This is a genomic window from Actinomadura darangshiensis (genome assembly GCF_004349235.1).
GTDB classification, from domain to species: Bacteria; Actinomycetota; Actinomycetes; order Streptosporangiales; family Streptosporangiaceae; genus Spirillospora; species Spirillospora darangshiensis.
Window position 1 is genome coordinate 1 of sequence record NZ_SMKY01000049.1, and the last position, 41,623, is coordinate 41,623.

The 41,623-nt window shown below is 73.1% G+C and carries 41 protein-coding genes; 24 read left to right on the top strand and 17 right to left on the bottom strand.

Annotation, left to right across the window (positions count from 1 at the left end; genetic code table 11):
• The 3 genes from cbiB to E1293_RS13735 form a co-directional block, all read left to right on the top strand.
• Positions 1–733, top strand: a 733-nt coding sequence (gene cbiB / locus E1293_RS13725; protein WP_132197650.1) for an adenosylcobinamide-phosphate synthase CbiB, incomplete at its 5' end; no start/stop codon positions are given.
• On the top strand, positions 730–2,241 hold the full coding sequence (locus E1293_RS13730; RefSeq protein WP_132197652.1) for a cobyric acid synthase: 1,512 nt from the start codon (positions 730–732) through the stop codon (positions 2,239–2,241). The genes cbiB and E1293_RS13730, both read left to right, overlap by 4 nt.
• 57 nt (positions 2,242–2,298) lie before the next feature.
• Positions 2,299–2,931, top strand: a complete 633-nt coding sequence (locus tag E1293_RS13735) for a DUF1444 domain-containing protein (RefSeq protein WP_132197654.1) — start codon at positions 2,299–2,301, stop codon at positions 2,929–2,931.
• Positions 2,932–2,946: 15 nt separating this feature from the next.
• Here E1293_RS13735 and E1293_RS13740 read toward each other — a convergent pair whose 3' ends face one another.
• Positions 2,947–4,485 (bottom strand): ArnT family glycosyltransferase, encoded by a 1,539-nt coding sequence (locus E1293_RS13740; protein ID WP_132197657.1) that lies wholly within the window; start codon positions 4,483–4,485, stop codon positions 2,947–2,949.
• A gap of 117 nt (positions 4,486–4,602) precedes the next feature.
• On the opposite strand from E1293_RS13740, the gene E1293_RS13745 reads away from it, so the two are divergent.
• A complete protein-coding gene (locus E1293_RS13745) occupies positions 4,603–5,244 on the top strand; it encodes a LysE family translocator (protein WP_132197659.1) in 642 nt (213 codons plus the stop codon).
• Here the strand turns inward: E1293_RS13745 and E1293_RS13750 are convergent.
• Complete coding sequence (locus tag E1293_RS13750) at positions 5,241–5,486, bottom strand: hypothetical protein (protein ID WP_132197661.1); 246 nt, start codon at positions 5,484–5,486, stop codon at positions 5,241–5,243. The genes E1293_RS13745 and E1293_RS13750 overlap by 4 nt on opposite strands.
• A 125-nt stretch (positions 5,487–5,611) precedes the next feature.
• Positions 5,612–7,273: a serine/threonine-protein kinase gene (locus E1293_RS48580; RefSeq protein ID WP_207938839.1), complete on the bottom strand. Its 1,662-nt coding sequence runs from the start codon at positions 7,271–7,273 to the stop codon at positions 5,612–5,614.
• Between the two features lie 110 nt (positions 7,274–7,383).
• On the opposite strand from E1293_RS48580, the gene E1293_RS13760 reads away from it, so the two are divergent.
• Complete coding sequence (locus tag E1293_RS13760) at positions 7,384–8,340, top strand: alpha/beta hydrolase (RefSeq protein WP_207938840.1); 957 nt, start codon at positions 7,384–7,386, stop codon at positions 8,338–8,340.
• A gap of 4 nt (positions 8,341–8,344) precedes the next feature.
• Here the strand turns inward: E1293_RS13760 and E1293_RS48585 are convergent, their stop codons facing one another.
• From E1293_RS48585 to E1293_RS13780, 4 genes are all read right to left on the bottom strand, one after another.
• Positions 8,345–10,036: a serine/threonine-protein kinase gene (locus E1293_RS48585; RefSeq protein ID WP_132197663.1), complete on the bottom strand. Its 1,692-nt coding sequence runs from the start codon at positions 10,034–10,036 to the stop codon at positions 8,345–8,347.
• Positions 10,037–10,112: 76 nt separating this feature from the next.
• Positions 10,113–11,414 carry a DUF4389 domain-containing protein gene (locus E1293_RS13770; protein ID WP_132197665.1) on the bottom strand — a complete coding sequence of 434 codons (1,302 nt, stop codon included), beginning with the start codon at positions 11,412–11,414 and terminating at the stop codon, positions 10,113–10,115.
• Between the two features lie 72 nt (positions 11,415–11,486).
• Complete coding sequence (locus tag E1293_RS13775) at positions 11,487–12,449, bottom strand: quinone oxidoreductase family protein (protein WP_132197667.1); 963 nt, start codon at positions 12,447–12,449, stop codon at positions 11,487–11,489.
• Between the two features lie 79 nt (positions 12,450–12,528).
• Complete coding sequence (locus E1293_RS13780) at positions 12,529–13,245, bottom strand: TetR family transcriptional regulator (protein WP_132197669.1); 717 nt, start codon at positions 13,243–13,245, stop codon at positions 12,529–12,531.
• A gap of 313 nt (positions 13,246–13,558) precedes the next feature.
• Here E1293_RS13780 and E1293_RS13785 point away from each other — a divergent pair, with 313 nt between their 5' ends.
• The 3 genes from E1293_RS13785 to E1293_RS13795 all read left to right on the top strand — a co-directional run bounded on the left by E1293_RS13785 (position 13,559) and on the right by E1293_RS13795 (position 17,722).
• Positions 13,559–13,831: a hypothetical protein gene (locus tag E1293_RS13785; protein WP_243716206.1), complete on the top strand. Its 273-nt coding sequence runs from the start codon at positions 13,559–13,561 to the stop codon at positions 13,829–13,831.
• Positions 13,832–13,995: 164 nt separating this feature from the next.
• On the top strand, positions 13,996–14,271 hold the full coding sequence (locus E1293_RS13790) for a DUF6504 family protein (RefSeq protein WP_132197671.1): 276 nt from the start codon (positions 13,996–13,998) through the stop codon (positions 14,269–14,271).
• A gap of 1 nt (position 14,272) precedes the next feature.
• Complete coding sequence (locus tag E1293_RS13795) at positions 14,273–17,722, top strand: DNA polymerase III subunit alpha (protein ID WP_132197673.1); 3,450 nt, start codon at positions 14,273–14,275, stop codon at positions 17,720–17,722.
• Position 17,723: 1 nt separating this feature from the next.
• Here the strand turns inward: E1293_RS13795 and E1293_RS13800 are convergent, their stop codons facing one another.
• The 4 genes from E1293_RS13800 to E1293_RS13815 all read right to left on the bottom strand — a co-directional run bounded on the left by E1293_RS13800 (position 17,724) and on the right by E1293_RS13815 (position 20,774).
• Complete coding sequence (locus E1293_RS13800) at positions 17,724–18,401, bottom strand: DUF4328 domain-containing protein (protein ID WP_132197675.1); 678 nt, start codon at positions 18,399–18,401, stop codon at positions 17,724–17,726.
• 95 nt (positions 18,402–18,496) lie between these two features.
• Positions 18,497–18,844, bottom strand: a complete 348-nt coding sequence (locus tag E1293_RS13805) for a hypothetical protein (RefSeq protein ID WP_243716207.1) — start codon at positions 18,842–18,844, stop codon at positions 18,497–18,499.
• 66 nt (positions 18,845–18,910) lie between these two features.
• Positions 18,911–19,558, bottom strand: a complete 648-nt coding sequence (locus tag E1293_RS13810) for a response regulator (RefSeq protein ID WP_132197679.1) — start codon at positions 19,556–19,558, stop codon at positions 18,911–18,913.
• A gap of 13 nt (positions 19,559–19,571) precedes the next feature.
• Positions 19,572–20,774: a histidine kinase gene (locus E1293_RS13815; protein WP_243716208.1), complete on the bottom strand. Its 1,203-nt coding sequence runs from the start codon at positions 20,772–20,774 to the stop codon at positions 19,572–19,574.
• Positions 20,775–20,893: 119 nt separating this feature from the next.
• Here E1293_RS13815 and E1293_RS47405 point away from each other — a divergent pair, with 119 nt between their 5' ends.
• The 5 genes from E1293_RS47405 to E1293_RS13835 all read left to right on the top strand — a co-directional run bounded on the left by E1293_RS47405 (position 20,894) and on the right by E1293_RS13835 (position 25,071).
• Positions 20,894–21,067, top strand: coding sequence for a hypothetical protein (locus tag E1293_RS47405; RefSeq protein ID WP_165978205.1), 174 nt, complete (start codon positions 20,894–20,896; stop codon positions 21,065–21,067).
• Complete coding sequence (locus E1293_RS13820; RefSeq protein WP_132197681.1) at positions 21,064–21,738, top strand: ABC transporter ATP-binding protein; 675 nt, start codon at positions 21,064–21,066, stop codon at positions 21,736–21,738. The genes E1293_RS47405 and E1293_RS13820 overlap by 4 nt, the downstream gene beginning before the upstream one ends.
• Positions 21,738–23,735 carry an ABC transporter permease family protein gene (locus E1293_RS13825; protein WP_132197683.1) on the top strand — a complete coding sequence of 666 codons (1,998 nt, stop codon included), beginning with the start codon at positions 21,738–21,740 and terminating at the stop codon, positions 23,733–23,735. Before E1293_RS13820 ends, E1293_RS13825 begins: the two co-directional genes overlap by 1 nt.
• A 176-nt stretch (positions 23,736–23,911) precedes the next feature.
• Positions 23,912–24,130, top strand: a complete 219-nt coding sequence (locus E1293_RS13830; protein WP_132197685.1) for a hypothetical protein — start codon at positions 23,912–23,914, stop codon at positions 24,128–24,130.
• 140 nt (positions 24,131–24,270) lie between these two features.
• On the top strand, positions 24,271–25,071 hold the full coding sequence (locus E1293_RS13835) for a methyltransferase domain-containing protein (protein WP_132197687.1): 801 nt from the start codon (positions 24,271–24,273) through the stop codon (positions 25,069–25,071).
• Here E1293_RS13835 and E1293_RS13840 read toward each other — a convergent pair.
• From E1293_RS13840 to E1293_RS13860, 5 genes are all read right to left on the bottom strand, one after another.
• Positions 25,055–25,492 (bottom strand): DUF3592 domain-containing protein, encoded by a 438-nt coding sequence (locus tag E1293_RS13840; protein WP_132197689.1) that lies wholly within the window; start codon positions 25,490–25,492, stop codon positions 25,055–25,057. The genes E1293_RS13835 and E1293_RS13840 overlap by 17 nt on opposite strands.
• A 22-nt stretch (positions 25,493–25,514) precedes the next feature.
• Positions 25,515–27,224, bottom strand: coding sequence for an acetolactate synthase large subunit (locus tag E1293_RS13845; RefSeq protein WP_132197691.1), 1,710 nt, complete (start codon positions 27,222–27,224; stop codon positions 25,515–25,517).
• Between the two features lie 97 nt (positions 27,225–27,321).
• Positions 27,322–28,341: an LLM class F420-dependent oxidoreductase gene (locus E1293_RS13850; RefSeq protein ID WP_132197693.1), complete on the bottom strand. Its 1,020-nt coding sequence runs from the start codon at positions 28,339–28,341 to the stop codon at positions 27,322–27,324.
• A gap of 140 nt (positions 28,342–28,481) precedes the next feature.
• Positions 28,482–28,682 carry a DUF397 domain-containing protein gene (locus tag E1293_RS13855; RefSeq protein ID WP_132197695.1) on the bottom strand — a complete coding sequence of 67 codons (201 nt, stop codon included), beginning with the start codon at positions 28,680–28,682 and terminating at the stop codon, positions 28,482–28,484.
• On the bottom strand, positions 28,679–29,524 hold the full coding sequence (locus E1293_RS13860; RefSeq protein WP_132197697.1) for a helix-turn-helix domain-containing protein: 846 nt from the start codon (positions 29,522–29,524) through the stop codon (positions 28,679–28,681). The genes E1293_RS13855 and E1293_RS13860 overlap by 4 nt, the downstream gene beginning before the upstream one ends.
• 202 nt (positions 29,525–29,726) lie before the next feature.
• On the opposite strand from E1293_RS13860, the gene E1293_RS13865 reads away from it, so the two are divergent.
• Positions 29,727–30,239, top strand: a complete 513-nt coding sequence (locus E1293_RS13865) for an ATP-binding protein (RefSeq protein ID WP_243716209.1) — start codon at positions 29,727–29,729, stop codon at positions 30,237–30,239.
• Here E1293_RS13865 and E1293_RS13870 read toward each other — a convergent pair.
• Positions 30,236–30,841: a TetR/AcrR family transcriptional regulator gene (locus E1293_RS13870; RefSeq protein ID WP_132197699.1), complete on the bottom strand. Its 606-nt coding sequence runs from the start codon at positions 30,839–30,841 to the stop codon at positions 30,236–30,238. The two genes, E1293_RS13865 and E1293_RS13870, sit on opposite strands and share 4 nt — an antisense overlap.
• A gap of 54 nt (positions 30,842–30,895) precedes the next feature.
• Here E1293_RS13870 and E1293_RS13875 point away from each other — a divergent pair, with 54 nt between their 5' ends.
• From E1293_RS13875 to E1293_RS13920, 10 genes are all read left to right on the top strand, one after another.
• The gene (locus E1293_RS13875) at positions 30,896–31,531 is read left to right on the top strand and encodes a GNAT family N-acetyltransferase (protein WP_132197701.1); all 636 of its coding nucleotides are present in this window, start codon (positions 30,896–30,898) and stop codon (positions 31,529–31,531) included.
• On the top strand, positions 31,528–31,995 hold the full coding sequence (locus tag E1293_RS13880; RefSeq protein ID WP_132197703.1) for a hypothetical protein: 468 nt from the start codon (positions 31,528–31,530) through the stop codon (positions 31,993–31,995). The genes E1293_RS13875 and E1293_RS13880 overlap by 4 nt, the downstream gene beginning before the upstream one ends.
• A 50-nt stretch (positions 31,996–32,045) precedes the next feature.
• The gene (locus tag E1293_RS13885; RefSeq protein WP_132197723.1) at positions 32,046–33,260 is read left to right on the top strand and encodes a bifunctional cobalt-precorrin-7 (C(5))-methyltransferase/cobalt-precorrin-6B (C(15))-methyltransferase; all 1,215 of its coding nucleotides are present in this window, start codon (positions 32,046–32,048) and stop codon (positions 33,258–33,260) included.
• Positions 33,257–33,853, top strand: a complete 597-nt coding sequence (locus tag E1293_RS13890) for a precorrin-8X methylmutase (RefSeq protein WP_243716210.1) — start codon at positions 33,257–33,259, stop codon at positions 33,851–33,853. The genes E1293_RS13885 and E1293_RS13890 overlap by 4 nt, the downstream gene beginning before the upstream one ends.
• A complete protein-coding gene (cobC, locus tag E1293_RS13895; protein ID WP_132197707.1) occupies positions 33,850–34,875 on the top strand; it encodes an Rv2231c family histidinol phosphate aminotransferase CobC in 1,026 nt (341 codons plus the stop codon). Before E1293_RS13890 ends, cobC begins: the two co-directional genes overlap by 4 nt.
• The gene (cobT, locus tag E1293_RS13900; protein WP_243716211.1) at positions 34,859–35,992 is read left to right on the top strand and encodes a nicotinate-nucleotide--dimethylbenzimidazole phosphoribosyltransferase; all 1,134 of its coding nucleotides are present in this window, start codon (positions 34,859–34,861) and stop codon (positions 35,990–35,992) included. Before cobC ends, cobT begins: the two co-directional genes overlap by 17 nt.
• Before the next feature lie 129 nt (positions 35,993–36,121).
• Entirely contained in the window at positions 36,122–37,360 is a 1,239-nt protein-coding gene (gene cobA, locus E1293_RS13905; protein ID WP_243716212.1) for a uroporphyrinogen-III C-methyltransferase, read from the top strand.
• Positions 37,357–39,372: a dynamin family protein gene (locus tag E1293_RS13910; protein WP_243716213.1), complete on the top strand. Its 2,016-nt coding sequence runs from the start codon at positions 37,357–37,359 to the stop codon at positions 39,370–39,372. The genes cobA and E1293_RS13910 overlap by 4 nt, the downstream gene beginning before the upstream one ends.
• Positions 39,369–41,081: a GTPase family protein gene (locus E1293_RS13915; RefSeq protein ID WP_132197711.1), complete on the top strand. Its 1,713-nt coding sequence runs from the start codon at positions 39,369–39,371 to the stop codon at positions 41,079–41,081. The genes E1293_RS13910 and E1293_RS13915 overlap by 4 nt, the downstream gene beginning before the upstream one ends.
• Positions 41,082–41,165: 84 nt before the next feature.
• Positions 41,166–41,623, top strand: a 458-nt coding sequence (locus tag E1293_RS13920; RefSeq protein ID WP_132197713.1) for a single-stranded DNA-binding protein, incomplete at its 3' end; no start/stop codon positions are given.

The window sequence follows — 41,623 nt, forward strand, 5'->3', positions numbered from 1 at the left end:
CCTCGTGGGTGGTGCCGGGGTGGTTGGAGTTGTGATCGAGCGGGCCAGCCGGGGGCCTGTTGTGCGCGGGGTCGTTACTGCGGGGGTCACCTGGGCTGTGCTTGGGGGGACGTCTTTGGGGCGTGAGGGGCTCCTTATGGCGCGGGCCCTGGAGCACGGGGACGTCGAGGCGGCCAGGGGGCGGCTTTCTCATTTGTGCGCGCGGGATCCCAAGGGGCTGGACGCGGCGGCTTTGAGCCGGGCGGTCGTGGAGTCGGTGGCCGAGAACACGTCGGACGCGTCGGTCGCTCCGCTGGTGTGGGGCGCTGTGGCGGGTATTCCGGGGCTGCTCATGTACCGGGCCGTGAACACGTTGGATGCGATGGTCGGGTATCGGAGTCCGCGGTATGAGCGGTTCGGGTGGGCGAGTGCGCGGCTCGATGATGTCGCCAATTGGGTTCCCGCGCGGGTGACCGGGGGATTGGTCGCGTTGTGTTCGGGGCGGGATGCTTGGCGGGTGCTGGTCAGGGACGGGAAGAAGCATCCGAGTCCCAATGCCGGACGGTGCGAGGCCGCGTTCGCCGGGGCGCTCGGGGTGCGGCTGGGGGGCGTCAACGCCTATGGCGGACGGGTCGAGCAGCGGCCCGAGATGGGGGACGGCAGGGCGCCCGAGGTGAAGGACATCCGGCGGGCCGTGGGTCTTTCGGCGGCGGTGACGTTCGCGGCGGCGGCCCTGATCTGGAGTGTGCGGTGAGCGGGCTGCTGGTGGCGGGGACGACGTCCGATGCGGGGAAGAGCGTCGTCACGGCCGGGTTGTGCCGGTGGCTGGCCCGGCAGGGGGTGAAGGTCGCGCCGTTCAAGGCCCAGAACATGTCGCTGAATTCGATGGTGACGAGTGATGGGGCGGAGATCGGGCGGGCGCAGTTCATGCAGGCGCAGGCGGCGGGGGTGGAGCCGGCGGCGCGGATGAATCCGGTGCTGCTCAAGCCGGGTAGTGATCGCCGCAGTCAGGTGGTCGTGCTGGGGCGTCCGGTCGCCGAGGTCGACGCGCTTCAGTACGGGGAGCACAAGGAATGGCTTAAGGGTGTCGTCCTGGAGAGCCTTGAAGAGTTGCGGGCCGAGTACGACGTTGTGGTGTGCGAGGGGGCCGGGAGTCCTACCGAGATCAATCTGAGGGCCGGCGACATCGTGAACATGGGGCTGGCGCGGGCCGCGGATCTGCCGGTGGTGGTGGTCGGCGACATCGACCGGGGCGGGGTCTTCGCGTCGTTGTACGGCACGGTGGCGTTGATGGAGCCCGCGGATCAGGCATTGGTCGCCGGATTCGTCATCAACAAGTTCAGGGGCGCCCCGGAACTGCTGGCACCGGGGCTGGAGCAGCTGAAGATGCTCACCGGACGTCCAACGCTGGGGGTTCTGCCCTGGACGCTCGGCCTGTATCTCGACTCCGAGGACACCCTGGCATTGGACTCCCCACGGCCCGACGCGAAAGGGCCGTATGGGAAAGAGACCTTGCGTATCGCCGTCGTCCGGTTCCCGCGCATCTCCAATTTCACGGACATGGACGCTCTCGCCTGCGAGCCGGGGGTCGTGGTCCGGTACGCGGCGAGTGCAGGTGATCTGGCCGAGGCCGACCTGGTCGTCCTGCCGGGGACCCGGGCCACGGTCAATGACCTGGAATGGCTCCGCGACCGGGGAATGGCGGAGGAGGTCCGGAAACGAGCCCGCGAGGGACGGCCCGTGCTCGGCATCTGCGGCGGCTACCAGATGCTCGCCGAAGAGATCGTGGACGACGTCGAGTCCGGACGGGGCAGGGCCGAAGGACTGGGACTTCTCCCCGCGCGGGTCGAGTTTGGGAAAGAGAAGATCCTGGGGCGGCCGACGGGAACCGCGTACGGCGAAGACGTCCACGCCTACGAGATCCATCACGGCGTGGTGACCGCGCAGGGCGAGCCTTTCCTCGACGGCTGCCGTAAAGGTGCCGTCTGGGGCACGACCTGGCATGGCGCCATGGAGAACGACGGGTTTCGGCGGGCATTCCTGAAGGACGTGGCCGGGCAGGCGAATCGGGACTTCACCCCCGCCCCGGATATGGAGTTCGCGGCGCTGCGCGAGGCGACCATGGACACGCTCGCCGATCTCGTCGAGCGGCACATGGACACCGATGCCGTGTGGCGGATCATCGAGGGCGGCGCGCCGGGCGGCCTGCCCGTCGTCCCGCCCGGCGGAGCCCCGGAACCGCCCGGCGCGGCGGTAGGGTGATCTGCTCGTAGGCACAGGCAGCAGCATCCGCACCCCAGGCATCAGGAGGAACGCCCCGTGACCGACCCGCGGTCCAGTCTGATCGTCCCGCTGCTGAAGGCGCGGGTGCCGGCCGAGGTCCAGCTCGAGTTCCCGCTGCCCGCCGACGAGGAGCCGATCCGCGACCCGTTCGCCGCCGACCTCTACGTCACCTACGCGCTGGAGGTCGCCGACGAGGGCGTGCCGTCCGGCCGCCGCTACGAGCACGTCGCCCGCCGGCACTGCGCCGAGCTGGGCGTGGCGCCGGGCGAGCTGCGCCGCCGCGCCGTGATCAACCTGCGCGACCTGCGGCCCGAGCTGTCGCTCAGCTGGTACCCGGACGTGCGCGCCGTGACGGTGTCGCTGGGCGGGTCCGGGCGCCGCGGGAGCCTGGAGTCCGGCCTGCTGCTGGACGAGGGGTTCCTGGAGAAGCTCGCGCAGGACGTGGACGGCGACCTCGTCGTCGCGGTGCCCGCGCGGGACGTGTTCGTCGCGTCCGGTACCGGTCATCCGGACGGCATCGACAAGCTTCGCTGGGCGGTCACGCAGGTGTGGGCGGAGGATCGCGGCGACGACGCCGCCGACCCGGCATGGGACGTTCCCGCCGGAAGCCTCCTCACCCACGACCTGATCGTGCGCCGCCCCGGCGGCTGGGACGTCCTGTCGGTGTGAAGCCGGTGGACCCCGCTACGACAGCCGCTTGAACTCGGGCCACAGCCGGGACCACGGGGCGCGCTGCCCGCGGCAGACCCAGATCGGCTTGCCCTGCTCCTGGTTGTCCAGGCCGACCCCGTTGTCGATCTCGCCGACCGGGCGCACGTCCGTCCAGAACCGCCGCAGTTCCGCGCCTTCGGCGACCGTTTCCGGCCCGACCACGATCGCGGACCCGGACGTGTCCGGCGGGCGGCCGAAGTACCAGTACCCGTTGTGGCCGCTGTAGGCGCGCGGCAGCCCGAGCCCAGGCCCGTACTTGTCGAGCGCCCCCGCCTCGCCGTAGTTGCTGACGACGATCGTCGCCGCGCCCCGCTCGTCCGGTGGCAGCGCCCGGTAGGCGTGCGCCACCTGCGCCGCGAACCGCGGCCAGCCGACCGTCTCCGCCGAGTCGGCGTTGACGGCGGGCTGCGGCGTGTCGGCCAGCCACTTCACCGGGTAGACGGGCAGCGTGAGCAGCAGCGTCGTGATCCCGGTGAACACGTACACGGGGACGGACGTGAGCCAGCCGAACCCCCGGGGCGCGCCGTTCCGCTCGATCTCGACCGCGCCCGCCGCCCACAGTGCCGCCCACAGCCCGCTCAGGTAGTACGGCTTCCCGGCCGTGGCGAGGAACAGGACGTTCAGCAGCAGGTAGGCGTGCCCGAGGAAGCGGTACGCCCGTAGTTCGTCGGACCGGTACGTCCGCCACAGCCCGTAGATCCACAGCCAGGACGTGAGCACCCCGGTCAGCAGGATCTGGAAAGGGACGAACCCGGGCCGCCCCGCGAAGTCGCCCTTGCCGGCGATCGCGTCCGCCATGTCGAGCTGAGGCCAGCCGTGCCGCGCCTGCCACACCAGCCCTGGGACGACCGCGATCACCACGACGAGCGCCCCGGCCGCGAGCATCGGACGCCGAACGAAGGCGCGCGGGCCCGAGATCAGCAGCCCGCACACCAGTGCGGCCACCAGGAACGCCGCGAGGTACTTCACGTTCAGTGCCAGCGCCGACACGATCCCGACCGCGAGCAGCAGCCGGGAGTCGCGTGTCCGCACCCACCGCACGACCAGCCACACGATCACCGTCGACAGCAGGAGGTCGAGCGTCGCGGTGGAGAACGTGTGGCCGGCCGCGACGGCGAACGGGCACACGGCGTATGCCGCGGCCGTCAGCAGTTGGGCCCGGCGCCCGCCGCCCATGTCGCGCGCCGTCAGACCGGCGACGACCACGCCGGCGGCGGTGAACAGCGCGGCCGGGACGCGCAGCGCGACGAGCGAGTCGCCGAACACCGCCGTCGCCGCCCGGCCGATCAGCGGCATCAGCGGGGGCTGGTCGGGATATCCCCAGGCCGGATGGCGCCCGGCCACCCGGAAGTACAGCTCGTCGCGGTGGTAGCCGTACCGGGCGCTGACGGCCAGCAGCACGGCGCCCAGGGCCGCCGCCAGCAGCAGCACCGGCTTCCAGGCGATCGGCGGTGAGCCGGTCGCGACGGCGGCTTCGACAGGACCGGGCGCCGCGGAGGCAGGAGCCGACATGAGCAGAATCTAAGCGGCGGATGCGGCATAAGTCACGATCTTCGCCGCGTCCGGCCCCGGACACCGCCGACCGGAAAATCGGTGGGACTTGTCGGACGTCCTGCGTAGGGTGCGGGCATGGTGTCGATCCATCAGCTGCTTGCCTTCTCCGCGATGGCGCTCGCCATCATCGTGATCCCCGGCCCCACGGTGCTGTTCGTGGTCGGCCGCGCCCTGGCCCAGGGCCGCCGCACCGCGCTCACCAGCGTGATGGGCAACGAGATCGGCGCGCTGCTGCTGTCGTTCGCGGTCGCGCTCGGCGTCGGTTCGGTCGTGGCACGGTCCGTGGTCGTGTTCACCGCGCTGAAGCTGGCGGGCGCGGCCTACCTCGTCTACCTCGGCGTCCAGGCGTTCCGGAACCGCCGCTCCCTGCGCGAGGCGATCGGGAGCGCCGCGCCCGAGAGCGGCAGCCGGAGCCGTGACCTGTGGCAGGGCTTCGTCGTCGGCATCACCAACCCGAAGACGACCGTGTTCTTCGTCGCCGTCCTGCCGCAGTTCGTCGACCGCGACCTCGGCCATGTGCCGCTGCAGATGCTGGTGTTCGGGCTGGTCTTCTCCTTCATCGCGCTGCTGTGCGACAGCGTGTGGGGCCTCGCCGCCGGGACGGCCCGCGCGTGGTTCGCCCGGTCGCCGCGCCGCCTCGCCGCGATCGGCGGCACCGGCGGGCTGATGATGATCGGCCTCGGCGTCGCCGTCGCCGGGACCGGCCGCAAGGACTAAGGCGGTTCCGGGGGGCGTCCCCCCACCGTGACTAGATTTTGGCTTTGGACGTCAGTGTCGGGGGTGCGGCCACGGGGCGGGGTGCGGCCGAAGCGGCGGCGCAGCGGGTAGGCGACCGCGACGACGGCGCGGCTGACCAGCGAGGCGATCAGCTGGGAGCGCTGCTCGGCCATGAACGCCATCGAGGCCAGCACGGCGAGCAGCGCGGCGATGACCAGCCAGGTGAGGTAGGGAACAGCCACATCCGGTAGGTGAGGCTGCCCGGGTCCTCGCGCCGCAGCCGGGCCCGCAGCCGGAGCCCGGCGTGGCTGCTGGTCTCGGACATCCTGACAACGCTAGGTGACCTGCGGTGATGTCACGACGGGGGTCAAATGCCGCAGAGCGAGAAGTTGTCGAAGATCGCCTGCGGATATCCGGCCGCGCCCTCGGAGCGGACGACGACCAGGCCGCTCGGGCCTGGGGCGTCCGTCTCGGGCGGCGTGGCGGCGGACGACGCGACCTGCTTGCCGTTCACCCACATCGCGAGGTCGATGTTGCCGCCCCCGTGCTCGACGCAGGCGGCCTGGACGCGGTTGTCGTCGTCGCGGAGCCCGGGGACGGCGCCGGTCGTGACGGTCTTCGCCTGCCCGGACGACAGCTTGGCGATGCGTGCGCGCCCGTCCGAGCGGAGGAGGAACGCGTAGCCGGTGCCGCCGTGGCAGTACACGCCCGCCTCGCCGCCGGCGTCCTTCAAGGTGACCTTGACCTCGATGAGCTGGGAGCCGGGGACCTTGTCCACCGGCGCGTCGGCGGTCGTGCGCGTCGTCGTGGGCAGGACGTGGAGTTCGTATTTCCGGTCGCGGTAGGACGCGTCCCAGATGGCGGTGGTGGCCGTCTTCCAGCCGGAGTCCTCGTCGCTGAACTTGTCGTCGAAGACCTTGTCCTTGACGTCCGGCGGGTCGTCGCCGAGGTCGGCGGCCGCGCTCGTTCGGGAGCCGTCCGGGGTGCCGTCGCCGCCGGGGAGGTTGAGGACGCCGATCACGGTGGCGGCGGCGACGACGGCGCCGACCGCGACGATGAGCAGGCCGTGGTTCCGGTAGGCGGGCGGCCTCTTCGCCGGAGCCGGAGCCGGAGTCGACGCCGGTGCCGCCGTGCTCCGCGCGTCGACCGGACGTGTCGGCGGCACGGAGTCGACGGTCGTCGCGACGGCCGCCGTCTCCGGCACGGGCGGTGCCGCCGGCTTGTTCTCACCGGTCAGGGCCTGGATCAGCTGCTTCACCGTCGGACGCCCGGCGGGGTCCTTGGCGAGCGACCGGCCCACCAGGTCCCGGACGGCCGGGTCGAGGCCGTCCAGGTCGGGTTCGGCATTGGTGACCCGGTTGATGACCTCCGGTAACGTCCCGCCGCCGAACGGGGCGCGTCCCGTGCCCGCGTAGGCGACGACGCAGCCCCAGGAGAACACGTCCGCCGCCGGGGCGATCCCCGCACCGTGCATCAGCTCCGGCGCGATGTAGGCGGGCGTGCCGACGAACTGGCCGGTCCGGGTCGGGCCGTCGGAGGCGTCCAGCGCCCGCGCGATGCCGAAGTCGATCACCCGCGGCCCGGTCGGGGACAGCAGCACGTTGGACGGCTTCAGGTCGCGGTGCACGATCCCGGCGCCGTGGATCGCGGCGAGCGCCGTCGCGGTGTTGACCGCGAGGGCCTCCAGGTCGCCGCCGCGCAGCGGCCCGTCCGCCTTGACGGCCTCCTCGACCGACGGCCCGTTCACGTACTCGGTCACCACGTACAGCGGGTCGCCGTCGAGGCGGGCGTCCAGGACGGCGGCCGTACAGAACCGGCTGACCTGCCGCGCGGCCGTCACCTCGCGGCGGAACCGGTCGTGGAACGCCTCGTCGTCGGCCAGCTCCGCGTTGATGACCTTGACCGCGACCTGCCGTCCCGCGTCGTCCTCGCCGAGGAACACGGTGCCCATGCCGCCGCGGCCGAGCCGGGCGGTGAGCCGGTACGGGCCGAGCCGGCGCGGGTCTCGGTCGCGGAGGGGCGCCTGCATGGCTCGACTCCCGGGGGGCGGAGGGGGCTGTGGTGTGGTTCAGTCTTTCGTACTCGGTCTCTATGACGCCCGATCATGGGGCGTCGGTTCACCGGACTGCGGGAGGAAACGTGGACGTGACGGCGGATGTGCTCGGCCCCGGATACGAGGCGATCGAGCTGCCGATGGGGCGGGACGCCGAGGGGGACGTCGTGGCGACGCTCGTGCGGCGCCGCCGCACGGATCCGTCCCGGCGGGCCGTGCTGTACCTGCACGGGTTCGTCGACTACTTCTTCCAGAAGCACCTCGCCGACTTCTACGTCGACCTCGGTTTCGACTTCTACGCCCTCGACCTGCGCAAATACGGGCGGTCGCTGCGTCCGCACCAGACCGCGAACTACATCGAGAGCCTGTCGGACTACTTCCCGGAGATCGACGAGGCGGTGCGGATCGTCCGGGACGTGGACGGCCACGACACGCTCCTGCTGAACGGCCACTCCACCGGCGGCCTGATCGCCGCCCTGTGGGCCGACCGCGCCAAGGGCCGGGGGCTGGTCGACGGCCTGTTCCTCAACAGCCCGTTCGTGGACCTCGCCGAGCCGCTGGTGCTGCGCAAGGTCGGCGCCGGGCTGGCGCGGGCGCTGCGTCCCCGGTTCCCGAAGGCGAAGCTGCCGGCGGGCGTGTCCGACCGGTACCCGCGCAGCATCCACCGCGACCACGAGGGCGAGTGGGAGTTCGACCTCGAATGGAAGCCGATCCTCGGGTTCCCGGTGCGGGCGGCGTGGCTGGCGGCCGTCCGCCGCGGGCAGCTGCGCCTGCACAAGGGCCTGGACGTCGACGTGCCGGTGCTGGTGATGGCGTCCACCCGAAGCGTCCGCCCGACCCGCAAGGTGCTGGACGTGACGGGCGCCGACGCCGTCCTCGACGTCGAGCACATGGCCCGCTGGGCACCGCGGATCGGACGGCATGTCACGCTCGTCCGCGTCGACGGCGGCCTGCACGACCTCGTGCTGTCCGCCGAACCGGCCCGCACGCGGGTGTTCGACGAGCTGACCCGCTGGACGAACGGCTACCTGCCGGCCGGCTGACCCGCTACTGGATCTTCGACATGTCGAAGTCGTCGAACTGCACGGTGATCTGCTGGGCGGCGTTGCCGCCGCGCTCCGCGGTGAGACCGGCAAAGCCGTTGGGGAGCGGCTGGTCGCCGTCGGTCTCGTCGAGGACCTTGTCGCCGTTCACCCAGAGCCGCAGGTGCACCTTGTGGCCGCTCTCCTGCCCTTCGCAGGCGGCCTGGAGCTTGTTCGGGCCGTCCTTCTCGAAGCCCGGCACCGACGACGGGTTCGCCAGCTCCTTCGTCCCGGCGTCCCCGTTGACCTTGCGGAGGACCGCGCCCTTGCCGTCGTTGCGGACCAGGAACACGTACTGGCGCTTGCCGTCGTCGTTCTGTCGGCAGATGATGCCGTAGCGCCCGTCCGCGGGGCCCTCGGCGGCGGCCGTCACGGTCACCAGCATCGGGTCGGGGAAGGCCTCCACCTTGTCCTTGGGCACCTTCCGGACGATCGAGTCGGACGTGTCGGACGTCTTCATCTGGTACTTGCCGTTGACGTAGGAGTAATCGCCCATGATGCCGTCCCCCCAACCGGAGGTCGTGTTGGAGAAGTCGTCGGCGAACGCGGTGGCCAGGTGGTCGTCGGGTGGGCCATCGGAGCGCAGGAGGGTGAACCCGACGACGGCGAGCACCAGCAGCGCGGCGACGGCGGCGCCGGCGATGATCAGCGGGCGGCGGGGGAGGCCGGACTTCGCGGCGGGCCGGCCGTCGTGCCGGGTCGTGTCGGCGCCCAGCCGGGCGGTCTGCTGGTTGGCGGCCTGGCCGGTGCGCGCCTGCACGGTCGGGTCCGTCGGTGTCCCGTGCCAGCTCGCCTGGACGGTCTGGGCGAGCGTCGCCGGATCGGTCGTCCCGTTGCCGACGAGGCGTCCGAGCAGCTCCTGGACGGACGGCCGGTTGCGCGGGTCCTTGTCGAGCGCCGCGGCGACCACTTCCCGCAGGTCGGGGTCGAGGCCGTCCAGCTTCGGCGCGTCGTGGACGACGCGGTAGAAGATCTCCGGGACGGTGTTGCCGGCGAACGGCGCCGAGCCGGTCCCGGCGTAGGCGACGACGCAGCCCCACGAGAACACGTCGGACGCGGGGGTGACCTGCTCGCCGCGCAGCAGCTCGGGCGGCAGGTAGTTCGGGGTGCCGACGAACTGCCCGGTGCGGGTCGGCCCGTCGGCGGCGTCCAGCGCCCGCGCGATGCCGAAGTCGATCACGCGCGGTCCGGTGGAGGACAGCAGCACGTTGGCGGGTTTGAGGTCGCGGTGCACGATCCCGGCGCCGTGGATCGCGGCGAGCGCGGTGGCGACGCCGACCGCGATGCCCTCCAGGTCGGAGCCGGGCAGCGGACCGCGCTCGGCGACGGCGCGCTCCAGGCTCGGGCCCTCGATGTACTCGGTGACGACGTAGAGCGGGTCCTGTTCCAGCTCGGCGTCCATGACGGGCGCGGTGCAGAACCGGCGGACCTGCCGCGCGGCCGTCACCTCCCGCTGGAACCGGTCCCGGAAGGTGCCCTCCCCGGCCAGCTCCCGGTTGATCACCTTCACGGCGACGCGGCGGCCTGCGCGGTCCTCGCCGAGGTACACCGTTCCCATGCCGCCGCGGCCGAGCCGTCCGATCAGCCGGTAGGGGCCGAGTTCCGCGGGGTCCTCGGGGCGCAGGGCCTCACCGTTCTCTCCTGCGTGCGTGGTCATCGTGATCCTGAGGGGATATGGGGAGTCTTTGCGGTAGAACCCTAGCGGTCCTTCGCAATTTCGACGCCGGAAGCGTTCAGGGGGTTCGGCGGGCTCGGGGGAGAGTGCGGAACGGCGGGAGCTTGTCGCCGGTGAGGCCGAACGCGTAGGCCACCACGCGGCCGGACCAGCGCTGGCAGCCAACGACGAGCCCGTACAGCACTCGCGGGTACCGGCCGGTGAACGGGATCACCAGCCAGCTGAGCAGCATCACGACGACCAGCATCGCGTACATGGCCAGCATCACGGCCAGGTGCGGGATCACCAGCAGGCCCCTGAGCAGGGTCAGCCAGCGTCGCGGGCCGCGCCACGCCTCGGGGTACGGCAGGTCGACCAGGACGGTGTCCTCGACGGGCTCCGGCGCCGGCGGTGCGGCCGGCGCCTCGGGGGCGGGCCCCGGCTCCGGGACCTCGATCCGCGCGGGCCGCTCGGTTTCCGTGCGGGGCTCGGGCGCGGGGGCCGGTTCCGGCCCCTGCCAGGACGCGGAGATCGTTTCGACGGCGTGCTCCAGGTCGGCCTTCTCCTGGCCGACGAGCCGGGTGAGGAGACGCCGCGCGGTCGGACGGTCGCGCGGGTCCTTGCCGAGCGCGGCGGCGACGATCTCGCGCAGCCGCGGGTCGAGGCCGGCGAGGTCGGGCTCGTCGTGCTCGATGCGGCGGAACGTCTCCGCGACGGTCGTGCCGTGGAACGGGGGGCGTCCCGTCCCGGCGTAGGCGACGACGCAGCCCCACGCGAACACGTCCGACGCCTGCTCGACCGGCTCGCCGTGCAGCACCTCGGGCGCGATGTAGGCGGGCGTCCCGACGAACTGGCCGGTGCGGGTGGGGCCGTCCGGGGCGTCGAGGGCGCGGGCGATGCCGAAGTCGATGACGCGCGGCCCGGTGGAGGACAGCAGCACGTTGGCGGGTTTGAGGTCGCGGTGCACGATCCCGGCGCCGTGGATCGCGGCGAGCGCGGTGGCGACGCCGACCGCGATGCCCTCCAGGTCCGAGCCGGGCAGCGGCCCCTTGTCGCGGACGGCCGCCTCCAGGCTCGGCCCGTGGATGTACTCGGTGACGATGTACGGCGGGTCCTGGTCGAGCTCGGCGTCGATCACCGGCGCGGTGCAGAACCGGTGGACCCGCCGCGCGGCGGTCACCTCGCGGCGGAACCGGGCGAGGAACGCGGGCTCCCCGGCCAGCTCCCGGTTGACGACCTTGACCGCGACCCGCCGCCCGTCCGGTTCGGCGCCCAGGTAGACGGTGCCCATGCCGCCGCGGCCGAGCCGCCCGAGCAGGCGGTAGGGGCCGAGGACGCGGGGTTCGTCGTGCTCCAGGGGTCCGGCGGCGTACGTCGTCATGCGGGCGGCGCTCCTCGGAAGATCGTCTTTCGGGAGCCAGCCTATGGGAGTCAGGGGACCCGGACGGAGCGGTCAGGGAATCAGCAGCAGCTTCCCGGTGCTCCGCCGCGCCTCCAGGTCGGCGTGCGCGGTACCGGCCTCGGCGAGGTCGTAGCGGTGCCCGACGTGCACCTTCACATCGCCCGACTCCACCCAGCCGTAGACGTCGGCGGCGCGCTCCAGCAGCTCCTCGCGCTCGGCGACGAAGTGGACGAGGGACGGCCGCGTCAAATAGACCGACCCGGCCCGGTTGAGGCGCTGCGGGTCGAACGGCGGGACCGCGCCGCCCGCGGCCCCGAACAGGGCGAGGGTGCCGCGCCGCCGGAGGCTCGCCAGGCTGCCGTCGAACGTGGGCGCCCCGACACCGTCGTACACGACGTGCGCGCCTTCGCCGCCGGTCAGCTCCCGGACGCGTTCGGGGAAGCCGTCGTACCCCAGGGTGACGTCAGCGCCCGCGTCCTTGGCGAGCTTCTCCTTCTCCGGGGTGGACGCCGTCCCGATCACGCGGGCGCCGAGGGCCTTGGCCGCCTGGACGAGCAGCAGGCCCATCCCGCCCGCCGCCGCGTGCACGAGGACGGTGTCGCCCTCCCGGACCGCATACGTCGACCGGGTCAGGTAGTGCGCGGTCATGCCCTGCAGCAGCGACGCGGCCGCGTCCGCCAGGTCGACCCCGGCCGGGACCGGGACGACCTCGGTTACCGGGACGACGGCCTTCGCCGCGTATCCGCCCTGCGTGTTCGCCCAGGCCACCCGGTCACCCACGGCGAACTCCGAGACGCCGTCGCCGACCGCGGCGACCGTGCCGGCGGCCTCGACGCCGGGCGTGTACGGAAGGTCCTGCGCGTAGGCGCCCGTCCGGAAGTAGACGTCGATGAAGTTGACGCCGGCCGCCGCCACGTCGATCAGCACCTCGCCGGGGCCCGGTTCCGGGTCGGGCCGCTCGGCGGGCTCCAGCACCTCGGGTCCGCCGGTGCGGGTGATGACGATCGCGCGCATGTCGTGCTCCTGTACGGTCGGTCGGCTCTGCCGCACGCGAGAACCCGGCGTCCGCGCGGGCTATTCCACGGGCGGGCGGTCAGACCCAGTCGCGCATCGTCCGGGCGACGAGCGCCACGGCCTCCTCGACCCGGGCGGCGACCGTCCCGGCGTCCCAGATGTCGTGCCGGGCGCAGTCCTCGAACGCGACCTTGACCGCGGCCAGGTAGAACGAGACGACGATGCGGGGCCGCAGGTCCGCCTCCATGTCGACGCCCTCGCGGCGCGCGATCTCGGCGGCGAGCGCCTCGGCCGACGCCGAGTAGCGCGCCATCTGCGCCGCCATCAGCGACGGCGTCGCCTCGATCACCTGCCGGACGCGGCGGAACCGGGCGCCGTCGGCCGGGTCGCTCTCGGCGATCGTCCGCAGCACCACGCGCAGCGACTCGAACAGCGCGGTGAACGGCCGCTCTCCGGCCGGGCGGGCGGTGAGGGCCTCCTCCAGGACCTGGTCGTGCTCGGTGAGGAAGTTCGTGACGACGTCCTCCTTGGTGCCGAAGTAGCGGAAGAACGTCCGCTGCGACACCTCGACCGCCGCCACGATCTCGTCGATCGTCGTGGCCTCGTAGCCCTTGGCGAGGAACAGGTCCAGGGCCGCGTCGATCAGCGCGATACGGGTCCGCTGCTTCTTGCGCTCGCGGAGCCCGGCGAGGGCGGGGCCCTGCTCGTGGCCTTGCTCGTGGCTCTGCTCGCCACCGGGCTCGCGGGCACGGTCGTGCGTATGGCCTGACGGGTCGCCGGCGGGGACGGCGCTCATCGGCTCGCTCCTTCTGTCTGCCTGACGCGGGCTATGGCCCGTCTCACAGAGGCTTCTATCACGGACGGGGCCTCCGCACGCGCGGCGGCTTCCGCGGACCGGAATGATCCGCGGCGATTGGCGCAGGTGGGCACGGCGTGTCGGACCGCCCCGCGCGGACCATCCCCGGCACAAACCGCAACAGCGGTCCCACTCTCCGGATTCCCCCTGCGCAGCCGCGGGTTTCGGGTCATGCTATTGACCCGGTCACCAACCGTCGCCGGATGATCGCCCAAGGTCATCCGGGCGGCTTGGATCTGCTGAGGCGGCTGAAGTGTCTGTAGTCGGTGAGGGGGAGACCGCCGAGGTGCGCCGGCGGCACCTCGCGGCGCTCGCGTACGAGGTCGAGTCCCGCGGCCTCGTCTGGAAGTTCGCCGGCCCCGACGAGTCGCTGCTGGCCGTGCACGGCCCGCGCACCGGGCGGCAGGCCATGGTGGTCGCCACCCCGTCCGGCGACGGCTGGTACTACCTGTGGCCCGGCGGCGGCATGGCCGAGGTGGCCAGGCTCGCCGAGGTGGCCGACCGCCTGCACGCGCTGCTCGGCTGACCTGCGCACTCCTCGACCGGCCCGTGTCCTCGCGGACGGCCCGCGCACTTCCCGGCGACCCCGCCTTGCCCCCCGGGCCCGGGGTTCCCTAGACTCGGATGCGAACGTTTGTTCGAACGGCCGCATGCCTCTTCCCCCGTGCGGCGAGCGCGAGGGGGAGGCAGATGACACGCGTGTTCGGCGATCCGGTCGACGTCTGGGTGAGCGATGGGCGTCCGGTCCGGTTCGTCTGGCGTGGCCGGCTCTACAGCGTCCGGCGGGTGCTGGAGCACTGGGTCACGACCCGGGACTGGTGGCGGGAGCGCGAGCCCGACGGCGAGGCCACCGGCGAGCGGGAGTTCTGGCGGGTCGAGGCGACCCCGGACCGGGAGATCGGCGTCTACGAGCTGCGTTACGACGTGGCCGCCGACAGCTGGCTGCTGTCGCGGGTATGGGACTGACGTGCATATTCATGTCGCTTCGTCCTATTCGCTCCGCTTCGGGGTGGCGCCGCCCGCGGCGCTGGCCGAGCGCGCGGCGAGCCTCGGCATGGAGACGCTGGCGCTGACCGACCGCGACGGCCTGTACGGCGCCGTCCGGCACGTCCGGTCGTGCGCGGACGCGGGCATCGGCGCCGTCGTCGGCGCCGACCTCAAGGTCGCCTCCACCGGCGAGGAGCGCATCGTCGTGCTCGCCGAGGGGCGCGCCGGGTGGCGGTCCCTGTGCCGGCTGGTGACGGCGGCGCACGCGGCGGGCCAGCGGGGGAACCCGCTGGTCACGCGGGAGATGGTCGGCGCGCACGCCGAGGGGCTCATCGTGCTCCTCGGCCCGGCGTCCGATGTGGGACGGGCCATCACCGGCCGCCGTCCGGACGTGGCGGCGGCGCGGCTGGACGCCTGGCGCGCCACCGCCGAGACCGCGGTCGAGATCGTCGACCACCGCGACAGGGGCGACGGGCCGCGGGCCGCGCGGATGCTCGCGCTCGCCCGCGCGGCCGGGGTCCCCGCGGTGCTCGGCAACGCCGTCCGCTACCTGGACCCGGCCGACCAGCCGGTCGCGCAGGTGCTGGACGTGACGCGCCGCCTCGTCCCGCTGGACCGGCGCCACCTGGACGACCGGACCGGCCACGCCTACCTGAAGCCGGTCCACGAGATGCGCCGGGTCGCGGAGCTGAGCTGCGGCCCCGATGAGGCCGAGGCGCTGCTGGCGGCCACCCGGCGGCTGTCGGAGCGCTGCGTCCTGGACGCGGCGCACGACCTCGGCATGGACGGCGTCCACCTGCCGGTCGTCGACGGCGACCCGTACGCGCGGCTCGTCTCCCGGTGCGCGGACGGGATGGCGCGGCGCGGGCTGGACGGGTCGCGGCGGGCCGCCGACCGGCTCGGCGACGAGCTCGGCGTGATCGCGCGCAAGGGCCTGGCGCCGTACTTCCTCACGGTCGCGGACGCCGCCGCGCTGATCAGGTCGCGCGGCATCCGCTGCGCGATCCGCGGCTCCGGCGCGGGCAGCCTGGTCAACCACCTGATCGGCATCGGCGACCTCGACCCGCTGCGGCACGGCCTGCTGATGGAGCGGTTCCTCGCCGACAGCCGCGAGGGGCTGCCCGACATCGACCTGGACGTGGAGTCGGCCCGCCGGCTGGAGGCCTACGAGGCGCTGTTCGAGCGGTTCGGCGCCGAGAGCACGGCGTGCGTGTCGATGATGGAGACCTACCGGGCGCGCAGCGCGCTGCGCGACGTCGGCAACGCCGTCGGGCTCCCGCCGCACGAGATCGACGCGATCGCCAAGGCGTTCCCGCAGATCAGGGCCAGCCAGATCCGCGCGGCGCTGGACGACCTGCCCGAACTGCGGCAGAGCAACCTGGCCGCCGGGCGGCTGGAGGTGGTGTTCCGGATCGCCGAGCGCCTCGACGGGCTGCCCCGGCACATCGCGATGCACCCGTGCGGCGTCCTGCTGTCGAACCCGACGCTGCGGGACCGGACGCCCGTCGAGCAGGCCGCCGTCGGGTTCCCCATGAGCCAGTTCGACAAGGAGGACGTCGAGGCGATGGGGCTGCTGAAGCTCGACGTCCTCGGCGTCCGGATGCAGTCGGCGATGGCGCACGCGGTGGCGGAGGTCGCCCGGGTGACGGGGGAGGAGATCGCGCTGGAGGACGTCCCGCGCGACGATCCCGCGACGTACGCGCTGGTCCGCACGTCCCGGACGCTCGGCTGCTTCCAGATCGAGTCGCCCGGCCAGCGGGAGCTGATCGGCCGGCTCCAGCCGCGCGACCTGGACGACCTGGTCGTCGACATCTCGCTGTTCCGCCCCGGCCCGGTCAACTCCGACATGGTGTCGCCGTTCCTGGAGTCCCGCGCCGGGACCCGGGAGCCGGCGTACCCGCACCCCGACCTCGAACCGGTGCTGCGGGAGAGCCTCGGCGTGGTCGTCTTCCACGAGCAGGTGCTCCGCGTCTTCGACGTGATGACCGGCTGCGGCCTGTCGCGGGCGGAGGCGGCGCGGCGGAGCCTGAACCACGAGCGCGGCCAGGCCGTGGTGGGCGCCTGGTTCCGGGAGCGGGCGCTGGCGCGCGGCTACGACGAGCCGACCGTCGAACGGGTCTGGAAGGTGCTGACCGCGTTCGGCGCGTTCGGTTTCTGCAAGGCCCACGCCGCGTCGTTCGCGCTGCCCACCTACCAGTCGGCGTGGCTGAAACGGCACCACACGGCCGCGTTCTACGCCGGCGTCCTCACCCACGACCCCGGCATGTACCCCAAGCGGGTCATCCTGGACGACGCGCGGCATTTCGGCGTCCCGATCCTGCCGCTGGACGTCAACCGCTCGGCGGCGGACTGGCACGCCGAGCCCGTGTCGGCAGGCGGCCCGACCGGGATCCGGGTCGCGCTGAGCGAGGTCAAGGGCATCTCGGACGCCGAGGTCGGCAAGATCGTGAACGAGCGCCCCTACGCGTCGCTGACCGACTTCTGGCGCCGGGCCCGGGTGTCGCGTCCGACCGCCGAGCGGCTCGTCCTGGCCGGGGCGTTCGACACCGTCTACGACGGCGTGCCGCGCCGCGACCTGCTCTGCCGCGTCGGCTCCCTCGACCGCGTCACCGCCCGTCCCGGACGCGTCATGGAAGGCCAGCTCCCGCTCGGCCACGAGGACGGCGACGACGCCCTGTTCCCTGTGGGGGGACGACCCCCCACGCCCCCCGGTTCGCTTCGCTCACCACCGTGGTCCGGCATGGAGATCGAGATGGCCGAGGAGATCCCGGCGGGGGAACTGCCGCCGATGACCCCGGCCGAGGTCGTCGAGGCGGAGCTGGACATCCTCGGCATGGACGTGAGCCGGCACGTCATGACCTTCTACGCCGGGCTGCTGACCGGGCTCGGCGTCGTCCGAGCCGCCGACCTGCCGGGACGTCCCGACAAGAGCGAGGTCCTGGTCGCCGGCGTCAAGGTCGCGACGCAGACCCCGGCGGTCAGGTCGGGCCGGCGCGTCATCTTCGCCACGCTGGACGACGCGACCGGCCCGGTCGACCTCACGTTCTTCGAGTCGGTGCAGGACAGGTGCGCCGCCACCGTCTTCGGCTCCTGGCTGCTGCTCGCCCGGGGCCGGCTCCGCCGCGCCGGCGCCCACGCCGTCTCGATCACCGCGAACGCCTGCTGGGACCTGAACGTCCTGCACGAGGAATGGCGCCGCGGCGGAACGGACGCCGTCCGCGCCGCCATGGCGGGCCGGACCGATCCCATGCGGGGAGGCGGCCCTCCGGGAAGCGCGACCGGCCGCCCGGTGGGGCGCCGCATCGTCCACCCGACCGGCTTCGCGATTTCTCCGTACTCCGACATCGGGCACGCGGGCCCGGCCGTCAAGCGTCCGCCGAAGACCCCGCTCTGGTACACCAGCCGGGGCAGCTCCGGCCCCGCGCCGTGACTCAGTCGCGGGCGATCTGGAGGCGGGTGATCTGGAAGACCGTGGCCATGCAGAGGGCGGCGGCGAGCGCCTGGAACGCGGCGGCGGCGACGCCGACGTGGACGTCGAACCGGGCGTCGGCCAGCGTGTCGACGCTGCCGTGCGTGAACACCCGGCCGAGGACGAGGCCGAGGAGGGCGCAGACCCACCAGCCGGCGACGACGGCTCCGGCGGCCTGCCGCTCGGCCGTCCGGTACCGGCCACTGTTCACCCACACCTCGTAGACCAGCCGGGGCGGCAGCCACAGGTTGACGATCGGGAGGAACCAGCCGAGCAGCACCCAGGCGCGGTGGTGCCGGTGCGGGCCGGGCGACTGCCGGAACGCCCGCCACAGCCAGGTGAGGTACAGCAGGCCGGTGACCACGGCCATGATCGCGCCGATCGTGAACACGTCCGCGTAGGGCGCGATGGCCTTGCCGGTGGCGGCCGGGTCATACCCGGCGTGCGTCGCCTCGCGCAGCGGATGCGCGAGCCTGAGCAGGCTGATCCCCGAGCCGAGGGCGACGAACGCGTTGAAGCCGAGCAGCATGAACACGGCCACGCCGACCGCGCGGAAGTCCCTGCGCCGCGCCCACGCGCCGCAGGCCGGGCACCGGTCGACCTCGGTCGGGATGATGTCGCCGCACAGCGCGCACGGCATGACCCACCTCCCCCTGGCTTTGCGCCTTGCTGCTTCGGATACTACGTACGTTTGACTTGTGCGGCCCAACAAGGGTTCGGAGTCTTACCGGATCGTCACACGTGGAACACGAAGCGCGCCGCGGCGTAGGCGGTGGCCGCGGTGAGGGCCGCCCACGCGGCGAGCTGTCCGGGGCCACCTGTGGACAGCAGCCGCTCGGGCCGGAACCCCGTCACGGCCAGCAGGCTCCACCATTCCGCGGTCAGCGCGATCGTCGCGTACAGCGACCCGAAGCCGAGGAAGGCGAAGAGCAGGACGACGCCCGCCGGGGTCGCCGTGTGCGCGAAGAGGGCGGGCCCGCGGGACGCCCCGCGCAGGCCGTTGCGCAGGCCCGCGAGGACGACGCCCCAGCCTGCGGCGCACAGCACCCACACGACCAGGACGGTCACGGGCAGCCCGTTCATCGACTCCGGTGCCAGTGCCGCGTCCCTCCCCGCTGTTCCCTTTCGTCCCCTGTGCGCGCCCGGCGGTCAGGGGACGAGGCCCGACTCCCACGCCCACGCGGCCGTCGCGACGCGGTTCCGCGTGCCCAGCTTCCGGTTGACGCTCCCGAGATGCGTCTTGACCGTGGACAGCGACACGAACAGCTCCCCGGCGATCTCCTCGTTCGTCCGGCCGCGCGCGACGAGCTTGACCACGTCCAGCTCCCGGTCGGTCAGCGGCTCACGCGGCGCGGCGGGCCGCGCCACGGGCCGCGACAGGTGCTCCAGCAGCCGGACGGTGATGGACGGCGACACCAGCGACCCGCCGCTCGCCGCCGCCCGGACGGCCTCCACCAGCAGCGCGGGCCCGCTGTCCTTGAGCAGGAACCCGGCCGCGCCGCCGCGCAGCGCCCCGTAGACGTACTCGTCCATGTCGAACGTCGTGACGATCACGATGCGGGGCGGGTCCGGCGCGCCGGGGCCGGCCAGCTCCCGGGTCGCCTCCAGGCCGTCCATCCGCGGCATCCGGATGTCGAGCAGGCACACGTCGGGACGGAGGCGGCGGGCCAGCGCGACGGCCTCGGCGCCGTCGGCGGCCTCCCCGACCACCTCCATGTCGGGCTGCGAGTCGACGATCATCCGGAACCCGGTCCGGACCATCTCCTGGTCGTCGGCGATCAGTACGCGGATGGCCACGGGGCCGATTGTGTCAGGATTCCCGATCACCCGTCCCCGGCAGGACGGCGACGACCTCCCAGCCGCCCTCCGGGCGCGGCCCCGCGTACAGCCGCCCGCCGAGCGCGCCGACCCGCTCGGTCAGCCCGGTGAGGCCGAACCCGCCGGACGGCAGCCGCCGGCCGCGGCCCCGCCCGTCGTCGCGGACCGCGACCTCGACGTCGGGGCCGACGCGCGCCACCGTGACCCGCACGCTCGCGGCGTCGGCGGCGTGCTTGCGGATGTTGGTCAGCGCCTCCTGGACGACCCGGTGCGCCGACGCCGCCACCTCGGGCGGCAGCGTGCCCAGGTCGGGCGCGAGCGTCAGCGCGGCGGGCGGGTGGGTGAACCCTTCGACGAGGTCCTTCAGCTGCCCGAGGTCGCCGACGGGACGGGTGGTGGAGCCGCCGTCCGCGAGGGCCTCCCCGTCCGGCGCGTTCACGTTCTGCGCGTCCCGCAGCAGGCCGACCATGCGCCGCATCGAGGTGAGCGCCTCCGTGCCGGCCTTCTCGATCCCGCCGAACATCCGGTCGAGCTGCTCGGGCGTCTGCCCGGCCGCCCCCGACTGGGAGGTGAACCGCGCCGCCTGCGCCTGGACGACGATGCCCGTCACATGGTGGGCGACGAAGTCGTGCAGGTCGCGGGCCAGCTCCAGCCGCTCGTCCCGGCGCGCCGCCGCCAGCGACCGGGACCGCCGCGCGTCCAGCGCCCGCAGGTAGAGGCCGACGCCGAGCGCGATCGCCACCGCGATGCCGAGCGGCGCGCTGATCACCGCCGCAGCGATCACCGACCAGCGCAGCGGCAGCGCGAGGATCGCCGCACCGAGCAGGATCGAGACCGGGACGAGCTGCTGGCGGCGGGTCCGCCAGACGATCCGCGCGATGACGATCAGCAGGCCGCCGACCTCGGCGAACACGCTCGGCGCACCGGCCTCCGGGTAGATCGCCAGGCCGAGGAACAGGGTGCTGAACGCCGACAGCGCCCCGGCGCCGATCGCCCAGAACGGCAGCCGCCGCCCGGAGACCGCCGCCGCGTTGGCGACCGCGGCGATGACCACCATCCACATGGTGGCGGCGTCGTTGAGCGCGTCGACCGTGCAGGCCAGCAGGAACAGTCCCGCGAACGAGGCGTAGCCGATGCGCAGCAGGCACCCGCCCACCGAGTGGATGCGGTCCAGCCGTGCTCCTACGTCACTCACGCTCACGCAGCGTACGACCCATTGCGGACTGGCGTATCGACCGTTCGGCCGATCCGGCGCCTTGCGGACCGGACCTGTGTCCGATGCGGCGCACCGGGCACCGCGCGCACGCTGGGAGCATGTACCTGATCTACGTTCCCCTCATCGCCGTGTTCGCCGCTTTCGTGATCTACGCCGGCGTCGTGATGCCCGCCATGGAGATCGTCGAGTCGCTCAAGAACCGGCGCCGCTCCCGCGCCCCCGACAACGTGGTCGAGCTCCACCGCCCCGCGCAGCGCCGGGAGGCGGCGTGACCGAGCCGGTCCTGCTCGGCCGCGGGCTGGTGAAGCGGTTCGGGACGGCCGTCGCGCTGGACGGCGTCGACCTGGCCGCCGGCCGCGCCGAGGCCGTCGCGATCATGGGCCCGTCCGGGTCCGGGAAGTCGACGCTGCTGCACTGCCTCGCCGGGATCATGAAGCCGGACGCGGGCGAGGTGCACCTGCTCGGCCAGCGGATCGACACGCTCGGCGAGCGCCGCCGCAGCGCGCTGCGCCGGGGCCGGTTCGGCTTCGTGTTCCAGTTCGGGCAGCTGCTTCCCGAGCTGCCCGCCGTGGAGAACGTCGCGCTGCCGCTGATGCTGAGCGGCACGTCCCGGCGGGAGGCGGTGCAGGCGGCGGGCTCCTGGTTCGGGCCGCTGGGCCTGGACGGGCTGGAGCACCGGCGTCCGGGCGAGCTGTCCGGCGGCCAGGCGCAGCGGGTCGCGATCGCGCGGGCGCTCGTGCCGCGTCCGGCCGTCGTGTTCGCGGACGAGCCGACCGGCGCGCTCGACCAGAGCACCGGCCACGACACGATGCGCCTGCTCGTCGAGGCCACCAAGCACAACGGAGCGTCCCTGGTCGTCGTGACCCACGACCCTTCCGTGGCCGCATGGTGCGACCGGGTCACCGAGGTCCGGGACGGCCGCGTCCTGCAGAGGGCGGCCTGATGCGCACGGCGGTGGAACTCTCGTGGCGGCTGCTGCGCGGCGGCGGCCGGCGCTCCATGGTGGGCTCGCTTCTCACCCTCGCGGCCGTGGCCGTCTCGACCGGGCTGCTCCTGTTCGCGGTGGGCGCCAATCACGCGTTCCTGCAGCGTGCCCATGCCGACGCCTGGCGACATCCCGGGGACTCGGTCGCGAACCCGACCGCGATCGAGGCGCTGTCGACGGACTACGTCCAGGGCGAGCCGGTCACGATCATCGACCTGGCCGCGCTGAACGGCGACGCGCCCGTGCCTCCCGGCATGTCCCGTTTCCCGGAGCCCGGCGAGGTGTGGACGTCGCCCGCCCTGGCCCACCTGATGAAGGACCTGCCCGCCGACCAGCTCGCGAAGCGGTTCCCCTCCCCGTCGGGCACGCTCGGACGTGACGCGCTCGTCCATCCGGGCGAACTCGTCGCCGTGATCGGACGCACCGCCGGCGACCCCGCGACGACCGCCCGCCGCGACGTCGTCGAGCACCTGGGAGCGACCGGCGGCCCGTCCCGGATCGACCGCTTCGAAACGGACGCGTCCTGGTCGGCGGACGTCTACCTCCTGCTCGCCGGACTGGCGTCGGTGCTGATGGTCGTCCCGCTCCTGGTCTTCGGCGGCGCGGCGGCCCGCCTCACCGTGGCCCGCCGCGACAGCCGCCTCGCCGCGCTGCGGCTGGTCGGCGCGACCCCCGGGCAGGTCGTCGCGATCACCACGGCGGAGGCCGTGCTGACCGCCGCCGCGGGCGCCCTGGCCGGTCTCGTGCTCTACGCGGCGTCGGTTCCGCTGCTCACCCACATCACGATCGCGGGCGGCGGCTGGTTCGCCGGCGACCTGTGGCCGGGCCCGCCCCTCCTCGCCGGCGTCCTCGCGGCGGTGCCCCTGCTCGTCGGCGCCAGCGCCGTCATCGGCCTGCGCCGCGTCGTCGTCAGCCCCCTCGGCGTCGCCCGCCGCGAGACCCCGCCCGGCATGCGGGCCGTCCGGATCCTCGCCCTGGCCGCCGTCGTGATCGCGTTCGGGGTGGCCGGCGGCGGGCTGATCGACATGGGCCGGGCGGGGATGATCGTGCTGATGGTCTTCCTGGTGCTGGCCTTCCTCGCGATCAACTTCGCGGGCCCGTGGGTGGTGGCGCTGATCGGCCGCCTGACCGCCGCGACCGCGCGCCGCCCCGCCCGCCTGCTGGCCGGGCGCCGCCTCGTGGACGACCCGCGCTCGGCCTGGCGGACGGTCGCCGGCGTCGCGCTCACCGGCTTCGTCGCGGGCTTCCTCGCGCTGCTGAACGCCGGCCCGTCCTCGGGCGGACCGCCGGACGAGCTCCGGGTGGCCGTCCCGTACGAGCGGTCCGCCGCCGTCGCCGGCCAGGCGGAGAAGCGGCTCGCCGGCATCGACGCGAACGTCTCGGTGAAGAGGACCGAGACGAGGGACGACCCGTTGGACGCGGACGGCCCGGTCACCACCACGGGCGTCGTGACGGTCACGGCCCCGGGCGGAACCGCGGCCGTCGACCGGGCCCGCACGGCGCTCACCGGGCTCGTACCGGGCAAGGTCGTCACCACCGGGGCGGACGAAGACGTGACCGGCGACCGCCTCCTCGCCGACCTGCGGACCGGCGCCCTCACCGTCCTCGTCGTCTCGTTCCTGATCGCCATCACGAGCGCGGGCATCACGAGCGCGTCCGCCGTCCTGGACCGCCGCCAGGCCTACGCGATGCTGCGCCTCGCGGGCACGCCCCTCTCCGTCCTCGACAGGGCCCGCCGCCAGGAGACCCTCATCCCGCTCGTCGTCATGGGCGGCGGCTCACTCCTCACGGGCCTGTTCTTCGGTCTCCCGTTCGCCCAGGGCTTCGGCTTCTCCGGCCTCATCGGCCTCGCCGCCTTCGTCGTCCTCGGCTTCGGCGGCATCCTCGGCGCCGGTGCGCTGAGTCGCCCGCTGTTGCGCTCGGTGACGGCCGATCCGGCCCCGCGCCCCGACTAGCTCGAATGAGCATTCGAAAATGTCAGACCCGGCCCGTAGCGTTGACCTTGTGATTTAGGAGACAGCTGGGAACAGCCGTCGAACCAAGTGGCTTGTAGTGACGTACCTAGGGGTATGTGACAGACGGTGGCACCCGCATCGGGGCGGCCCACCGGGTCAAGGAAGGGGTGTCGGTAGTGAGTGCAGCGACAGGCACGTTCCATCTCTCCCACCCGCGGCTTGACGGGCCCGCCGAGCGGACCGTCGTGGAGCCGTGGCTCACCGGGCTCTCCCATGCGACGCTGAACGCCTACGCCGAGACCGCCGGCCCGCTGGCCGCGGTCGAGGCGCTCCCCGTGCGGCCGGCGCCGACCGTCCGGCTCACCCCCTCCCGCCGTATCGCCGCGGCGGCCTGACGACCAGCGGAAAAGGGGATCGAGGGCAGCCGCCCCGGTCCCCTTTCCGCTGTCCTGTCGTCTCATATATTGATACGCATTTCTCAAAACCTGAGAAAGTCTTCTACCGTGAGGGCACCGGACACAGAGAGGTGATCCCGATGCCCGCGGACGCGATCTACACCCACGGCCACCACGAGAGCGTGCTGAGCGCGCACCAGTGGCGGACGGTCGAGAACTCCGCCGCCCACCTGATCGAGCACCTGCGCCCGGGCCTGGCCGTGCTGGACGCCGGCTGCGGCCCCGGGACGATCACCGCCGGGCTGGCCGAGCGCGTGGCGCCCGGACGGGTCGTGGCGGCCGACTCCGCCGAGACCGTCCTCGGCGAAGCCCGCAAGAACGCCGCGGGCCTGGACAACGTCGAGTTCGCGGTCGCCGACGTCCACGCCCTGGACTACGCGGACGACACGTTCGACATCGTCCACTCGCACCAGGTCCTGCAGCACATCGCCGACCCCGTCCAGGCCCTGCGCGAGATGCGGCGCGTCACCAGGCCCGGCGGTGTCGTCGCCGCCCGCGAGGCCGACTTCGGCACCATGATCTGGTACCCGGACCCGCCCGGCATGGACTCCTGGCTGCCGATCTACTACAAGGTGGCCCGCGGTAACGGAGGCGAACCCGACGCCGGCCGCCGGCTGGTCTCCTGGGCCCGCGCCGCCGGGTTCACCGACGTCACCGCGTCCGCCTCGGCCTGGTGCTACGCCACCCCCGAGGAACGCGAATGGTGGAGCGAGTCGTGGGGCGGCCGCATGATCCGGTCGTCGGTCGCCGACCAGGCCGTCGCCGGCGGCCACGCCACCCGCGAGGAACTGCGGCGCGTCTACGCGGGCTGGAAGACCTGGGCCGCCGCCGAGGACGGCTGGTACTCGGTGACCCACGGCGAGATCATCTGCCGCCTCTGACCCGCGGTCCGGCACGGGTGCGGAACGCGGCGAGGCCCGACAGGGCCGCCACGACCGCGAAGGCCGCCGTCCAGGGCAGTGACGCCCCCACGTCCTGGAACGGTGCCACGTCGCCCGCCGGGTCGTCGGCCGAGTAGACGATCTCGACCGTGCCGCCCCGCCGCGCGTCGCGCGGCCAGCCGCTGCGTCTGTCCTCCGCACTCACCGTCCGGCCGTCGCGCGTGGTGAACTCCACCACGAGGTGTCCGGACGATCGATTGCCGTCCGTCGCCAGCACCCGGGCCGTCGCCCGGGGCTTGCCCGTCTGCCCCGCCCACGCGGCGACCGCTCCGCCGCCCCACGTGACGGCGAGCAGCGCCATGACGCAGGCGAAGGCGATGCACGTGATGTGGACGATGCGATGTCGTGAGGCGGCCGGCACGTTCCTATGATCACTTATCCGGTCAGAACGGGCCCGTCAGGTCGCCCAGCTGGTCGGTCAGCCGGAGGTTGTGGGAGTAGTCGACCGGGACGGTGATCACCGAGACCGCGTCGTCGGCCAGCGCCTTGCGGAGGGTGGGCAGGAGCTCGGCGGCCGCCTCGACGCGGTAGCCGCGGGCGCCGAAGCTCTCCGCGTACCGGACGAAGTCGGGGTTGCCGAACCTGATGTTGGAGCTGGCGCCGAGGTCGAGGTCCATCTTCCACTCGATCAGCCCGTAGGCGGAGTCGTCCCAGATCAGCACGGTGATCGGAATGTTCTCGCGGACGGCCGTCTCCAGTTCCTGCGAGTTCATCAGGAACGCGCCGTCGCCCGTCGCCGCCAGGACCTTGCGGTCGGGGTGGGCGAGCTTGGCGGCGATCGCGCCCGGGACGGAGAAGCCCATCGACGACAGGCCGTTGGAGACCAGCAGCGTGTTCGGCTCGTACGTCGGGTACATGCGGGCCATCCACATCTTCACCGCGCCGGTGTCGGCGAGGACGATGTCGCCGCGGCCCATGGCGGCGCGGACGTCGGCGACGATGCGGCGCGGGGAGAGCGGGTGCCCGTCCTCGGTGGCGCCCTCGGCGAGCTCCTCGCGCATCATCTCGCGGATCCGGTGGCTCGTCGAGCGGAGCTCGTCCGTTGAATGGCGGTGGGTGGGGGCTGGAGGACGGTCTGTGCCGTTGATGTCGAAGCGGCGGTGCACGGAGTCGGCGAGGGCGTGCAGGGTGCGGGGGATGTCGCCCTGGATGCCGACCTCGACCGGGTAGTGGTCGTCGACCTCGGCGGGCGACTGGTGGATGTGGATGATCTTCTTGTCGGCGGCCGGGTTGATCTTGACGGGGTCGAACTCCTGCAGCTCGTAGCCCACGGCGATGAGGACGTCCGCCTCGTCGAACCCGAAGTTCACGTAGTCGTGGCGCATGAAGCCGACCGCGCCGAGCGCGTTGCGGTGGTCGTCGGGGAAGACGCCCTTGCCGTTGAACGTGGTCGCGACCGGCAGGCCGAGATGCTCGGAGAAGTACACGAGCGCGTCGCTCGCGCCGGCGCGGGTGGCGCCGTGGCCGGCCAGCACGATCGGCTGCCGCGCGAGCGCGATCACGTCGGCGGCGCGGGCGATCTGGGACGGCGACGGCTCCTGCGTGCGGACGACGTTCACCGGGAGGGGCCCCAGGCCGGCGGGCACCTTCGCCCGCTCGACGTCCTCCGGAATGGCCAGGTAGACCGCGCCGGGGCGTTCGGTCTGCGCGGTCTTGAACGCCTTGCGGACCATCTCGGGCAGCGCTTCCGCGGTAGGGGCCAGCTCCGCCCACTTGGTGATCGGGCGGAACAGCGAGACCAGGTCGATGACCTGGTGCGACTCCTTGTAGATGCGGTCGAGGCCGACCTGGGCGGAGATCGCGACGACGGGCGTGCTGTTGGTGGTGGCGTCGGCGACGCCGAGCTGCATGTTGATCGCGCCGGGGCCGAGCGTCGCGGACGCCACGCCCGCCTTGCCGGTGAGGCGCCCGTAGATCTCCGCCATGAACGCCGCGCCCTGCTCGTGCCGGACGAGGATGTAGCGGATCGACGAGTCGTTCAGCGCGTGGACGAAGTGGATGTTCTCCTCGCCCGGTATGCCGAAGACGTATTCGACGCCCTCCGCCTCAAGGGTCCTGACGAGCAGCCGGGCGGCGTCTTCCTGCGTGGACATCGTGTGTCCCATCTCCAGTCTTTTCATCCCCTGGGTGCATCCGGTGCAGCACCCGGGCCCCTGCCTCCATTCCGCGCCGTGATGTGTGCTTGATCTCTCAGGAGTCGGCCATCTCCTTGATCGCGCGCAGCGTCGGCTCGTCCTTCACGCCGGCGATCAGCAGGGTGGTGACCGGGCTGTCGCGCCAGAGCCGCAGCCGCTCCTTGATCCGTCCGAGCGGGCCGAGGAGGGAGATCGAGTCGGCCAGCGCGTCCGGGACGGCCTTGATCGCCTCGTCGCGGCGGCCGTCCAGGAACAGCTCCTGGACGCGCTGCGCCTGCTCGGCGTAGCCGAGCCGGCCGATCAGGTCGAGATGGAAGTTGCGGTCCTTGGCGCCCATCCCGCCGATGTAGAAGGCGAGCGGGATCTTGGCGAACTCCAGCGCGGACGCGAGGTCGTCGGTGACGATCGTGGTCACGGTCGCGGCGATCTCGAAGCCGTCCGGGCGGCCCGCGAGCGACCCGCCGAAGACGGGCCCGATCTGCTCGGGGTCGACGAACAGCGGCAGCCAGCCCTGTGCGACCTCGGTGGACAGCGCGACGTTCTTCGGACCCTCCGCGCCGAGGTAGACGGGGATGTCCGGGCGGACGGGGTGGGTGATCGACTTGAGCGGCTTGCCGAGGCCCGCCCCGCCGGGCAGCGGCAGCGGGTAGTGCGGACCGGGGCTGGTCACCGGGGCCTCGCGGCGCCACACCTGCCGGACGATGTCGAGGTACTCGCGGGTGCGGGCGAGCGGCTTCGGGAACGGCTGCCCGTACCAGCCCTCGACGACCTGCGGGCCGGACGCGCCGAGCCCGAGGATGACGCGCCCGCCGGACAGGGCGTCCAGCGTGAGGGCGTGCATCGCGGTGGCGACCGGGGTGCGCGCCGACAGCTGGACGACGGCGGTGCCGAGCTTGATCCGGGACGTGCGGGCGCCGTACCAGGCCAGCGTGGTGAACGCGTCCGAGCCGTAGGCCTCGGCGGTGAACACCGAGTCGTAGCCGCAGCGCTCGGCGGCCAGCACCGTGTCGGTCTGGTCCTCCGGGGCCTGCTGCCAGTAGCCGACGTTGATGCCGAGCTTGAGTTCCGCGGTCACGTTGCACCCTCCGGTTGTCGACGCACCGCGATAGTAGAACACGTTCTAGTTTTCCGGAAGTGGACGTGCCCGGAAGCGGACGCGCCGAGGGGCCGCGGCGTCCGTGCCAGTGGGTCGCCGCGGCCCCTCGCCGTCCGTCGCTAGCTCTCCTTGATGGCGTCCAGCAGACCCCGCCAGGCGGACGGCGTCAGCACCAGGGCCGGGCCGCCGGGGTCCTTGGAGTCGCGCACCGCGCGGAGGGCGGCGGGCAGTGGCGCCACCTCGACGCACTGGTCGCCGCTTCCGCTGCGGGACGACTTGCGCCAGACGGCACCGGTGAGTTCGCGCTGCAGGTTGGTCACGGGCTGCTCCTAGCTGCCTCGGCGATGAGGTGCGCGGAATCCTCGGGGGACAGGGCCGCCTCCTTGATCCGATCGAAGCGGTCCCTATGTTTTGCTATTGCCTCTGCACTCTCAAGGTAAACGTCACCCATGGTCCCCTCGACGTAGGCGATATCGGGGTCTGCGGGGTCTGGATACGACAATATGGTGAATCGTCCGTCTAGACCCGCATGCTCCTGCGCTGTGTATGGAAGTACCTGAATCCGCACGGATGGGCGGCTCACCGTGACGGTGGCGAGGGCCTCCAGCTGGGCGCGCATCACCTTCTCGCCGCCGATCCGGCGGTACAGCACCGCCTCGTCGAAGATGACGTGCAGGTGCGGCGCGTCGGTGCGGTCCAGCAGCGCCTGGCGGATCTTGCGGGCGGCGATGCGGCGCTCGATGTCCTCCGGGCCGGGCAGCAGCCGGCCCGCCGTGATCACGGCGCGGGAGTAGTGCTCGGTCTGCAGCAGCCCGTGCACGAGCTGCGGGTCCCAGGTGCGGATGTGGGACGCCTCGTCCTCCAGCGCGACGTAGCTGCCGGCGAACACGTCCTGGTACGCCGTCCACCAGCCGCGCTGGCCGGCCTGCCGGGCCAGGGTGATGAGCGCGTCGCGGTCCGGGCTCGGGACGCCGTACAGGTCGAGGATGCCGGAGATGTCGCCGGGTTTCGGGCGAGTCTGGCTGGTTTCGAGGCGGGAGACGGTGGCTCGCGACCAGTCGAGCCGGTCCGCCACCTCCTGCAGGGTCAGGCCCTGCTCCTCGCGCAGCTTGCGGAGCTCCCGGGCGAGCCGGCGGCCACGGACGGTGGGGCGGTAGGTCATGGAAGTGGAGTCTTACCACTCCGCGGGCTCGTCACAACGCGATTGACGAACCCGGCAGGAACGACAGAGCAATTTCATGAAGGGTGTTGCGATCGTGAGAATCTCACGACACGCTTGAATCCGTGACCGTCCGGGGACCCAACGTGACCGGCCGGCCGGCCTTTCACCCGGGCACGAACCACGCGGACCGCGGGAGGAACCCGTGAAGAGCACGCCCGCCGACCTGACGGCGCAGACCATGGCCGACGCGATGGCCGGTGGCGACCACGCCCCCGGCGACGGCACACCCGGATGGGTGTGGGCCCTGCCGGGCGGAGCGGGCTGCGCGGGCCACGCCCGCCGCGTCCTGCGCGACGCGCTCGGCTCCCTCGGCGTTCCACGGGACGCGATCGCCGACGCGCAGCTCATGGTGAGCGAACTCGCGACGAACGCGCACCAGCACGCCGGCGACCACGGCCCGCACGAGCTGTGGCTCTACCGCGGGGACGGGACGGCGGGCGAGGTGCGGTGCGCCGTCTTCGACGCGTTCGCCGACGCCGGCCTGCCCGGCTACTCGTGGACGTCCGGCGACTGCGGGCGCGGGCTCAGCATCGTCAAGGAGCTGTCGGGCGGGCGCTGGGGCCTGCGGCGAACCCTCTCCCGGCTCGGGCCGCCCGTCCGGGGCAAGGCCGTCTGGTTCGCCGTCCCCTGCCCCGCCGAACGGGCCGCGAGCTAGCCCGCGGCCCGTTTCTCCAGGGCGGGGCCGATGTCGCTGACCAGCGCGAGCAGCGACCGGGCGAGCAGCGTGTGCACCTGGCCGCGGTCGAGCGTCTTCTCCTGGAGCCACTGCCGCGTCGCCGCGTCCGCTAGACCCGAGTAGACGCGCAGGACGGCCCGCAGCGTCTCGGTCGGCTCCGGCACCCGCAGGACGGCCAGCAGCTGCTCGACCGTCTCGTCCCGGAACCGGTTCACGATCCGCAGGAGCTCCGGGTCCTGCCCGAACCCCTCGGCGTCCAGCGCCGCGAACCAGGTGGTCGCGTTCCGCTCGGCCGTGTCGAGGAACAGGTTCACGCACAGCTCGACGGCCTCGGGCAGCGTCATCCGCTCGTCCGGTGGCGGGGCCTGCACGGCGGCCGACGCCGTCAGGCCTTGGACGACCTTGAGGAACAGCTCGCGCTTCGTCCCGAAGTAGTAGTGGATCAGGCCGCGCTGCACGCCGGTCTCCCGCGCGATCGCGGCCGTGGACACTTCGGCGTACGGCAGCTCGGTGAACATCCGCCGTGCGATGTCCAGGATCTGGGCGCGCCGTCGGTCCGGGGACAGGCGCTGGTAGCTCACCGCGACAGCCTATTCTGTGCGGGCCGGTGGTGCCCTGAGGCGAGGGGAGCGCGAGTGAACGCCTTCGAGGGAGACGTGCGCCTGGAAGGCGAGCGGCTCGTCCTGCGTCCGTTCGGCCTCGACGACGCGGCGGCGCTGATCGAGGTGATCCGCGCCAAGGAGGACTTCCTGCCGCCGACCTTCCCCAGCGCCCTGAAGGCCGAGCCCATCGCGTGGTTCTTGGGGGAGGGCGTCCACAAGCTTCAGAAGTTCGGCCTGGGTATTCATCTGGCCGTGACAGAGCGCGAAACGGGCGAATTCGTCGGCACCATCGGGCTGTTCAAGGTGAACTGGCCTCATCTGACGTCCGAGGTCGGATACGGCATGCGGCCAAGCGCGCGCGGGCGCGGCTACGCCACCGAGGCACTCTCACTGGTCTCGGACTGGGCGCTGCGCGACTGCGGGCTGTTCCGCGTCGAGCTCCGCGCCATGGTGACCAACCATGCCTCCATCCGTGTCGCCCACAAGGCCGGCTACCTGCGTGAAGGCGTCGCGCGCGGTGCGGAGGTCGACGACGACGGCGTCAGCCAGGACATGATCGTCTTCAGCCGCATCGGGACCGATCCGCCTTCTCCCGGCGTGCCACGGGGGCGTCCGGAGGACGCCTCCGGGAAGCTCGTCGCCGACGCTGAGGAGGGAGTCCACCGGTGACCACCGAGGACAGGACGCTCGTGATGTACGGCGGCGGCGCGCGCGAGGCCGCCCGCCGGATGCTGCCGAAACTGCCGGAGGAGTGCTTCATCCCGATCGCGCCGGAACGGCTGCCGGACGCCGCCGGGGACGGGATCGCCCAGGTGGTCATGGTCTCCGGCATGGACGAGCAGGCCGCCTTCCTGGGCGGGGCCACCGGCCTGCTGGAGTCGGTCACGCTGGACATGGACTGCGGCCCGGCGCTGGCGGGGCGGGTGGCGCGGGCCGCGGCGGTCCGCGACGTCTACGACCTGTGGGACGCCGCCGGCAAGCTCGGCCCGTGCGGGCGTGAGCTGTGCCGCCGGACGGCCGGCGAACTGGAGCGCCGCACCGCCGGGAAGGCCGGCCCGGTCGCCGCCCAGGTGGTGCTGCTGGACGCCACGGGAGAGCGCATGGTCGGCATGTACGGGCGAATGGCCCGGTAGCGATGCTGACGGTCGTCGGCCGCGACGGGTCGCCGCTCTGCGAAGCGGCCATGGCGGCTGTGGAGAGCGCTGCGCTGGTACTGGGTGAGCCCAGGCTGTTGAAGGATCTGCCGTTGGCGCCGGACGCCCGCAAGGTCGTTACAGGCGACCTCGTGGAGGCTCTGCAAGGCGTCGACGTCAGCGAACAGGACGTCGTGCTGGTCGTGGACGGCGATCCCGGCTACTTCGGCGTCGTCAGGGAGTTGCTCGAAAAGGGGCACGCGCCAGAGACCTTTCCTGCAACGCCCCTGGTCGCGCGGGCTTTCGCCCAGGCGGGGCTGCCCTGGGAGGACGCTCTCGTCGTTTCCGCCAGGGACGGGCACCTGAAGCAGGCCGTCAACGCGTGCCGCGCCCACCCGAAGGTGGCGGTGCTGACGGGGCCTGGGGCAGGGCCTAGCGAACTGGCGCGCGCGCTGTTCCCCGTCACGCCGCGCTCCTTCGTGGTCTGCGAGGACCTGGGCGGGCCTGGGGAGCGGGTCGTCTACGTCCGTCCGGCCGAGGCGACCACTCGTCCGTGGCACGACCCCGATGTCGTGCTCGTCCTCGACAACCGCCACGCGCTGGGCGAAGCGGGCTGGATCTCGGGGGCGGCGCCCGGGCCCGCCGGGTGGGCGCTGCCCTCGGAAGCCTTCGGTGACGGGCCCGGCCTGCGACCCGACGTCCGTGCCTTCGTCCTGGCCAAGCTCGGCCCCAGGGTCGGCGACATGGTGTGGGACGTCGAGTCCGGCGACGGCTCCGTGGCCGTCGAGTGTGCCCGCTTCGGCGCCGCCGTCGTCGCCGTCGACCGCGACTACGCCGCGTCCGAGCGGGTGCGGGAGAACGTGCGGCTGCACGGGGTCAAGGCCGCGATGGCGTCCGGCGACGTCCGGTCCACCGCCGAGCACCTCCCCGCCCCCGACGCCGTGTTCCTCGGCCCCGGGTTCCTGGGGCGCGGCGGGCTGGAGACCGTCCGGGTCTGCGCGGCGCTCGGCCCGGCCCGGATCGTCGCCCTGGCCACCGCCGGCGAGGCTCAGTCCATACTGGACATGCTGGACGAGCAAGGCTTCACCGGCGACGCCGTCCGGCTCCAGGCCGCCCCGCTGACCCCGCGGGGGGAGCCTGCCGAACCCGTGATCGTCGTATGGGGCGAACGAGGCGCCCAGACCCCCGCGTGGCGGCCGTCCCGCAAGAACCGCCCCATCGAGACCATCCCCGCCCCGCCGGGAGCAGTGGAGGAGCGCAGTTGACCGTCCGTCAGCCCCACCCGATCGAGGTGCGGTCGTATGAGATCCTCCGGTCCCGCGTCGACCTGTCCCCGATGCCGCCGCTGTGGCGGGCCGTGGCCGAGCGGGTGATCCACGCCACCGCCGATCTGGAGTACGCGGTGGACCTCGTGACCGCGGAGGAGCACCTCACCGGGGGCTGGGCGGCGCTGCGCGCGGGAGCGCCGGTCGTCACCGACGAGGGGATGGTCGCCGCCGGCATCAGCGCCCGCGAGACGATCTGCCACGCCGCCGACCCGGCCGCCGCCCGGATGGCGCGCGCCGCCGGCATCACCCGGTCGGCCGCCGCCGTCCGGCTGTCGTACTCCGAGGTGGGGCCCGGCGCGGTCTGGGTCGTCGGGTCCGCGCCCGAGGCGCTCACCGAGATCATCGCCCGCCGGGTCGGCCCTGCCCTCGTCATCGGCATGCCGGTCGGCTTCGTCGGCGCCTGCGAAGCGAAGGAGGCGCTGCGCGCGAGCGGGCTGCCGCAGCTCAGCAACGTCTCGGAGAAGGGCGGTTCCGCGGTCGCGGCGGCGGCCCTGAACGCGCTGCTCTACCACGAGGCGGGGCGGCCGTGACCGAGACCGGAGAGGTGGACCTGCGCCATCACGGGGACGCGGAGGTCGGCGACGGGCTCGCCGACTTCGCCGTCAACGTCCGGGCGGGCATGCCCCCCGAATGGCTCGCCGAGCGGATCCGCGCGGCCGTCGGCGACCTCGCCGCCTACCCGGACCCGCGCCCGGCCCGCAAGGCGGTCGCCAGGCGGCACGGCCGGTCGGTCGGGGAGGTGCTGCTGACCGCCGGGGCCGCGGAGGCGTTCGTCCTGCTCGCGCGGGTGCTGGCGCCGCGCCGGGCCGCGGTGGTCCACCCGCAGTTCACCGAGCCCGAGGCCGCGCTGCGGGCCGCCGGGCACGAGGTGGAGCGGGTGATCCTCGGCAAGGACTTCACGCTGGACCCCGCCGCCGTCCCGGACGACGCCGACCTGGTCGTGGTCGGCAACCCCACCAACCCGACCTCGGTGCTGCACCCCGCCGGCGCCGTCGCCGCGCTCGCCAGGCCCGGCCGGACGGTCGTGGTCGACGAGGCGTTCATGGACTGCGTCCCGGGCGAGCCGGAGACCCTCGCCACGCGGCTGCCCACCGGGATCGCCGTCATCCGCTCGCTGACCAAGACATGGGGGCTCGCCGGGCTGCGCGCAGGATACGTCTTGGCCGACTCCCACCTGGTCGAGCGGCTCGCAGAGGCGCAGCCGCTCTGGGCTGTTTCGACCCCGGCGCTTGTGGCCGTCGAGGCGTGTTCCGCACCGGAGGCCGTCGCGGAGGCTGAGGCGTGGGCCGTCCAACTCGCCGCCGAGCGTGACCGGCTGGCAGCGGAACTGTCCGCGCGGGGCCTTTACGTCGTGCCGGAGGCGCGAGCGTCGTTCCTATGCCTGTGCGTGCCGGACGGCCTGGGAATCAGGGCCCTGCTAAGGCAGCGTGGGTACGCGGTCAGGCGCGGTGACACCTTCCCAGGGCTCGGTTCGGACTGGCTGCGGATCGCCGTGCGCGACCGTCCGTCCAACGACCGGCTGCTGGAGGTACTCGGTGAGCTGGGCATCTGACGCCAGGAAGGACAGCATGGACCTGATCGAGGAGACCCTCGCCTCCATCGCGCCGCTGGACGAGGCGGCCATGCGGGACGCCCGCGACCACCAGGCGCGGCTCACCAAGCCGCCCGGGGCCCTCGGCGTCCTGGAGGATCTGTCGGTCCGGCTCGCCGGGCTGGCGGGGCAGTGCCCGCCGCCGCGGCCGGAGCCCGCCGCCGTCGCCGTGTTCGCCGCCGACCACGGCGTCCACGCCCAGGGCGTCACCCCGTGGCCGCAGGAGGTCACGGCGCAGATGGTGGCCAACTTCCTGGCCGGGGGCGCGGTCGTCAACGCGTTCGCCGCCCAGGTCGGCGCCGGCGTCGCGGTGATCGACATCGGGGTCGCGGGCGAGCTGGACGCGGCCCCCGGGCTGCTCCGCCGCAAGATCGCGCCCGGCACCGCCGACATGACGGCCGGGCCCGCGATGACCATGGACAAGGCCCGGAGCGCCGTCGAGGCGGGCATCGAGGTGGCCCGCGAGCTGGTGGCCTCCGGCGCCCGCTGCCTGCTCACCGGGGACATGGGGATCGCCAACACCACCGCGTCCGCCGCGCTGATCGCCGCGTTCACCGGGCTGCCGCCGGAGCTGGTCACCGGCCGGGGGACCGGCATCGACGACGCCACCCACGAGCACAAGGTCGAGGTCGTCCGGACGGCCCTGGCCCGGCACGGGTTCCTGGACGGGCTGGACCAGGAGCCGATGGAGGTGCTCGCGGCGGTCGGCGGGCTGGAGCATGCCGCGATCGCCGGGTTCGTCCTCGGTGCGGCGGCCCTGCGGGTCCCCGTCGTCCTGGACGGTGTGATCGCCGGCGCCGCCGTCCTGGTGGCCGCCGCGCTGTCCCCGGACGTCCTCGGCGCGTGCGTCGCCGGGCACCGCTCGGCGGAGCCCGGCCACACCGCCGCGATCGAGGCGCTCGGCCTGCGGCCGCTCGTCGACCTGGAGCTCCGGCTGGGCGAGGGAACGGGCGCTCTGCTGGCATTGCCGCTGGTCCAGGGCGCGGTGCGGGTCCTGCACGAGGTCGCCACCTTCGACTCCGCGGGAGTCAGCGAGAAATCGGCCGGGGCGGGCGGGCAGAGCGCCGGACGGCCGTAACAGCGCGGTCACGGAATGGATCACGCTCGGCTATCGAACGGGCGGAGCCACTCTCCATGGACTCCTCAATCCGAGTACCTTTGTTCCACAAAGACACTGTCAGCCACCCGCGTCCGAGAGAACCACCACGTGCCCCCGTACCTGCTAGGCCTGCGACTCGGCGGGCGACGCGTCCTCGTCGTCGGCGGGGGGCGGGTCGCCCAGCGCCGCGTGCCCGCCCTGCTGGACGCGGGCGCCGAGGTCGTCCTCGTCTCGCCGTCGGTCACGGCGACGCTGGAGGGCCTGGCGGAACGCGGCCGGATCGCCTGGCACCGGCGGCCCTACAAGCGCGGCGACTGCGCGGGCGCCTGGCTGGTGCAGGCCGTCACCGACGACGCCGAGACCAACGGCGCCGTGGTCGCGGAGGCCGACGCCGCGCGGATCTGGGCCGTCCGCGCCGACGACGCCGAGTCGTCGCCCGCCTGGACGCCCGCCAGCGGGCACAGCGGCGACGCGACCGTCGGCGTCCTGCTCGGCGGCGACCCCCGCCGCGCCGCGGGCATCCGCGACGCCGTGGTGGAGGGGCTGCGCGACGGCGCCCTGGAATCCCGGCACTCCCGGCGCAAGCCCGCCGGCGTCGCGCTCGTCGGCGGCGGCCCCGGCGACCCCGGCCTGATCACCGTGCGCGGGCGGCAGCTGCTCGCCATGGCCGACGTCGTCGTCGCCGACCGCCTCGCCCCCGGCGGGCTGCTGGACGAGCTGGCCGCCGACGTCGAGGTGATCGACGCCGCCAAGATCCCCTACGGCCGGACGGTCGCCCAGGACAAGATCAACGAGCACCTGGTCGAGCACGCGCGGCAGGGCCGCTTCGTCGTCCGGCTCAAGGGCGGCGACCCGTTCGTCTTCGGACGCGGCGGCGAGGAGGCGCTGTACTGCGCCCGCCACGGCGTCCCGGTGACGGTCGTCCCGGGCATCACCAGCGCGGTCGCCGTGCCGTCCGCCGCGGGCATCCCGGTCACCCACCGGGGCGTCGCGCAGGAGTTCCACGTCGTCTCCGCGCACGTCCCGCCCGGGCACCCCGACTCGACCGTCGACTGGGAGTCGCTGGGCCGCGCGAACGGCACGATCGTGCTGCTCATGGCGGTGGAGCGGATGGAGCCCATCGCAGCCGCCCTCATGCGCTATGGTCGGTCGTCCGGCACGCCGGTGGCCGTGGTACAGGACGGCACCCTTCCCGGCCAGCGGGCGCTGACCGCGACGCTGGGCACGGTGGCCGGCGAGATGGCCGCCGGCGAGGTCGCGCCTCCGGCGATCGTGGTCGTGGGCGACGTGGTCAACGTGGCACGAGAGATCGACATGATTCGAGCCGACTTGGGACGGGATCCGTGACACCCCCCGCAGAGCAGAGCACGGTCCACGACGAGGAGGCCGGCGCCGGCCCGGGAGGCGGGGGCGAGAACCCCGCCACGGGCGAGGACGCGGCCGCCACCGAAGCGTCCGCCGCGGGCGCGCCCGGCGAAGAGGCCCACGACAAGGACACCGGAGACAAGGACACGGCGAGGAAGAAGCAGACCACGAGGAAGGGCACGGCCAAGAAGGACGCCGTGCCCGCGGACGACGCCGCTCCCGACGAGGAGGCCCCCGAGGAGGGCGCCGGCAAGGAGGAGGCGGCCAAGGCCAAGCGCGGCCGGCGGCGCGCCCCGAGGCCCGGTGCGACGGTACGGCAGGGCGAGGTGGTCCGGGCCTTGACCGTCCTGCGCGACCAGCTCGGCGCCTTCGACCTGCTGCTCGACGTCCCCGGCGTCCAGCAGGCGCGGGAGGCCCGCGACGAACTGCGCGGCCAGCTCGACGACTACGTCCTGCCGCGCATCCAGGCCGCCGGCGCCCCGATGCTCGTGGTGCTCGGCGGATCCACCGGCGCGGGCAAGTCCACGCTGGTCAACACGCTCGTCGGCGCCCGCGTGAGCGCGACCGGCGTGCTGCGCCCCACCACCAGCAGCCCGATCCTCGTCTGCCACCCCGACCACGTGCGGTGGTTCATGGAGGGGCCGATGCTCCCCGGCATGGGACGCGTCCGCGGCCCCGCGCCCGACGCCATCGCCGGTGACCAGTTGGTCATCATCGCCAGCGACGTCCTGCCGCCCGGCCTCGCCCTCCTCGACAGCCCCGACTTCGACTCCGTCTTCGAAGACCACTACGAGTTCGCGACCAAGCTGATGGCCGCCGCCGACCTGTGGCTGTGCGTCACCACCGCCGCCCGGTACGCCGACGCCCAGGTCTGGCAGATGCTCCAGCGCGCCAGGGAGAACGGCGCGACCATCGGCGTCGTCCTGTCCCGGGTTCCGGGCGGCGCCGGCGAGGAGGTCGTCGAGCACTTCGGCGAGATGCTGGACGAGCACGAGGTCGGCGACGCGCACCGCTTCACCATCCCCGAGACCCGGATCGAGGACAGCCGCCTCCCCGAGGAGGTCGTCGAGGACATCCGCGACTGGCTGACCGGCGTCGCCGAGGACGCCGAGGACCGCGAGATCGTCGTCAGCGACACCCTCGCCGCCGTCCTGGACAGCTACCGCACCCGCGTCCCCGAGCTGGCCCGGCAGGTCGAGGCGCAGGTCGAGCAGCGCACCGAGCTGGCCGGCCAGGTCGAGTCCGGGTACGGCACCGCCCTCGCCGAACTGGACGAGGCCACCCGCAACGGCTCGCTGCTGCGCGGCGAGGTGCTCGCCCGCTGGCAGGACTTCGCCGGCACCGGCGACCTGCTGCGCTCCCTGCACGTGCAGCGGTCCCGGCGGGGCCGCGCCGCGAACCGGCGGCACCGCAGCCCGGCCCGGGTCCGCGCCCTCAAGGCGGCGCTGCGCAGCGGCCTCGAGTCACTGATCATGGCGTCCGCCGAGCACGGCGCCGAGCAGGTCATGGCCCGCTGGCGGGAGCATCCGGCCGGCGCCCAGGTCATCGCCGGGATGGACGGCGACCTCGGGCACGTCTCACCGGAGCTGTCCCGGCGCGTCACCCGCGCCGTCAGCTCGTGGCAGGACCACGTCCAGGAGCTGATCCGCACCGAGGGCGTCACCAAGCGCTCGGTCGCCAAGCTGGTCTCCTTCGACCACGAGGCGGTCTCGCTCGTCCTGATGATCGGCCTGCTCGGGTACGGCACGTCGGACGTGGCCGTGGAGGGCGGCAACAGCGCCGTCCCGCAGCGGCTGCTGAAGGCCCTGTTCGGCGCCGAGTCGCTGCGCGGCATGGGCGCCAAGGCCCGCGCCGACCTGCGCAGCCGCATCGGGATGCTGTTCGACGAGGAGGCGATCCGGTTCGGGCAGGTGCTCGACGCCGCCGGCATCCCCGACGAGACCGTCCCCGTCCAGCTGTACCAGGCCACCTACAACCTCGAGGTCGCCCGATGACCACCTCGGCCATTCCCGCGAACTCGCCGGCGGGAACCGGCGGGATCCCGATCCTCGGCGCGTCCGGACCGGGCGCCGCCGCCGCGCCCGCCGGCCCGCCCGGCCTGGTCGACCGGCTCAACGGGCTCGACGGGCTCGTCCGCGCGGGCCTCGGCCGGCTCGACCAGCCCGTCCTGGACGACGCCGACGCGCTGCTGGAGCGCGCCGGGCAGCGGCTGCGGCTGTCCGGCGAGCACACCGTCATCACCCTCGCGGGCGGCACCGGAAGCGGCAAGTCGTCGCTGTTCAACGCCATCTGCGGGCTCGAACTCTCGCCGACGGGGATGCGCCGCCCGATGACGTCCCAGGCCCACGCCTGCGTCTGGGGGCTGGACGGCGCCGGCCCGCTGCTCGACTGGCTCGACGTCGACAAGCGGCACCGCTACGCCCGCGCCAGCGCCCTGGACCTGCAGCGCGCCGACGCGTCCCTGCAGGGCCTCGTGCTGATCGACCTGCCCGACCACGACTCCATCCAGGCGATGCACCGCGCCGAGGTCGACCGGTTCGTCACCATCGCCGACCTGCTCGTCTGGGTCGTCGACCCGCAGAAGTACGCGGACGCGGCCCTGCACCGCAACTACATCGTCCCGTTCGCCCGGCACACCGGCGTCACCCTGATCGTCCTCAACCAGGTCGACCGGCTCGCCCCGCACGAGATCGACGACTGCGTCGCCGACCTGCGCCGCCTCCTGGAGGCCGAGGGCCTCGCCGAGCCGCGGATCGTGACCACCTCCGCGGTCGCCGACGACGGCGTGACCGGCTTCCGCGACGTCCTCGTCGACACCGTCGCCGCCCGCCACGCCCGCACCGAGCGGCTGTCCGCCGACGTCGACCGGGTCTCCGAGCGGTTCACCGGCTACCGGTTCGACGCCGAGCCGCCCGGCACCGTCGACGACGGCCGCCGCGCCGACCTGATCCAGGCCCTCACCGACGCCGCCGGGGCGCCCGCCGTCGCCGAGGCCATGGAGAGCGCCTACGAGCTGCGCGCCGCCGACTTCATCGGCTGGCCGGTCAGCGCCATGATCACCCGGCTGCGCTCCGACCCGCTGCGCCGGATGCGCCTCACCGAGCTGCGCGAGGAGCTCCGCAACGCCTTCACCGGCCCGATCGGCGCCCAGCAGGGCGACGTCGACAACGCGCTCCACAACGTCACCGAGAGCGTGGCCGCCGAGCTCCCGCCGCACTGGGGGCGTTCGGTCCGCACGGCGGCCCGCTCCCAGGCCACCGAGATCCCGGAGGCGCTCGGCGAGTCCCTCAAGGAGGCCCTGCCCACGTTCAACGTGGTGCCGCGCTGGTGGTGGCTGGTCAAGACCTGGCAGTACTTCCTGATCCTGGTCGCCGTCCTCAGCGTCGTGTGGATCGGCTTCCTCGTCGCCTACGGCGTCCTGGACGTCGGCGGTGAGGACCCGGGCGGCCTCATCGGGCAGGCGGGCCTGATCCCGTACGTCGCCATCCTGGTGGTATGCACGCTCGGGATGGGGTGGCTCACGGCGTCCGCGTGCCGCAACATGGTGGCGCTGTCGTCCGCCAAACACGGCGAGAAGATGGAACACCACATGCGGCAGGGCATCGAGCGCGTGGCGCGCGAGAAGGTGATCCAGCCGATCGAGCAGGACCTGGACGTCTACGCCCGCTTCCGCAAGGACGTCGATCTGGCCCTGGGCCGCTGAGTTATCCACAGTTCCGGGACGCCCTTCGCGGCCCCGCGCGGCTGCGCCACCGTTGACTCGTACGCGAGACAACGGAGGACACAGATGAACGAGGCGCACATCACCGTCACGGGCTGGGTCGCGGCCGAGCCCCGCTATACCGTCACGACCAGCGGGCACCCTTTCCTGTCCCTGCGGGTCGGCTGCACGCCGCGCCGCTTCGACCGGCAGACCAGCCAGTGGCAGGACGACGAGCCCCTGTACCTGACGGTCAACTGCTGGCGGAACCTCGCCGACAACGTCAACGCGTCCGACCTCCAGCGAGGGACGCCCGTGGTGCTCACCGGCCGCCTGCGAATCCGCCAGTACGAACGCGACGACCAGTGGCGCTTCTCCGCCGAGGTGGAGGCCATCACCCTCGGCCCCGACCTGAACCGCGGCACCGTCGACTTCCGCCCCGCCCAGCGCAGCGGCCCCCTGACCGAAGAAGACCGCCAACTGGCCCGCGAAACCGCCGACCAATGGGCCCTGGGCGCCCCCACCGAAGAACCCGAATCCAAAGC

Excerpts from the sequence above, each read along its gene's own strand:
- E1293_RS13915 (WP_132197711.1), top strand. The coding sequence starts at position 39,369 with ATGACCACCTCGGCCATTCCCGCGAACTCGCCGGCGGGAACCGGCGGG.
- E1293_RS13805 (WP_243716207.1), bottom strand. The coding sequence starts at position 18,844 with ATGAACGGGCTGCCCGTGACCGTCCTGGTCGTGTGGGTGCTGTGCGCC.
- E1293_RS13845 (WP_132197691.1), bottom strand. The coding sequence starts at position 27,224 with ATGTCCACGCAGGAAGACGCCGCCCGGCTGCTCGTCAGGACCCTTGAG.
- E1293_RS47405 (WP_165978205.1), top strand. The coding sequence starts at position 20,894 with ATGTACCTGATCTACGTTCCCCTCATCGCCGTGTTCGCCGCTTTCGTG.
- E1293_RS48585 (WP_132197663.1), bottom strand. The coding sequence starts at position 10,036 with ATGACCACGCACGCAGGAGAGAACGGTGAGGCCCTGCGCCCCGAGGAC.
- E1293_RS13775 (WP_132197667.1), bottom strand. The coding sequence starts at position 12,449 with ATGCGCGCGATCGTCATCACCCGCACCGGCGGACCCGAGGTGCTGGAG.
- E1293_RS13770 (WP_132197665.1), bottom strand. The coding sequence starts at position 11,414 with ATGACGACGTACGCCGCCGGACCCCTGGAGCACGACGAACCCCGCGTC.
- E1293_RS13745 (WP_132197659.1), top strand. The coding sequence starts at position 4,603 with ATGGTGTCGATCCATCAGCTGCTTGCCTTCTCCGCGATGGCGCTCGCC.
- E1293_RS13885 (WP_132197723.1), top strand. The coding sequence starts at position 32,046 with ATGGCGGCTGTGGAGAGCGCTGCGCTGGTACTGGGTGAGCCCAGGCTG.
- E1293_RS13860 (WP_132197697.1), bottom strand. The coding sequence starts at position 29,524 with ATGACCTACCGCCCCACCGTCCGTGGCCGCCGGCTCGCCCGGGAGCTC.
- E1293_RS48580 (WP_207938839.1), bottom strand. The coding sequence starts at position 7,273 with ATGCAGGCGCCCCTCCGCGACCGAGACCCGCGCCGGCTCGGCCCGTAC.
- E1293_RS13780 (WP_132197669.1), bottom strand. The coding sequence starts at position 13,245 with ATGAGCGCCGTCCCCGCCGGCGACCCGTCAGGCCATACGCACGACCGT.
- E1293_RS13800 (WP_132197675.1), bottom strand. The coding sequence starts at position 18,401 with ATGCCGTGCGCGCTGTGCGGCGACATCATCCCGACCGAGGTCGACCGG.
- E1293_RS13835 (WP_132197687.1), top strand. The coding sequence starts at position 24,271 with ATGCCCGCGGACGCGATCTACACCCACGGCCACCACGAGAGCGTGCTG.
- E1293_RS13825 (WP_132197683.1), top strand. The coding sequence starts at position 21,738 with ATGCGCACGGCGGTGGAACTCTCGTGGCGGCTGCTGCGCGGCGGCGGC.
- E1293_RS13790 (WP_132197671.1), top strand. The coding sequence starts at position 13,996 with ATGACACGCGTGTTCGGCGATCCGGTCGACGTCTGGGTGAGCGATGGG.
- E1293_RS13740 (WP_132197657.1), bottom strand. The coding sequence starts at position 4,485 with ATGTCGGCTCCTGCCTCCGCGGCGCCCGGTCCTGTCGAAGCCGCCGTC.